Origin of the sequence: Paenibacillus sedimenti (assembly GCF_014534655.1) — a bacterium.
GTDB lineage: Bacteria > Bacillota > Bacilli > Paenibacillales > NBRC-103111 > Paenibacillus_E > Paenibacillus_E sedimenti.
The window spans coordinates 57,672-114,626 of record NZ_JACVVD010000005.1 but is presented as its reverse complement, the minus strand read 5'-3'; the positions used below and the strand labels follow the sequence as shown (position 1 = coordinate 114,626).

57 protein-coding genes (2 of these 57 running past the window's edge) are annotated in these 56,955 nt (G+C 48.8%); 19 read left to right on the top strand and 38 right to left on the bottom strand.

The window, feature by feature from the left end; translation table 11 throughout:
* Together cbiQ and ICC18_RS16005 are read left to right on the top strand one after the other, a co-directional pair.
* Positions 1–182: the end of a cobalt ECF transporter T component CbiQ gene (cbiQ, locus tag ICC18_RS16010; protein WP_188175452.1), read on the top strand. It extends 622 nt beyond the left edge of the window; the window shows 182 of its 804 coding nt (coding positions 623–804); the start codon falls outside the window, past its left edge; the stop codon is at positions 180–182.
* Complete coding sequence (locus tag ICC18_RS16005; protein ID WP_188175451.1) at positions 179–1,012, top strand: energy-coupling factor ABC transporter ATP-binding protein; 834 nt, start codon at positions 179–181, stop codon at positions 1,010–1,012. The genes cbiQ and ICC18_RS16005 overlap by 4 nt, the downstream gene beginning before the upstream one ends.
* A gap of 398 nt (positions 1,013–1,410) precedes the next feature.
* Here ICC18_RS16005 and ICC18_RS16000 read toward each other — a convergent pair whose 3' ends face one another.
* Together ICC18_RS16000 and ICC18_RS15995 are read right to left on the bottom strand one after the other, a co-directional pair.
* The gene (locus tag ICC18_RS16000; protein ID WP_188175450.1) at positions 1,411–1,524 is read right to left on the bottom strand and encodes a DUF4023 family protein; all 114 of its coding nucleotides are present in this window, start codon (positions 1,522–1,524) and stop codon (positions 1,411–1,413) included.
* Between the two features lie 46 nt (positions 1,525–1,570).
* Positions 1,571–1,927: a hypothetical protein gene (locus ICC18_RS15995; protein WP_188175449.1), complete on the bottom strand. Its 357-nt coding sequence runs from the start codon at positions 1,925–1,927 to the stop codon at positions 1,571–1,573.
* A 178-nt stretch (positions 1,928–2,105) separates the two neighbouring features.
* On the opposite strand from ICC18_RS15995, the gene asnB reads away from it, so the two are divergent.
* Positions 2,106–3,950, top strand: coding sequence for an asparagine synthase (glutamine-hydrolyzing) (asnB, locus tag ICC18_RS15990; protein ID WP_188175448.1), 1,845 nt, complete (start codon positions 2,106–2,108; stop codon positions 3,948–3,950).
* Between the two features lie 87 nt (positions 3,951–4,037).
* On the opposite strand, the gene ICC18_RS15985 is transcribed toward asnB, so the two are convergent.
* From ICC18_RS15985 to ICC18_RS15950, 8 genes are all read right to left on the bottom strand, one after another.
* Positions 4,038–4,691: an XTP/dITP diphosphatase gene (locus ICC18_RS15985; RefSeq protein WP_188175447.1), complete on the bottom strand. Its 654-nt coding sequence runs from the start codon at positions 4,689–4,691 to the stop codon at positions 4,038–4,040.
* Positions 4,675–5,433 carry a ribonuclease PH gene (gene rph, locus ICC18_RS15980; RefSeq protein ID WP_188175446.1) on the bottom strand — a complete coding sequence of 253 codons (759 nt, stop codon included), beginning with the start codon at positions 5,431–5,433 and terminating at the stop codon, positions 4,675–4,677. The genes ICC18_RS15985 and rph overlap by 17 nt, the downstream gene beginning before the upstream one ends.
* Positions 5,434–5,662: 229 nt before the next feature.
* Entirely contained in the window at positions 5,663–6,709 is a 1,047-nt protein-coding gene (locus ICC18_RS15975) for a GerMN domain-containing protein (RefSeq protein WP_188175445.1), read from the bottom strand.
* Between the two features lie 593 nt (positions 6,710–7,302).
* Positions 7,303–7,488, bottom strand: a complete 186-nt coding sequence (locus ICC18_RS15970; protein ID WP_188175444.1) for a Calx-beta domain-containing protein — start codon at positions 7,486–7,488, stop codon at positions 7,303–7,305.
* A 42-nt stretch (positions 7,489–7,530) separates the two neighbouring features.
* Positions 7,531–8,493 carry a phosphatidylglycerophosphatase A family protein gene (locus ICC18_RS15965; RefSeq protein WP_188175443.1) on the bottom strand — a complete coding sequence of 321 codons (963 nt, stop codon included), beginning with the start codon at positions 8,491–8,493 and terminating at the stop codon, positions 7,531–7,533.
* A 54-nt stretch (positions 8,494–8,547) separates the two neighbouring features.
* A complete protein-coding gene (locus ICC18_RS15960) occupies positions 8,548–9,519 on the bottom strand; it encodes an MBL fold metallo-hydrolase (protein ID WP_188175442.1) in 972 nt (323 codons plus the stop codon).
* Between the two features lie 11 nt (positions 9,520–9,530).
* Positions 9,531–10,286 (bottom strand): class I SAM-dependent methyltransferase, encoded by a 756-nt coding sequence (locus ICC18_RS15955; protein WP_188175441.1) that lies wholly within the window; start codon positions 10,284–10,286, stop codon positions 9,531–9,533.
* Between the two features lie 10 nt (positions 10,287–10,296).
* Positions 10,297–10,986 (bottom strand): DUF6483 family protein, encoded by a 690-nt coding sequence (locus ICC18_RS15950; protein ID WP_188175440.1) that lies wholly within the window; start codon positions 10,984–10,986, stop codon positions 10,297–10,299.
* Between the two features lie 273 nt (positions 10,987–11,259).
* Here ICC18_RS15950 and ICC18_RS15945 point away from each other — a divergent pair, with 273 nt between their 5' ends.
* Positions 11,260–11,481, top strand: a complete 222-nt coding sequence (locus tag ICC18_RS15945; RefSeq protein WP_028556998.1) for a helix-turn-helix domain-containing protein — start codon at positions 11,260–11,262, stop codon at positions 11,479–11,481.
* Between the two features lie 220 nt (positions 11,482–11,701).
* A complete protein-coding gene (locus ICC18_RS15940) occupies positions 11,702–16,099 on the top strand; it encodes a DEAD/DEAH box helicase (RefSeq protein ID WP_188175439.1) in 4,398 nt (1,465 codons plus the stop codon).
* 232 nt (positions 16,100–16,331) lie between these two features.
* On the opposite strand, the gene ICC18_RS15935 is transcribed toward ICC18_RS15940, so the two are convergent.
* The 4 genes from ICC18_RS15935 to ICC18_RS15920 form a co-directional block, all read right to left on the bottom strand.
* The gene (locus ICC18_RS15935) at positions 16,332–18,437 is read right to left on the bottom strand and encodes a molybdopterin oxidoreductase family protein (RefSeq protein ID WP_188175438.1); all 2,106 of its coding nucleotides are present in this window, start codon (positions 18,435–18,437) and stop codon (positions 16,332–16,334) included.
* A 68-nt stretch (positions 18,438–18,505) separates the two neighbouring features.
* A complete protein-coding gene (gene nirD / locus ICC18_RS15930; protein WP_188175437.1) occupies positions 18,506–18,856 on the bottom strand; it encodes a nitrite reductase small subunit NirD in 351 nt (116 codons plus the stop codon).
* Positions 18,857–18,888: 32 nt separating this feature from the next.
* Positions 18,889–21,309, bottom strand: coding sequence for a nitrite reductase large subunit NirB (gene nirB, locus ICC18_RS15925; protein ID WP_188175436.1), 2,421 nt, complete (start codon positions 21,307–21,309; stop codon positions 18,889–18,891).
* A gap of 300 nt (positions 21,310–21,609) precedes the next feature.
* Positions 21,610–22,848: a nitrate/nitrite transporter gene (locus ICC18_RS15920; RefSeq protein WP_188175435.1), complete on the bottom strand. Its 1,239-nt coding sequence runs from the start codon at positions 22,846–22,848 to the stop codon at positions 21,610–21,612.
* A 481-nt stretch (positions 22,849–23,329) separates the two neighbouring features.
* On the opposite strand from ICC18_RS15920, the gene ICC18_RS15915 reads away from it, so the two are divergent.
* Positions 23,330–23,980 carry an ANTAR domain-containing response regulator gene (locus ICC18_RS15915; RefSeq protein WP_223192618.1) on the top strand — a complete coding sequence of 217 codons (651 nt, stop codon included), beginning with the start codon at positions 23,330–23,332 and terminating at the stop codon, positions 23,978–23,980.
* Positions 23,977–25,008, top strand: coding sequence for an anthranilate phosphoribosyltransferase (locus ICC18_RS15910; protein WP_188175434.1), 1,032 nt, complete (start codon positions 23,977–23,979; stop codon positions 25,006–25,008). The genes ICC18_RS15915 and ICC18_RS15910 overlap by 4 nt, the downstream gene beginning before the upstream one ends.
* 93 nt (positions 25,009–25,101) lie before the next feature.
* On the opposite strand, the gene ICC18_RS15905 is transcribed toward ICC18_RS15910, so the two are convergent.
* Positions 25,102–25,866, bottom strand: coding sequence for a peptidoglycan-binding protein (locus tag ICC18_RS15905; RefSeq protein ID WP_188175433.1), 765 nt, complete (start codon positions 25,864–25,866; stop codon positions 25,102–25,104).
* A gap of 216 nt (positions 25,867–26,082) precedes the next feature.
* Here ICC18_RS15905 and ICC18_RS15900 point away from each other — a divergent pair, with 216 nt between their 5' ends.
* A complete protein-coding gene (locus ICC18_RS15900) occupies positions 26,083–27,072 on the top strand; it encodes a ketoacyl-ACP synthase III (protein WP_188175432.1) in 990 nt (329 codons plus the stop codon).
* A gap of 52 nt (positions 27,073–27,124) precedes the next feature.
* Here ICC18_RS15900 and ICC18_RS15895 read toward each other — a convergent pair whose 3' ends face one another.
* The 13 genes from ICC18_RS15895 to ICC18_RS15835 all read right to left on the bottom strand — a co-directional run bounded on the left by ICC18_RS15895 (position 27,125) and on the right by ICC18_RS15835 (position 39,541).
* Positions 27,125–27,382, bottom strand: coding sequence for a hypothetical protein (locus ICC18_RS15895; protein ID WP_188175431.1), 258 nt, complete (start codon positions 27,380–27,382; stop codon positions 27,125–27,127).
* A gap of 16 nt (positions 27,383–27,398) precedes the next feature.
* The gene (locus tag ICC18_RS15890; RefSeq protein WP_188175430.1) at positions 27,399–28,778 is read right to left on the bottom strand and encodes a glycosyltransferase family 2 protein; all 1,380 of its coding nucleotides are present in this window, start codon (positions 28,776–28,778) and stop codon (positions 27,399–27,401) included.
* On the bottom strand, positions 28,775–29,917 hold the full coding sequence (locus tag ICC18_RS15885; protein WP_223192617.1) for a GT-D fold domain-containing protein: 1,143 nt from the start codon (positions 29,915–29,917) through the stop codon (positions 28,775–28,777). Before ICC18_RS15885 ends, ICC18_RS15890 begins: the two co-directional genes overlap by 4 nt.
* 78 nt (positions 29,918–29,995) lie before the next feature.
* Positions 29,996–31,147, bottom strand: a complete 1,152-nt coding sequence (locus tag ICC18_RS15880; protein ID WP_188175429.1) for a CgeB family protein — start codon at positions 31,145–31,147, stop codon at positions 29,996–29,998.
* On the bottom strand, positions 31,144–32,037 hold the full coding sequence (rfbD, locus tag ICC18_RS15875) for a dTDP-4-dehydrorhamnose reductase (protein ID WP_188175428.1): 894 nt from the start codon (positions 32,035–32,037) through the stop codon (positions 31,144–31,146). Before rfbD ends, ICC18_RS15880 begins: the two co-directional genes overlap by 4 nt.
* On the bottom strand, positions 32,037–33,077 hold the full coding sequence (locus ICC18_RS15870; protein ID WP_188175427.1) for an NAD-dependent epimerase/dehydratase family protein: 1,041 nt from the start codon (positions 33,075–33,077) through the stop codon (positions 32,037–32,039). The genes rfbD and ICC18_RS15870 overlap by 1 nt, the downstream gene beginning before the upstream one ends.
* A complete protein-coding gene (rfbC, locus tag ICC18_RS15865; RefSeq protein ID WP_188175426.1) occupies positions 33,074–33,643 on the bottom strand; it encodes a dTDP-4-dehydrorhamnose 3,5-epimerase in 570 nt (189 codons plus the stop codon). The genes ICC18_RS15870 and rfbC overlap by 4 nt, the downstream gene beginning before the upstream one ends.
* Entirely contained in the window at positions 33,640–34,845 is a 1,206-nt protein-coding gene (gene lhgD / locus ICC18_RS15860) for an L-2-hydroxyglutarate dehydrogenase (RefSeq protein WP_312029547.1), read from the bottom strand. The genes rfbC and lhgD overlap by 4 nt, the downstream gene beginning before the upstream one ends.
* A gap of 2 nt (positions 34,846–34,847) precedes the next feature.
* Complete coding sequence (locus ICC18_RS15855; protein WP_188175424.1) at positions 34,848–35,603, bottom strand: sugar phosphate nucleotidyltransferase; 756 nt, start codon at positions 35,601–35,603, stop codon at positions 34,848–34,850.
* Between the two features lie 28 nt (positions 35,604–35,631).
* Positions 35,632–36,357 carry a glycosyltransferase family 2 protein gene (locus tag ICC18_RS15850; protein ID WP_188175423.1) on the bottom strand — a complete coding sequence of 242 codons (726 nt, stop codon included), beginning with the start codon at positions 36,355–36,357 and terminating at the stop codon, positions 35,632–35,634.
* Positions 36,358–36,361: 4 nt separating this feature from the next.
* Positions 36,362–37,429 (bottom strand): glycosyltransferase family 2 protein, encoded by a 1,068-nt coding sequence (locus ICC18_RS15845; protein ID WP_188175422.1) that lies wholly within the window; start codon positions 37,427–37,429, stop codon positions 36,362–36,364.
* 5 nt (positions 37,430–37,434) lie between these two features.
* Positions 37,435–38,244 (bottom strand): glycosyltransferase family 2 protein, encoded by an 810-nt coding sequence (locus tag ICC18_RS15840; protein WP_188175421.1) that lies wholly within the window; start codon positions 38,242–38,244, stop codon positions 37,435–37,437.
* 277 nt (positions 38,245–38,521) lie between these two features.
* Positions 38,522–39,541, bottom strand: a complete 1,020-nt coding sequence (locus ICC18_RS15835) for a glycosyltransferase family 2 protein (protein ID WP_223192616.1) — start codon at positions 39,539–39,541, stop codon at positions 38,522–38,524.
* Positions 39,542–39,792: 251 nt separating this feature from the next.
* Here ICC18_RS15835 and ICC18_RS15830 point away from each other — a divergent pair, with 251 nt between their 5' ends.
* Positions 39,793–40,440, top strand: coding sequence for a glycosyltransferase family 2 protein (locus tag ICC18_RS15830; protein ID WP_188175420.1), 648 nt, complete (start codon positions 39,793–39,795; stop codon positions 40,438–40,440).
* 46 nt (positions 40,441–40,486) lie between these two features.
* On the opposite strand, the gene ICC18_RS15825 is transcribed toward ICC18_RS15830, so the two are convergent.
* From ICC18_RS15825 to ICC18_RS15800, 6 genes are all read right to left on the bottom strand, one after another.
* Positions 40,487–40,780, bottom strand: coding sequence for a hypothetical protein (locus tag ICC18_RS15825; RefSeq protein WP_188175419.1), 294 nt, complete (start codon positions 40,778–40,780; stop codon positions 40,487–40,489).
* Positions 40,777–41,118 carry an alpha-helical endospore appendage domain-containing protein gene (locus ICC18_RS15820; protein WP_188175418.1) on the bottom strand — a complete coding sequence of 114 codons (342 nt, stop codon included), beginning with the start codon at positions 41,116–41,118 and terminating at the stop codon, positions 40,777–40,779. Before ICC18_RS15820 ends, ICC18_RS15825 begins: the two co-directional genes overlap by 4 nt.
* 18 nt (positions 41,119–41,136) lie before the next feature.
* The gene (locus ICC18_RS15815) at positions 41,137–41,427 is read right to left on the bottom strand and encodes a hypothetical protein (protein WP_188175417.1); all 291 of its coding nucleotides are present in this window, start codon (positions 41,425–41,427) and stop codon (positions 41,137–41,139) included.
* An 84-nt stretch (positions 41,428–41,511) separates the two neighbouring features.
* Positions 41,512–43,305: a glycosyltransferase gene (locus tag ICC18_RS15810; RefSeq protein ID WP_188175416.1), complete on the bottom strand. Its 1,794-nt coding sequence runs from the start codon at positions 43,303–43,305 to the stop codon at positions 41,512–41,514.
* Between the two features lie 24 nt (positions 43,306–43,329).
* Entirely contained in the window at positions 43,330–44,052 is a 723-nt protein-coding gene (locus ICC18_RS15805; RefSeq protein WP_188175415.1) for a glycosyltransferase, read from the bottom strand.
* Between the two features lie 24 nt (positions 44,053–44,076).
* Complete coding sequence (locus ICC18_RS15800) at positions 44,077–44,826, bottom strand: sulfotransferase domain-containing protein (protein ID WP_188175414.1); 750 nt, start codon at positions 44,824–44,826, stop codon at positions 44,077–44,079.
* A gap of 230 nt (positions 44,827–45,056) precedes the next feature.
* On the opposite strand from ICC18_RS15800, the gene ICC18_RS15795 reads away from it, so the two are divergent.
* The 3 genes from ICC18_RS15795 (at position 45,057) to ICC18_RS15785 (ending at position 48,153) form a co-directional block, all read left to right on the top strand.
* Positions 45,057–45,464 (top strand): hypothetical protein, encoded by a 408-nt coding sequence (locus ICC18_RS15795; RefSeq protein ID WP_188175413.1) that lies wholly within the window; start codon positions 45,057–45,059, stop codon positions 45,462–45,464.
* A gap of 139 nt (positions 45,465–45,603) precedes the next feature.
* The gene (locus ICC18_RS15790; protein WP_188175412.1) at positions 45,604–46,644 is read left to right on the top strand and encodes a glycosyltransferase family 4 protein; all 1,041 of its coding nucleotides are present in this window, start codon (positions 45,604–45,606) and stop codon (positions 46,642–46,644) included.
* Positions 46,645–46,848: 204 nt separating this feature from the next.
* The gene (locus ICC18_RS15785; protein ID WP_188175411.1) at positions 46,849–48,153 is read left to right on the top strand and encodes a glycosyltransferase; all 1,305 of its coding nucleotides are present in this window, start codon (positions 46,849–46,851) and stop codon (positions 48,151–48,153) included.
* Between the two features lie 16 nt (positions 48,154–48,169).
* Here the strand turns inward: ICC18_RS15785 and ICC18_RS15780 are convergent, their stop codons facing one another.
* The 4 genes from ICC18_RS15780 to ICC18_RS15765 form a co-directional block, all read right to left on the bottom strand.
* A complete protein-coding gene (locus ICC18_RS15780; RefSeq protein ID WP_188175410.1) occupies positions 48,170–48,370 on the bottom strand; it encodes a hypothetical protein in 201 nt (66 codons plus the stop codon).
* A gap of 13 nt (positions 48,371–48,383) precedes the next feature.
* On the bottom strand, positions 48,384–48,776 hold the full coding sequence (locus ICC18_RS15775) for a hypothetical protein (protein WP_188175409.1): 393 nt from the start codon (positions 48,774–48,776) through the stop codon (positions 48,384–48,386).
* A gap of 38 nt (positions 48,777–48,814) precedes the next feature.
* The gene (locus ICC18_RS15770; RefSeq protein ID WP_188175408.1) at positions 48,815–49,528 is read right to left on the bottom strand and encodes a hypothetical protein; all 714 of its coding nucleotides are present in this window, start codon (positions 49,526–49,528) and stop codon (positions 48,815–48,817) included.
* A 167-nt stretch (positions 49,529–49,695) separates the two neighbouring features.
* Positions 49,696–50,412: a glycosyltransferase gene (locus ICC18_RS15765; protein ID WP_188175407.1), complete on the bottom strand. Its 717-nt coding sequence runs from the start codon at positions 50,410–50,412 to the stop codon at positions 49,696–49,698.
* A gap of 222 nt (positions 50,413–50,634) precedes the next feature.
* Here ICC18_RS15765 and ICC18_RS15760 point away from each other — a divergent pair, with 222 nt between their 5' ends.
* From ICC18_RS15760 to ICC18_RS15730, 7 genes are all read left to right on the top strand, one after another.
* Complete coding sequence (locus ICC18_RS15760; RefSeq protein WP_188175406.1) at positions 50,635–51,621, top strand: SDR family NAD(P)-dependent oxidoreductase; 987 nt, start codon at positions 50,635–50,637, stop codon at positions 51,619–51,621.
* 13 nt (positions 51,622–51,634) lie between these two features.
* Positions 51,635–52,345, top strand: a complete 711-nt coding sequence (locus tag ICC18_RS15755) for a sugar phosphate nucleotidyltransferase (RefSeq protein WP_188175405.1) — start codon at positions 51,635–51,637, stop codon at positions 52,343–52,345.
* The gene (locus tag ICC18_RS15750) at positions 52,342–53,295 is read left to right on the top strand and encodes a GDP-mannose 4,6-dehydratase (RefSeq protein WP_188175404.1); all 954 of its coding nucleotides are present in this window, start codon (positions 52,342–52,344) and stop codon (positions 53,293–53,295) included. The genes ICC18_RS15755 and ICC18_RS15750 overlap by 4 nt, the downstream gene beginning before the upstream one ends.
* Before the next feature lie 16 nt (positions 53,296–53,311).
* The gene (gene wecB / locus ICC18_RS15745) at positions 53,312–54,406 is read left to right on the top strand and encodes a non-hydrolyzing UDP-N-acetylglucosamine 2-epimerase (RefSeq protein WP_188175403.1); all 1,095 of its coding nucleotides are present in this window, start codon (positions 53,312–53,314) and stop codon (positions 54,404–54,406) included.
* Positions 54,396–55,385, top strand: a complete 990-nt coding sequence (locus tag ICC18_RS15740) for a polysaccharide biosynthesis protein (protein ID WP_188175402.1) — start codon at positions 54,396–54,398, stop codon at positions 55,383–55,385. Before wecB ends, ICC18_RS15740 begins: the two co-directional genes overlap by 11 nt.
* Positions 55,382–56,242, top strand: a complete 861-nt coding sequence (locus ICC18_RS15735) for a dTDP-4-dehydrorhamnose reductase family protein (RefSeq protein ID WP_188175401.1) — start codon at positions 55,382–55,384, stop codon at positions 56,240–56,242. Before ICC18_RS15740 ends, ICC18_RS15735 begins: the two co-directional genes overlap by 4 nt.
* Positions 56,243–56,320: 78 nt before the next feature.
* A protein-coding gene (locus tag ICC18_RS15730; protein ID WP_188175400.1) for a hypothetical protein crosses the window boundary here: on the top strand, positions 56,321–56,955 show its 5' portion. It continues 499 nt past the right edge of the window; only the first 635 of its 1,134 coding nucleotides appear in the window; its start codon is at positions 56,321–56,323; its stop codon lies beyond the right edge, outside the window.

Here is a 56,955-nt window from a genome sequence, read left to right as displayed (position 1 = left end):
AAACGATGCAGCGGTACAAGAGCCTCTCCAATGGTTTCCTGTCAAGAGGTTTTGCGGATGACATTTTGATGGCGCCTTATGAAGCAAGGACCATCCCTAATAGGTACAAGCTGGAAATCTGCATCGGAGTGGGATTATTGTTACTGCTGGAAATTTGGCTTCGCTGGAGGAATATGCGATGACATCGATTCTTGAAACGGTTGAAGTTTTCTTTCGCTATCCAGGTACATCTATAGAAGCTTTGCGATCTTTGACCCTTCACATACCGGAAAAGAAAAAAACGGCAATCTGCGGCCATAATGGCTCCGGCAAATCAACCTTGTTTCTTCATGCCATCGGGATCCATGCTCCTACATCCGGAAACGTACTTTGGAAAAATACGCCTTTGTCTTACAAACGCAAAGAACTTACACAGTTGCGGCAACAAATAGGGCTCGTTTTTCAAGACCCTGAGCAGCAGCTTATCTTGAATACGCCCTATGAGGACGTTTCTTATGGCCTTCGTAACGCCGGGATCCCAGAGCCCGAAATTAAACTGCGAACCGTAAAGATGCTGCAATCCATGCGGCTTGAGCATTTGGCTCATACACCTATCCATCACTTAAGTCTCGGTCAAAAGAAACGTGTGGCGCTCGCGGGGGTTCTCGTGCTTGAACCCGAGCTGCTGCTGCTTGATGAACCGACAGCCTACCTGGATCGAATCTCCGAGCAACAGCTCTTGGAGGAGCTTGAGCGCATTCACAGCCGGGGGATGACGCTGGCCATGGCCACTCATGATATGAATCTTGCCTATGCATGGGCTGATTGGATGCTGATCATGAACGAAGGACAATGTGTCATGGAAGGAACGCCGGATGAAATATTCAGTCGTACGGATGCGATTACTGCCCTTGGATTAGATACGCCAATGCTGCTTGACATTTGGAACGCATTGCCGGAATCCGTTCGCGGAGACTTACGTCCTCCTAAGAATATCGAGGCTTTTAAGCAGCTATTCGGTTCTATCTTCTAGAAGACAAGTAGAGGCTGTCCCTTAAGGTTAGTAACAACCTGAGAGATAGCCTCTTTTCCAAATCGCATGAGTTGTGTGAGCTCAAGCGGAACGTGAGTTCTTAATTGAGCAATTACACGGATGGCCGATTGGGCTGATGATGACCCGGCTCTGTTGAATACAGATTTTGTTGTATTCGAGAAGATTGTTTGGAATTATCGATTGTGCTTTGTGTAATGGAGTCCAGGTTTCTACCTTTTTTCTTACTCATAACGGACATATCCTCCTTAAAAAATAGTAAATTGGTTACTAAATTAGTATGGATTATTGACCGGTATCGTATGCTGGAAATGTGAGGATTCCCAAATAAAAAGCCTGCAAGGAATGTTCCCTGCAGGCCAATGTGGTGCCATTAGACATTAGTGCTTATGGTTGGGCAATTTATCGCCCGGACGTTTATGCCCATGTGTCCTTAAATTCTTCTCGGCTTTTCTCTGCTTGTCGTGCAGTTTGCTGATGAAATGACTATCCATGAGCATTCGCCTCCTGAAGAAATAATGGCACTGCCTCTTTAGAATGTCACACCAGCTCTAAATTTAAACGCATGGCCAGATTAAGAATAGCGCCTCTAGCTTCCGCATTCGTTTTGACCAACTCGTAAAGTTCTTCAAATTCGGCACGTTTCTCCATAAATACAGGCTCGGTCTTAATCGCGGTTTGGGTCCAGTTGATCAGTACGTTCTCCGCTTGAGTCAGTTCATTATATGCGCGATGTAAGCCTACTTTCTCGATGATTTCTTCCATTTCTTCTTGTCCGACTTCCTTGCCTTGTTCTTTCAAGGCTTCAATTCGTTTATCTGCTTGATTGCTAATTTGCAAAAAATGTTCTCTAGCTGCCAAGTAATCGATTTGAGCTTTGGAGTGTTTTTTTTTCATCGTCATCACCTTCGTCATGGAATAAAGTAAGAGTTGGATTCATTGTAACAGTCCTGCCTTCAAAATACAAAGTCAGCCTGAAATGTAGGCTCGGGCGCTGGAGCTGGACAGACATTTTATGCCCCTGGAACGCATACCCTTTATCATCATGCTCTCTTAAGGAAAGGGATGAACGTCTATGTGCGGAATAACGGGATGGATAGATTGGCGGAAAGACTTGACCGGGTACCCGTCCATTCTAGAGAATATGACGGAAACCTTAAATCTGCGCGGCCCGGATGCTTCCGGCACTTGGATATCGCAGCATTGTGCGCTAGGCCATCGACGTCTCAGCGTGATGGACCCGGAGAACGGCGCCCAGCCGATGATCCGGAAACAGGGTGATTATACGTATACAATCGTATATAATGGTGAGCTTTATAACGCCCCTGAGCTGAAAAGAGAGCTCGAAGTGCGCGGGCACCACTTCCGCACCACGTGTGATACGGAGGTGCTGCTTGTCGCGTTCATTGAATGGGGTCGGGCTTGCGTGGATCGACTTAATGGGATATTCGCTTTTGCGGCTTGGAACGATCAGGAACAATCCCTCTATTTGGTCAGAGATCGGCTCGGCGTAAAGCCGCTTTTTTATTCTCATCAGAATGGTGTGCTTCTATTCGGTTCCGAACCGAAAGCGATTCTTGCCCATCCTGATTTCAAAGTCGAGGTTGGCGCGGAAGGCTTGGCGGAAATTTTCGCGGTAGGACCTGCCCGAACGCCGGGACACGGTATTTATCGCAACATGTCTGAGCTCAAGCCTGGACAGTGTGCTGTTTTTGACCGCAATGGCTTGTCTATCCGCACCTACTGGAAACTGGAAAGCAAGCAGCATCCGGATGACGTCGATACTACCGCGAAGCACGTTCAGGAACTGCTCCAGGATACAGCAGAGCGCCAGCTCGTCTCCGATGTGCCCATCTGTACCTTGTTGTCAGGAGGTCTCGATTCCAGTGCGCTGACGACGCTCGCAGCAAACCATTACAAGCAAAGCGGCAATGGCCAGTTTCATACATTCTCTGTCGATTATGTTGATAACGATAAGCACTTCAAAGCGAACGCTTTTCAGCCTAATGCGGATGCACCGTGGATCAAACGAATGACCGAGCACTTAGGCACCGCGCATCACTACATTGAGTTCGATACCCCAGAACTTGTCGAATCGCTTAAAACGGCGGTCTTTGCCCGCGACACACCGGGGATGGCTGATATTGATGGATCCCTGTATTTGTTCTGCCGTGAAATTAAAAAAGAAGCAACTGTCGCCATTTCCGGTGAAGCGGCCGATGAAATTTTTGGCGGTTACCCGTGGTTTCACCGCGATGATGCGCTGGAAGCCAATACATTCCCGTGGTCGCTCAAACTGAACAACCGGGTTGATCTGCTGGCGCCTGATCTCGTCGACTGGATTAAACCGTTCGAATACGTCAGCAATCGATATCAACAAGCATTAGCCGAGGTGCCGCGGCTAGCCGGAGAAACGCAACAGCAAAACCGGATGCGAGAAATGTCGTATTTGAACATCACCCGCTTCATGCCGACGTTGCTCGATCGCAAAGATCGCATGAGTATGGCTGTTGGCCTGGAAGTACGCGTTCCCTTCTGCGATCATCGGCTTGTCGAATATGTATGGAATATTCCCTGGGAAATCAAAACTTCCGGAGATCGGGAAAAAGGCATCTTGCGCAAAGCGCTCAAAGGTGTCCTCCCGGACGATGTGCTGACTCGCAAAAAAAGTCCCTATCCAAAAACGCATAATCCGAATTATTTAACAGCGGTGAGAAAATGGGTGTTAGAAATTCTTGATGACTCCAGTTCGCCGCTGCTCCCCTTCATTGATGTGAAAAAAATTCGCGAACTTGCCAGTTCTGAAGATGCCGATGTGAACATACCTTGGTTCGGTCAGCTTATGTCAGGACCGCAGCTGTTCGCTTACCTGGCTCAAGTGGATACTTGGCTGCGCACTTACAAAATATCGATTCATTAAGACAGAAGACCTGCTTCCCCCTAAAGAGGAGAGACTTTGATCCACGATCAAAGATCCCTATATTAGGTGGTAAGCAGGTCTTTACTATTAGTCGCCGGTATCGCTGGACAACCTGTCCAAAAATTGACGCAGCGCCTTCGCGCGATGACTCATCTCATTTTTCTCTTCGACCGTCAATTCGGCCATCGTCTTCCCGATCTCAGGGATATAGAACAACGGATCGTAACCGAATCCGCTCTCTCCTCTGGGTTCGCTAATGATGTAGCCTTCGCAGCGTTCTTCCGCTTCGATAATCTCATTGGCGACGGGGTCAATAAGCGCTAGCGCGCAGACGAATGCGGCTTCGCTCAGCAGCTTTGGCTGCTCGCTGCCGGGGGTTTGCTCATGCGCGAATGAAGGCCGTTCGCTCAACTCACGCAGCAGCTTCGCGTTATTTTCCACATCAGTCGCAGCCTCACCCGCGAAACGAGCGGAATACACACCAGGCACTCCGTCAAGTGCGGCAACGCACAGCCCGGAATCATCCGCCAGCACAGGTACGTGCAGATGCGCGGAAATAACCTGCGCCTTGATGCGCGCATTTTCGGCAAAAGTGGCTCCGCTCTCTACGATCTCCGGCAAATCTGAATAATCAGCCAAACTCCGGACTTTGTAACCTTTGGGTTCAAAAAGCTTCGCAAATTCCTTGACTTTCCCCTCATTACGCGTGGCAATAACGACAAAGTTACTCTGCAGTCGCATGTTCCACACCCCGAATGCGTGCACTAATCGGTCCGAGTACCTTGCGCTGCTCCTCAATCATTGCCTGAATGCCCGTCTCCGCGAGTTCAAGCAGTTCATCCAACTCCTTACGGGAGAACGGTGCATCCTCGCCTGTTCCTTGAATCTCTACGAATTGACCTGATCCCGTCATAACAACGTTCATATCAACCTTTGCCTGTGAATCCTCTTCATAATTCAGATCAAGTCGAGGCGTATCGCCAATAACCCCTACACTAACAGAAGCAAGAAAGTCATTGATTGGAAATTGTTTCAAATTTTTATCCGTAACCAGCTTATTGACCGCAAATGCCATCGCCACGAATGCACCGGTAATGGAAGTCGTGCGTGTGCCCCCGTCCGCTTGAATCACATCGCAATCCAGCGTAATGGACCTTTCGCCCAGAGCTTCCAGATTGACAACAGAGCGCAGCGCGCGTCCGATGAGCCGCTGAATCTCCATTGTACGGCCGCCCAGCTTGCCCTTAGCCGCTTCACGTTGATTCCTAACCTGTGTCGCACGCGGCAGCATCGAATACTCCGCCGTCACCCATCCCTTTCCTTGTCCCTTCATAAAGGGCGGGACACGTTCCTCAACGGTCGCCGTACATATCACTTTGGTATCTCCAACTTCGATGAGCACCGAGCCTTCTGCGTGTTTAATATAGTGAGGGATTATTTTCATAGGTCGCAATTCTTGATTCGTTCTTCCATTGATTCTCATAAATAGTTGTTCTCCTCCTGTACTCGCCCTAGCCTATGTCCCCATTGTAATGCAGTGTAGGGCGTTTGTAAAAAAAATAGGCTATATCTCCAAAGTTTATCTTTAATATTTCCAATTTACGGAAGATTACTAAGAATCCAAAGGTTCTTTACAACTAATGAAAAGACCCCTATCGCAAGCCGTCTTCTAAAGACAGTCCTATCGCGTAGAGGTCCCAAAAGTCTTCATTCTAGAGTTTCACTGGATTGACATGTGCCGGTCTAGACACAGGCTTACTGTAGTTTTGATTGTCTGTCGATGTAATTTTCACGGCGCCGTCTACCTTGATTTGCACTTGTTTGATGCCTGCATTTTCGGTGAGGGAAAGGATCACCGACTGCAGCGCATCGCCGGATGCCTTCTGATCGGTACCAAGCAGCTTGCTGGAGAAATCGACGGTGACAAGACTATCCGTCAGTTTGACACTTTTCACTTCCGTCGTTGCATTCAGCGCACTGGTTAAACCTTTTTTGGCATCAGGCCCTTTGATGAGCTGATCCACAACAGCTTGGGCTACATCATCCGTTCGTTTTACCAGTCTGGTGACAGGTACGTAATATTTGTAATTTTGATCATTTTGATTCAGGAAATAGAGCGTGACCGGTGTCGATTGTCCGAATTCGGCATCTGCCGCTTTTTCGAGATTAATGCCCATCGTACGCGCAAGCGGCGTATCCAGCGGCGTTTTGCCTTTCGGCATTTCTTTCAGCTCCTTGCCATCGACGCGAAGCTGTACCTTCTCAACCGCCGGGAAACTCGTGAGTGTCCAAGTAACGGCTTCAAGAATCTTACGTTCATTAGATGGGTCATAATTCAGAAATTCCTTGGAAAAGTCTACGACAGCCCGTTTATCCGACGTAATATTGATGCCGAGCACCTTCGTATCTTTCGGAAGGATCGCCTCAAACCCTGCAGGCAACAGACTCGTAACCGGCCCGTCATCTACCATGTATTCCAGCGTTGTCTTCGCTACGGATTGGGATTTGGGCAGCCCAAGGCTGACAGGTGCAACAAAACCTTTTGAATCTCTCACATACACGGTCATTTGCGATGAGTTGTCAGCAGCCATATCGATGGTGATTGCAGCTGAAGTAGTTTGCGCATCCGCTTCCGACCCTGTTTTCGGAGGAGCATCGATGTCTTCTTTCTTCCCGGAGCCCAAAACCGAGCATCCTGTAGTCAGCAAAGCAATCACCCCCGCGATAGCGGCTGAACGAATCCAATGTTGATGTTTCATATGCTTGTTTCCTCCTTAGAGTTTTCGATAAAAAACCGGCTTCGTAAGCACTGACTTTAAGGTCTAGCCTGTACTAAGCTTTTTCGTATTACTATGTATACGATGCTTTGTCCGATTTATAACTACTTTTTGTCCAAAAAGGTGGTCAAGTTTACTCAGCTAAGCCTCCAGGATATATTTCATGGTCCGTCCAAGAGAGTAGTTCGTTAGCGCTCATTCCTGGCTAATCAAAAACCAACTGCATTTCATGCAGTTAATTTCGGACAAATAGTCTCATATGGCCATTTACCTGCATTTTGTGCCTGTAATTGGGCTAAAAACTTGAAAAACCCTCATGTAGGGCTGAATTTGAGGCATTATTGGCAGTTATTTCTTCTCTGTAGGTCATTGACGGGAAAAAACAGGCATTTTTTGCTGGAGGTGCTGCTTTTTTGCGTATAAAAAATACTCCAAAGTCAAAAGGCACAATGACCTTAGACTTTGGAGCATTTTTCTCATTGTTTGTTTCTATTTTATTCTTCCTCTAAACTAGGAAGTTCAGGGAAATCAGGGAATGGGAATCTTTTCCTCTTTCCCTCAGTTCCCTGTTTCTATCATCTCGTAATATTTAAAGTTATCAATTTGCTTGTTTCACCGTCCGCAAAGGTAAACGTACCGGAAGATGCGCCGTAATCCTGACCACTGGCTGCAGTCCCGGCAACTGTCGCATAAATAGTTCCATTAGACTGTTTGTATGAGTCTGCTATGATCCCTTTGGAGCGCAAATGTCCCATAAACATGAGAAAAGCACCCCCTCCGTCAAGCGGTAGGAGATGCTTCTTTTAATCCAACGGTTTATTAAACGCCGGAATATTGTTGTGCGCCAATCGGCCGCAGGCTGCGGCGACAAGCCCGCATACGAGGTCATCCACGAAAGTATTGCATTTACCTCCTGTATGATCGTTGTCCAGCTCATGGATAATGCCCATCTTGGCTTTGTCCAAATAGCCGAAATTCGTAAGCGCAATCGTACCGTACATTAGAGGGATCGCTGTAGCAATCGACTCATCAACCCCGAACAATCCTTCATCACTGCCTACAATGTGATTATACTGCTTGCTGAACTCGTTATTTTCCACGCCTGCGTCGATTTTGATGGCAAGCTGTACAGCGTGAAACGTCTGCTGTTTGCGAAGAACCGCCAGCACATGATGCTCGCATATTTTGCGATCAAGATCCGGGCTGTAGGGCCGCTGGAGCAAATCCACAATATCGACGAGATCGTCGAGCGTCACGCCGCGTGAAGCCAGCAAAGCTAAATTGCGCTGTGTATAGTCTTCTTTCACTTTCTCTGAAATCACCACACTCGCCGTCGAAGCGACCAGGGCGCAGATCCCTTTGGAAAGGAACGATTTGGGTCGTTTATTTGGAAAAAAGAAGCGGAACTTACAATCGACAAAACCGAACAAGGAGCTCGCTCCGCTTCCGTACATGCCACAGATGGACATCGCGATGGTGCGATGCAGGTTGTAACCCGGATCCTTCATGCTGGCGAGCAGCTCCGAATCATGCTTCACCTTCTTGTCCAGCTCCAGCAGCGTCGTCATGACGTTGAAGGTTTCCGTTTTGCTGAGCACGCCAAGCAAGGTTTCGGCGATGAGTTCATGGGGGATTTTTTTGATCCCCTTCACTTCAACCAGGAGACGAGCTACCGCAGTTTCAATATCAGCTTGAGGAAAATGGTGAAAAACTTCGTCTCTCATCTCTTTTAATACGAGAGACTTTTCTTTCAGAAACGTTCTCATGACTGAATTCCTCCGTTCGTAAGCCATAGATGACTGAGAAAAAGAGACACAAAACTAAACAGCGATATAACGAATGCGATCGGCACCCGGCTCCAGCTGCCGGATACGGCCTTCCGCTTCCAGCAGCACCAGATGCGCGATTGTCTCCGACAGCGCGAAGCGCAGCTGATGAATGGTGAGCCGGTCGCCAAACGCGGCCCGGCACACCTCATATGCGCTAAGCGGCGCGCTGAGATGCTGCTCCATGAGCGCGAGCCGCTCATGATGATGGCGCACAAGCTCCGCTGCGCGTGCGCCAAAATCGGACCAAGGCTCCCGGTGCCCCGGGTAAGCCATCTTGACCTGCAGCCTGCCGATCTCCTGCAGGCTGCTCAGGTATGCGCCGAGCGGATTGTCTTCCACCTGCGGGAGGAAGCTGACGTTCGGCGATATTTGCGGTAGAACGTGGTCGCCGCAAAAAATCGCCTCCGCCTCGGCATCGTAGAAGACGAGATGACCCGCGGCATGGCCGGGGGTCTCGATCGCTTCGTACACCCGGTCCCCGAGGCGCACGGGGCCTTCCCGCAGCAGCGTGACCTGCGGCTGCGGGGAAACCAGAGGGACGAAGCTCGCCATATGCTTCGTCATCTCTTCCAGCCCGGCCTCAGGCATGCCGTGCCGGGCAAACAGCGTCAGGAGCAGCGCCGACATCGGCTGCTCCTCGCCCCACAGGAGCTGCACCTGACGCCAGCCGGTCTCCGAGAGGAGAACCGGCGCGCCCGTGCGCTCCTGGAACCAGCCCGCCATCCCGTAGTGATCGGGATGGTGGTGCGTGAGCACGATCTGTTCGACGTGCTCGAAGGAGATAGCCCGCTCCTGCAGCACCTGCTGCCAGAGCGCCTCCGCATCCGGGGTGTGCAGCCCCGGATCGATGACGGTGTACCCGCCGCTGCCGCGTATCAGGTAGGCGTTCACCCACCGCAGCGGGAAAGGCAGCGGAACTTTGACTTGAATAATGTCATTATTATGTACCGTTACAGGATTCATCTCGCTCTAGTTCATCCTTCCCTATGTCCAATAAAGATCATCCGGCTGGATGAGGCGGGTATATATTGTTGTCCGTCATACCCCCCGTACACGTGATCGATGTGTAATCCTGCTTTTAGTAACATGCTCTCAAAAGAAGCACGGTCATAGAGCTTCACCTGCTCCAGGTAGTGGCGGTCAGGTTCGCCTTCTTGAGAAATCACAATTCTTTTTCGAACATGACCTTCTTCAATGCTGCGCGATTCGCGAATGGTAAGCCCATTCTCCGAACGCTCCGATTGTGGAACCAGGTTCTCCTGTACAAAAACAGGATTTAGAAAATCGATGATAAATCGGCCATTTGGTTTTAACAGACGATGAATTTCATGGAAAACCTGCTCATTCTGCGAATCCTCATCGAAATATCCAAATGATGTGAATAGATTGACAACGGCGTCAAAGGTATGATCAAGCGGAACCTTGCGCATATCTCCCTGATGCCATTTCACCTGGCTTTTCACATCCATCTTGACCGCTTCCGCCAGCAGCACCTCCGACAAATCGACCCCTGTCACCTCGTAACCAAACTCGGACAGCGCGATGGAATGCCGTCCCATTCCGCAGCACAAATCCAGCACCTGCGCGCCTTGCGGCAGATTTAACCAATCCATCATCTTCTTCACTTCATGGTAAGCACCTTGTAAATCTCTATGCTTATAAACAATTAAATAATCATTCCCAAAACTTTTTTGATACCAAGCCACACTTTTCACACCTTCTGGATTCATAATGATACTTTCAGGATAGCTTCTCTTTTAATAGACAGAGCCCCTCCTGCACCTCTTCCCTGCTAAAATTACCGGCTTGCAGCTGATCCTCATCTTTTCCCAGGAGCCGTTCATAAAATAATACACCTTGCGCCACTGCTATCGAAACAAGCTCCTTATGATCCTCCATGTAATGAAAGAGCATATCCTCCGCCTTAGCAAAATCACCCTGCAAGTCATAATAATCAAAAAGCCGCAGCTTCATATCCGCAGGGAGCACCCACGGCTGTAACCGCTCCAGGCACTGAGTGATTCGTTGTGCTGCCTCCCGGGCAACATCCGGATCGTCCGTATTAGGCGGCAAAGCAAAAAGCAATAAAAGATCTAATGATTTCAGATAAGAGCGATAAGCTTCATTAGCACCAGCATCATCTTCAGCTTCCTCATGCTGCCGGAGTAAGTCCCCTTGTCCCGTGAACAGGTCGCTGATCACCATCGTTTTAGCCGGATCCAAATGGCCCTGAAAGGTCAGCAGTTCTAAAATATCCTTGCTGGACAGTGCCTGCAACGACTTCACATTCAACCCTAGCAAATGCCGGCTGGCTTCATCTAACAAAGGCTGCGCTTGGCTGAGCGGGATGTGTTCTTTATTGAACAGAATCCGGTGCAGCGTGACCGTCAACTGCTCGAGCTGCCGCATAAAATAATCGCGCTTGAACATAAGAACAGCCTCCCTAGAGCTTTCCGCAAGGAAAGCTGACATTGTAAACATTAGCTGAGTTTTCATGAGAAAACTTTCTTCGTAAGATATGCTTCCCGTGAGAAATGCCTCTTTTCAGCTTACCACGGCTTCAGGCTAAACTCAAAAAACGGGGAACGCCCAATTTTCTGAGTATATCGCACCATTGACAGCAGCCCTTCATAAACTAACTTTGACTGTATCCCTTAACCTTGTATTTCCCAATACCCGAGCAAGGAGGGGTGACACACATCCATGGGCAGCGACCACAAAAACAAATTTCTACTTACGAACCGCGAACGCGAAGTATTCGAACTTTTAGTGCAGGACAAAACAACGAAAGACATTGCGCAGCAGCTCTTTATTAGTGAAAAGACTGTTCGTAATCATATTTCGAATGTCATGCAAAAGCTGAACGTAAAGGGTCGTTCACAAGCGGTTGTAGAACTGATCAAGCTTGGGGAATTAAAGATCTGATTCCGTCAGCATACGGATCCATGTAAGCCTTCGGACCTCCTCTTATGAGGGGCGTTACGGGGGCTTTTTATGTTTCGAATAGGAAATACAGGTTGTAGAAATGGACAAGCCTATGCAGGGCTTCCTTTCTAAATATATGCAGCTATTTTGTTCTTGTAACTGGCGACACAATGAGCATTATGCTATCTTGGAAGAAAATGTTTGTAAAGGAGTGTTTGAGATGACGGGAAACACGCTGGATGCATACGATTTTCATCCGATTCTGAAGGTATGGTTCGCCTCCCGTTTCGGGGATCCGACCGATGTACAAAAGCAGGCTTGGAGGCAAATTGCATCCGGCGCGCATACGCTCATTTCATCTCCCACCGGCTCCGGCAAAACGTTGGCCGCCCTCATGCCATGCTTGGATGGCGTGGCCAAAAGCAAGCAAATGACGGAGGCTTATTCACCAGGCGTCCGGGTACTTGTTGTGACGCCGCTGAAGGCGCTGAACAACGATATTCACGATCATCTGCTGCGCTTCATGGAGGAGATTGAGGAGGTCGCGGCGGCATCCGGCGCAGAAATTGCGTCTTGGCCGGGCATCTCGGTCGGCGTGCGCACCGGCGATACGACGCAGAGCACGCGGGCGTCGATGCTGCGGCGGCCGCCGGATGTGCTCGTAACGACGCCGGAGTCGCTGTATTTGCTTCTCACCTCGCCGCGCGCGAGGGAAATGCTGAAGAGCGTGGAGCAAATCATCGTCGATGAGATCCACGATCTGGCAGCGGACAAGCGCGGCATGCACTTATCGCTCACGCTGGAACGGCTGGCCGCGTGGTGCGGCCGATCCGTGCAGCGGATCGGCGTCTCGGCGACGCAAAAACCGATAGAGCGCGTCGCTCGTTATCTCGGCGGCTGGGAGTCGGACGAGCCGCGGGAGGTGGCGATTGTCGAAAGCAAAGCCGACAAGCGCTACGAGCTGCAGGTGACGATGCCGGAACCTGCCAAGCCCGGGGCTGACAAGGAGGCGTTATGGACGCCCCTTGTAGAGAAGCTGCTGCAGCTGATGGACGGCTGCAGCACGGCTCTTGTGTTCGCAAATAGCCGCAGGCTTTGCGAGCGACTGACCTTGCGGCTCAACGACCACGTCGGGTATGAGATCGCAAGGAGCCATCACGGCAGCGTCGCCCGCGAGAAGCGTCTCGAGGTCGAGCGCATGCTCAAAGCCGGCGAGCTTCGCTGCCTGGTGGCCACGTCGTCGCTGGAGCTCGGCATCGACGTGGGCCATGTCGATCTGGTCATCCAGATCGACTCGCCGTTCACGGCAGCCGCGGGCATCCAGCGCATCGGCCGTGCCGGCCACGCCGTCGGCAGCGCCAGCCGCGGCGTCATGCTGGCGCGCAGCCGCAGCCTCCTGCCGGAGCTGGCGGTGCTCAGCCGGCGCATTGCGGCGCGCGACATCGAGGCGATCCGCATTCCGCGGGGGAGCCTCGATGTACTGGCGCAACAGGTGGTCGCCATGGCCGCGATGGGCGACGAGCTGGACATTGCGCGCCTCGAGCGCCTGCTCTTGCAAAGCGACAGCTTCCGCGGACTTCCACGTGAGCAATGGCTCGCTATGTTAGAGGTGCTCGCCGGCCTTTACCCCTTCGTGCGTCCGCTCATCGAATGGGATCGCGATACCGACCGCCTGTATCCACTGGCTGCCACCCAGATGGCCGCGCTCGTCGGCGCGGGCACGATTCCGCAGAGCTCGGCATACCCCGTGCACCATAGCGAGACCGGCCTGCATCTTGGAGAGCTCGATGAGGAATATATTCACGAGTCGACGGTCGGCGACGTGTTCCAGCTTGGCACGGCCTCTTGGCGAATCGTCCGTATCCGGCCGGAGCGAATCTATGTCCGCGAAGCCGACAATCGCTTTAGCGAAATCCCCTTCTGGCGCGGGGAATCCGGCGGCAAAACGTTCGAGCTTGGCGCCCAAACCGGAGCTATATGGCGGGAGCTTCGAGACCGGCTGCAAGTGCAGCCAATAGATGAATCTTCCTCCGGTGAAAATCGATCTGTCGTCGACCTGCGCGTCCAGGAGTGGTTAGTGAATACGTACCATTTGGATACGGAAGCCGGCAGCAGCCTGATCGGTCTGATCCGTAATCAGATCGCCGTAAATACGGTGCCTACGGATCGTACCATCGTTATCGAAACGTTCGCAGACGAAAACAATCAAACGCACTATGTCCTTCACAGTCTCTTCGGGCGGAAACTCAACCGAACTTGGTTGATGGCCATCGACAGAAACTTGAGGCAGAACGGGTTTTCAGCCATATATAGCAATGCGAAAGATAACGGGATTGAGCTTATTTTCCCAAGCTATAATGAAGCGATTTTGCAAAACATCATGACGATTTCGTCGAAGCAGGCGGAGGAAAGCGTAATCGAAAGCGTAGCTGAATCCGGTATGTTCGCCGCAGCTTTTCAGCGTTTGGCGGAAACGTCGCTGCTTTTATCCCGAAGTTTCACAAGAATGCCTGCTTGGAAAAAACGGCTACGAGGGCAAGAGCTTATGAAGGAAGCTCTACCATTCAAAGAGCGCTTCCCGCTGTTTCAAGAAGCCATGCGTGAATGTCTGGAAGATCAGGTCGATATTCAGCATCTCGGGGATATCCTGGAAGCTATCCGCAATGAGGACATCCGGTTTGCGGTGCACCGCAATCACTTTCCTTCTCCTTTAGCCGCTCAATTCCAGTCCGACTACGTGCATCAAAGGATCTATGAGTCCGATGCGCTTACTAAAGACCTGCAGGTCGAGCTGCTTGGATTTAGCCGGCAAATGGCTGCCGAAATATTCGGCGCTGAGGCGATTCGCAGCGCGGTTAGCCCTCAAGTCATCGCTGACGAAGAAACTAAACTAGCGAAAACGGATGATCCGTTAGCCGGTGTTCAAGATGTGCTGCGCTATCTGAAAGAACACGGCGATGCTACTAGAGACGAACTGCGCAAAGTGAGCGGACACGCGGGGAATCACGTAGATAGTTGGTTAAAAGAGCTTATTGAACGAGGCGCAGTCAAAGCCATTGCTTCAATTGACGCAACGCTCTACATCTGCAGTGATGAGCATGAATTCTATACGGCTTTAGCGGATTCTCCGGTGGCGAGATCGTTTGTTTTTCAACGATTTGCCGATGCAAAGCTTTCTTTCACAATAGAAGAGCTTTCAAATCGTTATGTCATTTCGGGCAAAATTATTGCGTCTTGGCTGCAAGAATCTCTTCAAGCAGATTTAGTCACTGTCGCACCCTTTGCCGATCCCGCCGTAGAGGAGCTTTGGACGAGCAGCAAGGTAGCTTCCCGCCTCATACGTCTATCCCTGCAATCGTATCGCCGCAACGGGCAAGGCGTATCGCCTCAAAGCTATTTACAACAGATGCCGCTTCTGCGAAAATTTGCTGATCGTACAGAATCGTCCGGCATGGAAGGACTGCTCGACATCATTAAAGATCTGCAAGGCTTTTTCCTGCCGGTTTCCCTATGGGAAACGGTGCTCTTCCCAACCAGGCTGCCTGCTTACCGTAAGCAGGATCTGGATTTGCTTTGCTCATCGGGAGAGGTCATTTGGATGGGGCGCAAAGAACCGGAGGAGAAGGAAGGCAAAATCGCATTCTTTCTGGCAGGAAGCACGCTTCTCTTCGAGCCCTGTCTTGCGGCAGTTCAAAGCAAGCCGGTCTCGCAGCCTGAGCTGCTTAACCTCCTTCAGAATAAAGGCGCCAGCTTTTTGAGCAAACTTGGCATCGAAACCGGCCGAGCTCCTTCGGCGCTCTTGGAAGAGCTGCTTCAATTAGTTTGGGACGGGCGTGCGGCGAACGACCAATTCGCCCCGATACGTTTGCATGCCCAGGGTGCTCCCAAGAAAACCGACAAGTTTCAATCCGGACTTGGGCGATGGTATTCGCTCGAATCCCTGCAAAGCCCTACTTTTGACAAAGAAGCCGCCGCAGTAGAATGGACGCAACATCTTCTGGAGCGTTTTGGCCTCATAACCAAAGACGTTGTAGCTGCCATGTGCCCCTTTCCATGGGAATCCATTCTGGCCGTGCTTAAACAGCTGGAAACGTGGGGACTTGTCGTACGCGGTTTGTTCATTGCGGATTTACCGGTCCTACAATTTGCAACGAAGGAATTCATCAGCTTGTTGCAGCAACCGTCTCCATTGGTTCTAACGAACAGCACGGCTGGGTATGAGCACAAGGTCAACATCATAAGCGCCATAGATCCTGCTAATCCCTTTGGCCTGCTTGTTCCATGGCCGGAAGTCGCAGGGGTTTCTTTTTCCCGCAAGAGCAGCAATTACCTGGCCTTTAAAGGAACACAATGGCACTTCTGGATCGAAAATAACGGCAAGCGCATCTATCAGATCAATAAGGGTACTCCGCTTGGAACCATCGATAAAGAACAAATCATTCAAGAACTAAAAAGCATGTTCCGTATGTTTTTGAAGCAAAATCAGCTTCGCAAAATCGTCATCGACACTTGGAACGGCGTCCGCATCGCTGATGCACCTGAACAAGAGTACTTAAGGCTGCTCGGCGCTGAAAAAGACCGCACCAGCTTTGTGCTGTGGCCAAGCCAGTTGAACTGAAGCGGATGCTAAAATAGGCATACACAACGCTGTGCTGATCCTCCGCACACGCTTGATTAACGCACAACTTCGTTATTTCAAGAACATTTGTACGCTAATTGTTGGCGAAAAGGGCCTATTAGGGCTCTAGCGATCAGGTCAGATTTAGCGTCCAGGAAGACGTTATTAACGAATGGGGAGCCTTGTTCCCGTTTTTGTCGCGAAAAAGGAGCGCAGCACTCAGCTGCACTCCTTAAGCACGTTCCACTTTAACCGCACATATTTTGAACTCCGGCATCCGGCTAGTCGGATCCAGCGCATCGTTAGTCAGCTTGTTAACCGATAGCTCCTCTCCCCAATGAAAAGGAACGAACACGGTTCTGGGTTGAATCCCTTCGGTCACTTTCACTTGAAAAACGAGGGAATCGCGCCGGCTCGTAATCCGGATTTTCTGATCGACGCCGAGACCGATTCGCCCGGCCAGCCATGGATGGATTTCAGCGACGGGTACCGGCGCTTTTTTGTTCAAACCTTCGGTTCGACGCGTCTGCGCTCCGCTCAAATAGTGATTGGACAGTCTTCCCGTCGTCAGCACATACGGATAATCTGTATCGATCGGTTCCGCAGGCATTTTAGGCTTGATGCCGAACAGCCTTGCTTTGCCGTCGGCATGGTAAAAAGATTCCTTAAATAGTTGCGGCGTGCCGGGATGCTCGCTCGAAGGGCATGGCCAGAAGATACCCTTCTCGGCCTTGAGCCTGTCATATGTGATGCCGCTATAATCCGCTTTGCCCCCGGCAGTAGCCAGAGCAAGCTCTTTAAACACATCTTCAATTCCCGCATATTGAAAATAGGCTCCGTATCCCAGTCCGTTAGCCAGCTCGCAAATGATTTGATAATCCAGCTTGGCATTACCCGGAAGCTCCAAAGCTTTCCCCCGGTGAAACACCCTTCCCTCTAAGTTGGTCATCGTACCTTCCGCTTCCAGAAACGATGAACCCGGTAGCAAGTAATGCGCAAACTTCGCAGTTTCCGTCTCGAACATATCGACGACGACAAGCAGCTCCAGCTTCTGCAAAGCCCGCTCCACCATGCGGCTGTTCGGGCTGGAAACAATCGGATTCGAACCTAGCACAATGAGCGCCTTGATCTCGCCTTCATCCACCTTCTGCAGCAGCTCATACGCCGATACGCCTTTCCCCGGCAGATCGTCAGGATCGATGCCCCACACGCGGGCAACATGCTCACGCGCAGCCGGATCTTCGATCAGGCGATATCCCGGCAGTTGATCCGCCTTTTGTCCGTGCTCGCGCCCGCCCTGACCGTTAGCCTGACCGGTTACGGCACCATAGCCGCAGCCTCTTCGCCCTATCTTTCCGGTAAGGAGTGCCAAATTAATGTAATTCAGCGTGTTTTCCACGCCGTTCACTTGCTGCTCCAATCCTCGTGCCGTGAGAACAATCCCGGTCTCTGCTTTGGCAAAGCCGCGCGCAATCGTCCGGACTACTCCCTCCAGAATACCGGTAAGCTCTTCGACTCTAGCCGGAGTGAAAGGACGAACCTCCTCCTTCAGTTGATCGAAGCCTACCGTCCGCTCCCGAATAAAGGCGTCCGCAACCAATTTTTCTTCAATCATGACATGCAACAATCCATTAATAAAAACGGAATCAAATCCTGGCTGAAGCCGGACGTGGATGTCGGCGACCTTCGAAGTCATGGTGTTGCGCGGATCGATCGTGACGATCACTGCCCCGTTTTTCTTCGCATCGAGCAGATAAGGCATCATGGTCGGCTGGCATTCCGCAATGTTCGTACCAGCCAAAATGATGAATTTGGCATAAGGAATTTCAGATAACGGCATCGTCATCCCGCGATCCAGACCGAATGCTTGATTGCTGGCCGCTGCCGCCGATGACATGCAGTATCGCCCGTTGTAATCGATATATTTGGAGCGAAGCGCCACGCGTGTAAATTTGCCTAGCAAGTAGCAAACCTCATTCGTTAGCGACCCGCCTCCGTAGACAGCAACAGCATCATTGCCGTGCTTAGCTTGCAGCCTTTTGATTCGGTCAGCAATATCTTTGAACGCATAAGTCCATGTGACTTCATGCCAGCTCCGTAGCTCTCCGAAAGTTCTGTGCAAAGGCTCCGTAATCCGTTCCGGATGAATAACATGATCCATCGCATTCAAGCCTTTTTGGCAAAGCCGACCCGTAGCTACCGGAAAATCCGGACTCGGTTTAATCGTGAGACCCGGGCTCTTATCGCTCGGGATGAGCGTAAGCCCGCACTGCATGCTGCAAAAGCAGCAGTGGGACGAGGTCTGCTCCATAGGCAATGTCGTCAATGCTGCTTTCATCGCATCTCACCCCTAAGTGTTTTCCGTAAGGAAAACTTGCTTCGTAAGCTTTACTAAGCAAAGCCAGATTAGCTGGCCAGTTCTTCAGTTTTTGGAAAACCGATAAATACAAGTCCATCCTGAACTTTCGTGGAATACGTTTGAACGCACCCTGTATCAGGTAACTGAACCAAACCGGAAGGCAAGTGAATCTTCCGATCGTGTAAAGGACAGAAGACATGATCGTCGCAGACGATCCCTTCGGCAAGTACGCCTTCCTTGTGCGGACAGCGGTTTTGGATCGCATGCAGCTTACCGCTGCTTAGTTTAAAGAGAGCTACCTCTACACCTTGATAGCGAATGGTTTTCCCTGTATTTACAGCCAATTCTTCATAGGAAACTGCTTGCACCCATACCATTTGTTCTTCTTTTACGCTCATATTGCTTGCTCCTCCCAATGGATTCGTATCCTCTATTTAAGTTCGACCACTTCATACAGGTCCTGCTGAATTTTTTTGCTGTCGATGGCTGCTTTCCAAGGATCTTTGGTTACCGACAATGCAACATCCATTCTTGCGCAAAGTTCTTTGCGTTTTTCTTCATTTTGAATAACTTCGCGCACGTGCTCGATTCCGAGTCTATGAACCCATTCGCTGGTACGTTCTCCGTATTTGCCTGTTTCACGGTAATATTGCAGGTACGCTTCTGTATATTCAATAATTTCTTGTTCCGTTTTTACCGTTGCCAGGAGGTCGCCGACACGAACCTTCACGCCGCCGTTTCCACCGGCATAAAGCTCCCAACCGCCATCGACGGATACGACGCCAAGATCTTTAATCCCGGACTCTGCACAGTTTCGCGGGCAACCCGATACGGCCATTTTCACTTTCGCTGGCGTATTCAAACGTTCGAAACGCTTCTCCATTTGGATGCCGACACCCATCGCATCGCCTGTTCCGAATCGGCAGAACGTTTCGCCGACGCATGTTTTGACTGTTCGAAGCGCTTTGCCGTAAGCATAACCGGAAGGCATATCGAGCGCTTCCCACATCGCGGTCAGGTCTTCTTTTTTCACACCAAGCAAATCAATACGCTGTCCGCCCGTAAGCTTAACAGTAGGTACGTTGAATTGTTCCGCAACTTCAGCAATGCGCTTCAGCTCCGCAGGATTCGTCACTCCGCCGTACATCCGTGGAACAACAGAGTATGTGCCATCCTTTTGAATGTTGGCGTGCATCCGCTCATTCACAAAACGCGAAGTGCTGTCATCCCGATACGTTTCAGGGCTAACCATGCCGAGGTAGTAGTTCAACGCAGGTCGGCATTTGGAGCAGCCCTCTTCGTTTTTCCAGCCCAGCACATTCATAACTTCACGAACGTGGGTAAGTCCTTTTTCACGAACAGCCGCTACAACTTCATCGCGAGTATGATCCGTACAGCCGCAAATCGATTCTTTGGCCGCATTTTTATCGTAGGAATCTCCTAGCGTGTAGGCGAGTAGGTCACTGACAAGCGGTTTGCACCCTCCGCAGGAACGTGAAGCCGTTGTGCAGTTTTTGACTTCCTCCACACTCGTCAAACCTTGCTCTTTGATCGCGGAGCAGATCGCACCTTTGGTAACCCCGTTACAACCGCAAATGATAGCATCGTCTTTCAAATCTGCAACACCGGATACTGCACCGCCGCCGCCAGAAGAATCTTTCAGAATCGAAGTCTTTTCCATGCCGCTGATGTCGGTTTCTTCGCGAATCATTTGCATCAAGCGGGTTCCGTCTGACGTATCGCCGAACAACACGGCGCCGATGATTTTATTGTCTTTGATGACGACTTTTTTATAGATACCGGAAAACTCATCGTGAACGCGAATGGCTTTGGTTCCTTCGGCATCCACGAATTGTCCGCCGGAGAACACGTCAACACCGGAAACTTTGAGCTTGGTGTAAACGACAGATCCTTCATACGGTCCGGTTTCCACGCCGGCCAGATGTTTGGCAAGCACAGCGCCTTGCTCATAGAGGGGAGCAACGAGACCATATGCGATGCCGCGATGCATGGCGCATTCACCGACTGCGTACACATTTGGCACGCTTGTTTGCAAATAATCGTTCACTATGATGCCTGGATTACATTCCAGCCCGGCATCCTTAGCAAGCTGAACATTCGGGCGAATACCGACAGCCATGACAATAAGGTCAGCTTCGGCTACACTGCCGTCTTTGAATTTCAAGCCTGTTACCCGCTTGTCGCCGACGATTTCGGCGGATTGCTTTTCCAGCAGGAAGTTCATTCCCTGCGCTTCAAGCGCTTCTTGAAGCATTTTGGATGCCGGGCGATCCAATTGGCGCTCCATGATCGTATCCAGGATGTGGACGACATCGACTTTCATGCCCAGGTTGAGAAAACCTCTCGCCGCTTCAAGTCCGAGCAAGCCGCCGCCGATGACGATCGCTTTTTTGTATTTTTTCGCCGAATCGATCATGATCTCGCAATCGCGAATCGTGCGATATGCCATAACGCCTTCTTTATCAGCTCCCGGCAGCGGAATCATGAATGGATTGGAGCCTGTTGCCAAAATTAATTTATCGTATGGAACCGTTACGCCTTTATCACTGGTTACCGTTTGAGCGGTCGTGTCAATTTGGGTGACGGTTTGATTTGTATAAAGAGTAATACCGTTCTTTTCATACCATTCGAAAGGATGAATGACGATGTCATCTACTTTCGAGTCTCCGGCAAGAACATAAGACAGCAAGATCCGATTGTAGTTCGGATGAGGCTCACTGCCGAATATCGTTACTTCATATTTACCTGGCGCCAGTTTCAACAAGTGTTCAACTGCGTTAACCCCAGCCATTCCATTCCCGACCAAAACGAGTTTCTCTTTCTGTAACATTTCAATCATCCTCTCTCATTTTCCATCTCTATATCCCATTTGTTTTGATTCCATATCCGACTATATATCTTCCTCTAAAAAAGGGTCATCGGGAGCGGTGAAAAATCCGCAATACATGCTCCCGAATGACAATAGTTGGGATATGGAGCTAGAGTAGTTCGTCATGAACTACCAAAGACGAGTGGTCGTAAACGTCTTTGCGCATACAGCCTGAAGCGCTGAGCAGCAAGCTGCATGAGCAAAAAAGTTTACCTGATTAAGGACCGCTGATGAAGATATCAGCGGCCCGAACCTATTCAATTATGCATGTACGCTGTCTAGTGGAGCCGATGTTTTCACTTTACCGCCTTCACCAATCCAGGTACGTTTCCATTGACCTTGCACCACAGCGATCAATAAGACACACGCTACTGCAATGCCGCTCAGGATTAGGAAGCCTGGTGTAAAGGAACCTGTGGAGAGCTTCAGGTTGCCAAGAATTTTAGGCAGGAAGAATCCTCCCAATCCGCCGGCAGCGCCAACGATGCCAGTGATAACACCAATTTCTTGCTTGAAGCGTTGAGGTACAAGCTGGAATACTGACCCATTTCCCATACCGAAAGCCATCATGGCAATGAAGAGCAAAATGGTTGTAACTGAAAGCGAAGGAAGTGTAGAAATACCGGCCATCATCAGAGCGACAACGCCATAAAGAACCATCAACATCCGTATGCCGCCTATTTTATCAGCAAGCCATCCGCCTACCGGACGGAAGAAGCTTCCACCAATTACGCAAAGTGTTGTGAAATCAGCCGCCTTAACCGGGGCTAGACCGTATTGTGTATTAAAGAAAATGGTCAAGTACGACGCCATGCCGACGAAACCGCCGAACGTGACGCTGTATAAAATACAGAACAACCAGGAATCTTTTTGCTTTAGAACGGTTCCGTATTCGGCAAGTGTCTTTGGCTTCGGCTTATTCGGACTGTCTTTAGCCAGCAAACTGAAGATGACTAGCGTTAAAACAATCGGAATCATCGCAAGACCAAAAACAATGTGCCAATCACCATAATGCTGGGCTAACCGGTTTGCAAATAAAGTAGCGAAGATTGTACCGCTGTTCCCTGCTCCTGCGATTCCCATCGCCAATCCTTGATACTGCGGCGGGTACCAGCTGCTGGCCAGCGGAAGCGCAGCTGCAAAGCTTGCTCCGGCAATACCGAGCATAAGTGCAACGAAGTACATATCACCCATGGTGTCGGCGAACTGCCATCCCCAGAGCAGAGGGATTAATGTTAACGTCAATCCAATTTGCCCGGTAAGCTTAGGCCCGATTTTGTCCGTTAAATAACCAAGCACTAATCGAAGAATCGATCCCCCCAAAACCGGCAGCGCTACGAGATTCGCTTTCTGGGCTGCATCCAGATTAAAATCTTTGGCTAGGATAACCGCGAGCGGTCCAAGAAGAACCCATACCATGAAGCTCATGTCAAAATACAAGAATGAACTGAATAATGAGCCTTTGTGCCCTACTTGCATGAAACTTTTCCGATCGACCATGTGGTACCCTCTCCTTTTTTTGAGGCGTTAGCGCCTTCTGTGTGTTCCTATCCTTGTGATTTTCTGTCTGTACGCAACAAAAAAGGACCGATACGCATAACCGCATGATTGCGGTATGTTCATCGGCCTCATTGCCACTGCAGTCACTTCACTGTGATCCGCATGTTAGAATAGCTTACATTAAGGTGAACATAAAAAGCCTATCCATATACGCATTTGTAAGGGATAGGCGCCATTGCCTTAGTTGAGAACACAACGTTGTGTTCGTTCATATTGTCATTATAGTATAGCTCCATTTGAAATGTCAATAAACTTCACATATATTTTTTGACCCACTTCATATAGGTGCGTATCGACAAAATTTATAACATTATGATATAGTTATGCCGTAAATGAATTCAAAAACGAAGATAAAACCTTACACGGAATTAACATCGTTTTGAAAGTTGTTTGAAAGTTGAATGATGATGGAGGTATCTTAATGTTACAATCATTTATATTGATCGACGAGTTTGAACGAATTCGCCGGGCTCCCTCCACCTCGTCAACGCCTTATAAACTGGATGCTTCGCCTGCAATTAGGAAGTCTATGCCTGAAGCTGTTCTGAAAGATATGGGATTTCGTGTATATGAAGCTACGCATACCAAAGATATTTCTATAATCCTTCCCAAGGTTGATGCTGTATTATTATCAGTAGAACCAGAACAAGTGGAGCCATGGCGTTCTCGCATGCTTGCCCATCGCAGCCTTCCTATATTTTGGTGGTGTGATGCGCATACGTTCCCCAGCAATGAATGCAAGCTGGACGCAGGCATCGACGGGTTGCTCGGCTCCAAAATGAGTGCATTGGAGATACACTGCGCTTTACTGCTCGGCGTCAATCATTTTTTCCAGCGGACTGAATGGCAGCAGGAACGGGAGCAGCTCCTGTCAAAACTCGAAGAGCGCAAATGGATTGATCAAGCCAAGCGGATTTTATGTGAAATCAAGCATATATCGGAAGCGGAGGCTTACGATTTTTTGCGCAAGCAAGCGATGAATGAACGCAAACGGATGGTAGACGTTGCCACCTCCATCGTCAAAGTGTATCAATTGCTGCAGGATGAGAATAAAGGAGGACGAAGACGATGATATCCTTATTAAAAGAAGTGGGCCGCGGAAAACGCGGAGCTAGAGATCTTACTTACGATGAAGCCGCGCAAGCGGCTGAAGCTATATTGACCGGTGCGGCGACTCCCGCTCAAACCGGTGCTTTTCTTGTCGCGGAGCGAATCAAGATGGAATCCCCCGATGAGCTCAAAGCTTTCATCGATGCGCTTCGCGCGCGCATCACGCCTTACCCGATCGCAGGCAGCATGGACTGCGCCGGACCTTACGATGGACGTGCCCGCACGTTCATCGCGACGCTGCCGACCGCATTCGTGCTTGCCGCATGCGGGCTTCCAACAACGCTTCACGGCAGTCCCAGTATGCCCCCCAAGTGGGGCATAACGATCACTGACGTGCTGGAAGCGTTGAAGGTCCCTGCGCTTCAAGCATCGCGTGAAGCGCTCATTTCCGCCGCGGCGCGAACAGGGTTCCTGTTCACGCCGACGGAGAGCTGGTGCGCGCCGCTCGGCGAGCTGCGCGGACTGCGCCAGGAACTCGGGCTGCGTACCGTGTTCAACACCGCAGAGAAGCTGCTTCGCTTTACGGAAGCGCCATTCATGGCCGTGGGGGTATTCCACGGCACCGTCTTTGAGAAAATCACCAATTTGCTCGTCGATTTGGGCGTTTCCCGCGGGATCGTCGTACAAGGGATGGAAGGCTCTGAAGATCTCGGCGTTGATAAACGCACCCGCACCTACGTGATTCAAGATGGAACCAGCGAGCTTTACATCGTCGATCCTGAAATTTATGAGTTGATGGTCGAAGTTCCCGAAGTGGAATGGACCGCTGAGCTGCAAGGTAAAACAGCATTGAGCGTATTGCGCGGCGAGGCTGAGCTGCCCTACCTGAACATGGTGCTGCTTAATAGCGCTGTCCGCTTATGGATCGCACAAAAGGCCGGTTCTATTGAGGAAGGGATTTATCTGGCCCGGCACGCCATCGAGCAAGGAAACGCTTTGCGCAAATATACGGAGTGGACGGAAGCCATTAAGCCGGTTTCCACAACATAATCATTATTAGTCGCTACAATCGTAAAAAGGACCTCGCGGGCTTATGCCCCGGGGTCCTTTCTGTCGGCTGACCCGGCTTACCGCCTGGCGCCGTTACTTGCCGATGAATTGCTGCGTAAACATTTTACCGCAAGGACCGCCATTAACAATACCTATGCCGATATGCGTATAGTCTTTGCTTAGAATGTTAGCGCGGTGCCCAGACGAATTCATCAGCGCCTCATGTGCTGCCTGCACGTTTTGATTGCAGGCAATATTTTCACCGGCGGCATTGTAGCTGATGCCGAATTTGTTCAACATATCGAAGGGCGAACCATACGTGGGCGAATCATGTGAGAAGTAATTGTTGTCGACCATATCTTGGCTCTTCAATCTGGCCGTTTTGGTGACGGCCGGATCTGCCAGAAGCGGCGGCAGCCCCGCTTCTGCCCGCGCTTTGTTCACCAAATCCAACATCTGCTGCTCCTCTACTGTCAAGCTAGGCATAGCAGGGGCTTGCGGCGTTGGTGTCGGCTTTGGACCGGGTAGCGTCGGCGTTGGTGTCGGTGCCGGCTTTTTGGGAATTTTCAAATTGCCGTATGCCCATAAAATGGATTGCAGCGTCTGATCGTCCACATTTCCCGTAACGGGAAGACCATATTTGCTTTGAAATGCTTTAACGCCTGCTTGTGTCTGATTGCCATAATAGCCAGTTATCGGTCCGCTGTAGTAGCCTAACGATTTCAGCATCCCCTGTACCGCATAGACATCAGGTCCCTTAGCCCCTTTGCCGAAGGCAAAAGCGGTTGTCGTCGAAGAAAGGAACAATGCAACACAGATTAGCACGATCCAGACACGTTTTCTGTGGCCCTTTAACATGAGTTTGTTTACACTCCCCGTCATAAGCATCATTCGTCGCAGAACTGACGATAAGAGTAGGTTGAACCTATTTGTCATGAATTATCCAAAACAAAGAAGATTTGGTTACCGCTTCGAAAAAATAATAAACCCATTGACTTTGGCGCAGGGATCTACTAAATTAAAATTAGTACCAGATACTAATACTTGATACTATTTACGAGGAGTGATCCCAGAATGAATAACTTGTCTGCCTTGAACGCTCGCATCACAGCGATCGGAAGCTATGTGCCGGATCGAATTCTAACGAATGACGAACTTGAGAAGATGGTTGATACGAACGATGAATGGATCGTTCAACGCACAGGCATCCGGGAACGCCGGATTGCCGCGGAGGATGAATATACGAGCCACCTTTGTATACGCGCTGTCGAGGATATGATCGCAAGGTATCAGACATCACTCGATGACGTTGATCTTATCATTGTGGCCACCCATACGCCCGATCTGCCGTTCCCCTCTGCTGCCTGTTTGGTACAGGCGCACTTCGGCATCCCGGTGACAGGCGCCTATGACCTAAATGCCACTTGTGCCGGCTTTTCCTATGCGCTGCATACCGCCGGTGCGCTTGTTTCCGCAGGCGTACACCGAAAGGTTCTTGTCATCGGAGGCGATACCTTGTCCAAGATTACGGACTACACCGACCGTTCCACTTGCATTCTGTTTGGGGATGGCGCAGGTAGCGTTATGGTCGAGAGAGACGATGAATATCCGGCTTTTCTCGCACATCATCTCGGTTCGGATGGCACAGGCGGCAAGCATGTATATCGTACCGGTCTTGCCTCCCATTTGAACGGAGTTCCGTTAGGCGGCGAAGGTAAGCTTGTCCAGAATGGCCGTGAAGTGTATAAATTTGCGGTGACAACCGTACCGCAAGGCATTGAGAAGCTACTTGCAAAGAGCAATATGCAGCGCAGTGATATCGACTGGTTCATCCCCCACAGCGCGAACCTCCGCATCATTGAGTCGATCTGTGAGAAGAGCGGTATCCCGTTTGAAAAAGCACTCTACAGCCTTGTCTTCTATGGCAATACATCCGCGGCTTCAATTCCGCTTGCCCTGGATTTGGGGATCAAGGAAGGCAAGGTGCAGGCAGGAGATACGCTTCTTCTATATGGCTTCGGAGGCGGTTTAACACATGCGGGATTGATGGTTCGCTGGGGTTAACGGGAAGATGAGCTTTTATAAACGAAAAACCGCTTATAAAAGCTCATCTCTTCTACGATGCTGAATAAGTGAATTCATATCCGTCCTCAAAGCCTTTACTGAATCCATCTTCATACCCTGAATCATATCCCCGGTTAAAGCCTAAATCATACCCACCGCGCTGGATAGCCGATAAGGAATACCGGTATCTCTTTTTTACAACTTTAACCGTCTTGATTTTTTTCGTTTTTCTTAAAGTCGTACTGGTCAACTTTTTCTTATATCGTGTCATATTTTTCCGCTTTTTACGGACTGTCTGCCTGACCCTCATTCGCCTCTAACTCCTTTTATACGTTATTGGCCACAATTACAGCCGGTGCAATTATGGGCAGCCCATGCGCATTGCGCTGTAATGTACCGCGTCTGACCGGCGCTTTTTGACGCAGCGCCAAATTCCAATACGTTAGCGCCAAATCGCCAACAAAACGATGCAATTTACCGCTCTTCACCTGATAAATCCCGCCTTCCTGATCGATAAGAAGCTTACCTTCAGGAAGTTGCTCATTGAGCCTCTCTTGCCGCCCGAGTTCCTCCAGCTTCAGCTGTACCTCTTGACCGGTTATAGGCATTCCCATTTGCCATCCCCGTAAGTCAACTTGAGAAACGCGGCTCGAAGCAAGCCCTGAATCATCAGAAATTGGATGGCGTATGCCGTTCTCAATCCAATACAACTGCGGGGTAACCCCGCGTACGACCATATGCGTCGGATAAAAATCGTTCATCGATACGGAAGCTCCATCCAGCATCGACTGTACTTGACTGAATAGGTTGTGCGTATCGCCCCATTTTTTCGAATAAAAATCGAGATTTTTACCATACACTTCTTCAAACCGCTCGCCAAGCGCTTTAATACTGACACTGCCGACATGATGGATAAAGGTATCTTTGGCAATGACAAGCTCGAGCCCCATCAAACGAGTACGAAATCCGAAATCGTCGTCCTCGCAGTTGCCGATCTCAAAGCCTTCATCCAAATAACCAAGACGGTTGAATACTTCCCGGCGCATGAGCACACAAAAACCAGTCAATCGACCTGTAGTCTGCCATTTGCCCGGATTCGACTGGTTGAACGCCTCTGCAAAGCGATGCATCTCTTCCGTCGACGTGTAATTCGTCTCGAGGAGCTGATCGCCGCTAATATAATTCGTCATAGGGCCGACGAGGCCAAATTTCTCATTGCTGTAAAGACAAGCCAGCATATTGGTCAACCAGTTTTGGGTAACGATCGTATCGTTATTGAGAAACAACAGCGTCTTGCCGCGCGCGAGCTTGAGCCCCTGATTCGTGCCCCCGGCAAAACCGAGGTTTTTCTCGAACACCCGATAGCGAATTTTGCCCGTAAGCGATTTAAGATATTCGGCTGTATCATCAGAAGATGCATTGTCGATGACAATGATTTCGAACGGCTCCGGCGTATGCTGATAGATGCTTTCGATACAATTCTGGAGATGCATTCTCTGGTCGTTCGTTGTCACAATAATGATGCTGGTTCCTTGAAACGGCTGGACCAAACTGGATGCCCCTGCATGCCAGCCGCTCTGATAAGCATCATCGTGAGCCAAATCGTAACCCCGATTATATCCCTTGTTAAAGGCCTCATTATATTTCGTTTTGACGTTTGCGACAGATTTCGTCGCAGCAACAGCCCTCTTGGTTCCCTTTTTCATCGGTACGGTGCCTCCCCTTTGACAATAGCGTCGGCCAGATGTCCGAAATCGATGGCGACTTTACCCATCACAGAGGCAATCCACTCAGACAGGATAACTGCTGAGATGCCTGCTGAGACAAGTGCAATATCAAAATCGTGCTGAGCAACGATAGATTTAATGCGGGGAATATCCGGTACGCCATTTACCGGGGCAACTTCACCCGCAATGACTACGTTATGACTGCGAAGCACTTCGGCAAGTTGCTTCGCCAGGTTGCCTACGAGCAGTACCCGGCGTCCTTGCGTGATTCGCGACAAATATCCGGCGTGATACAAATAATAATTAACTAATGAATCTGTCAATGTGAGCCCGCGGTAATCGATGTTTTCTGCTTTGAATACGGAAAAAGCAAGGGGTTGAAAGTTACGCACCCGCAGCTTTGGTATGCCGACCACGCTCGCCCCCCGGATCGCCTTGACCAGCTCTCCCTTTACTGCCAAATCAGGAACGTTAACGCCCGCATACGGAAGAAAGCTGCCCTCTTCCCTGATTTGTTCGATCGACATGATCGTTTCTTGAGCCAGCGTCAGCAGCTCCCCATCCCCCAATCGCACCAGGGCAAAAGGCGAATGGCTATTTAGCGCTGCCACGATTCTATCCCCCAGTGCTTCCGGGGTTAATAAATGAACGATTTTCGGCTGCAACTGCTCAATACCCGCATGGATGATCTGCTCGACGGTTATTTCGGGCAATATTTGATAATCCGGCAAACAACGGTCGACAATAGCGTCTCCGCCCTCGTGCTTCCCATCTTGGAATGATTGATTTAACTGCTTATTTAACATATCGTTCGATGTCTCGTTTGACGCTTCGACCAACCCTTTGTTCAATCCCGTATCGTACCCTCTGTTAAAGCCGTCGTTATATCCTTGATCGTAGGTTGGCTGCGCATGATCAACCGGAACTCCCGTTCGCGGAATAACCGCTGCATGATTTCTAAGCACTTTTAAACGGGCTGCAGTCGTACGTTTCCGCATTTTCTTCACAGCGAGCAGACGGGATAACCGTTTGCGCTTTCTTCTGAATTTGCTTGATGAGCGTGAGACCACACCTTTCTTCCCTATCGTGCCGCGTTGTTTCTTCTGAAGGGTTAGCATACATTCACCTGCCTTAACGATAATCCAAAGAGAAATCCCTCTATGAAGCCAATTGTCGAAACCTCTTCGGAACGGGCTCTACTGCACGCCATTGGTAATAGTCAACAATTGGTGCAGGCGGCTACGGTACGTATGCTCCTTCAGCGTACGGGATAAGCCTCTGAGCGCGATGCGCTGCCGCTCCTCTTCATGGCTCAAATAATACTGAATCTTCGCGATCAGCTCCTGCGGAGAGCTGAATGTATCGATTTCCACTCCAGGCGTATAAAATTGATCCAGCTGTTGGCGTGCATCTGTCAGTTGGAGCGTTCCGCACGCCGCAATATCAAACATCCGGGGATTCGGGGAATAGGCGGGAATCTGTTTGCTATTGCTGTTGTGTGACTGGTCATCGATAGAGCGGTGCAGGTTAATGACAATTTTCGAAGCAAAATAATGTTTGGCCGTTTCTTCCGGACTCAGCCAATAACCGCTAATTTTGGACGCGAGCGTTTGATAGGATTGAAGCCGATCCCACCAATAACCATTGATCATGACATTCTGATCCTTTAAGTAATACGCCATTTCATCGATAAAAGCGACCCGGTTCCAAAATGCGGTGCCAATGAAGCAAATGTCTTTGCGGTAGCTGGTCGGCACGTATTCCAGCTTGACGCGTTCCGGATCAATGCCGAACGGAAGATAGTGCACCTGTTCGCAGCCTAAACCTTTATATGCATCAACGCAGCTGATCTCCAGCGTAAATACGTAATCGTAAGACGGAACGATCATCATCGTTTGATCCGAGTGATAAGGATCGTCAGGCAGCCATACCGCTGTCCGTATGCCCAAAGCGCGAATTGCTTGAACATGTTCAACCGGAAACGATAGCCCTGCCGCATCCAGCACGAGGACGAGATCCGGCCGGGTAGCCTCCGCAATAGCCACAACGTTATCCAATGGATTGACCACAATAACTTCGCGTACCAGCTTTTGCAAGCTGCCCGTTATGCCATCATCCATGGCTGCGTAAGGTGCCCCGTTGGCTCTTACATACATCACCTTGAGCTCCCAAAGGATTCCGCTGTCCTGCGGCGTTTGTTGAAGCACCCTTTGGCATCGTCCCATATGGTAGCCGTGCTCCCATCCCTGACCGTAACCCGCCTGCCTTCCGGCTGCCCAAGCGCTGGACCGGACACCTTGAGAGGAAATCTGAACGGTCTTTGCACGTTTATTAACCTTTGTTGTCATTGCGTTCCTCCCGTTTCCGTGACATATCCTTTTTGAGTTAAGTAAGCTTTTAATGAACTTTTCCAATGGGGCATCGAATAAATAGAGGAGATTTTGCCGTTATCCAGCACGCTATAGGCGGGTCTTTTACACTTGGCCTCGTAGCGGCTGGAAGGAATCGGCGTCGCATCATAAGAAAGTCCGCAAAGGGTAAATGTTTCCACAGCAAGGTCATACCAGCTGCAGCCGCCTTCGCCGGAACAATGATAAATGCCGTAATCCGCCACATTGCGGTCAAGGAAAGCTTTAACCGCTTGAGCCACGTCCAGTGTATACGTCGGCGACATCACCACATCATTGACAATGGAAACCGGCTTACCTTGCTTCACCAGACGGATCATCGTTTCAATGAAATTGCCGCCTTTGCCGCTCGAGCCAGCGACCCCGTATAATGAAGAAACGCGAAAAATAAAGAAGCGATCCAGGTAAGCTGCGATAGCCTTTTCCCCCGCTGCTTTGGTACTGCCGTACACATTGAGGGGGTGCGTCTCCGCTTCCTCGGTATATGGCGAGCTTTGGTTGCCGTCAAACACATAATCCGTGCTGAAATGGATCATCGTGACGTCATGCTGCTTGCAAAATGTTGCCATTCGCAACACCGCGATGGAGTTGACCATCAGCGCTTTGAGCGGATCGCTCTCGCATTCCTCGGTATTGTGGAAGGCCGTGCAGTTGATCAGTACGTCGAAATGACCGAGATTCTCCAAGAAGGGAATAACCGATTCGGTATTCTCTACGTTCAACTGTTCGCGTGTAAGTGGAATGAGCTCATACACTTCTGTTCCCGCAAATACGCTGCGGATATCCGAGCCTAATTGTCCGTTTGCGCCTAACAACACAATCCTTTTCATCACATTTTCGTTCCTTCGAGATCGATGATGCCGCCGTACAACCGGACATCTTCAATGATGCGATGCCATTTGACGAGCTCATTGTACCAGCCTAGCGTAATCGTTTGATCCATACGGGTTACTTCGCCTGCTTCCAGCGCGTTGTAAATTTCAAGCGCACCTTGCGCAGCCGTCCATTTTCCCTTCCACTGCAGCGCCTTCTCGATCTTGTCAAAGCTGACGCGATAGGAACGGTGGTCAGGGGCTCCGTACCATTCGATATTTACCTTACGGGGCATCGCGCCTGCAACCTCTTCAGCCAATTTGCCAAGCTGATAGTTATTGCTATCCGAGCCAACGTTAAAAATTTGTCCGTTAATCACTTCCGGCTTTGCTTCCAGAAGCAGACACATAACGTCGGTCGTATCCTGGACATGGACAAACGGTCTCCACTGCGAACCGTCTCTCATAAGAGGGATGACGCCGTTCTGCCATACGCCGAGCGTCATGCCGTTGATCGCCAGATCGAAACGGATGCGCGGCGAATAACCGTAAACTGTGGCCTGCCTGATCACAACAGCCGTAAATGTATCGTCGGCCAGAGGCAGAACCCCTTGCTCCGCCATTTCATTCGCTTTGGCATACGTAGTGAGCGGGTTGGTAGGTGAAGTCTCATCGACGATCATTTCAGGCGGTTGAAAACCGTAAATACTGCAGGAGGACGGAAGAATGTAGCGTTTTACGCCCAGTTTCTTCGCATTGAGGGCCGTACTGACACGGGAGATATGATTGATTTGGTAAGTCGCTTCCTGAAACAACTCGCCGCTGGGGTCGTTGGAGATGGCGACCAGGTCGATTACCGCATCGACGCCGGCAAACGTTTCTTCCTTCAGACGGCGGGAATCTTCCCTGATTAAAACGAGGTCGGGATGCTGAGGCAGTTTATCTGTACCAAAGAAGAAACGGTCAACTGCTTTCACTTTGTAGCCTTTACCCAGCAGCTTAGGCACCAACACGCTGCCGATATAACCGCCGGCTCCCGTTACCAAGATTGTTTTCATGTTTGTTCCTTCCTCTCATACAGATAGTTAATCTCAGCTTGCGCCAATGGCGGTTGCCCTCGATCCTTATCAGATAAAATCGGATCGGATACAGGCCACTCAATGCCGAGCTGCGGATCGTTCCACCCAATGCCCCGGTCATGCTCCGGCGAGTAGTATTGATCGACTTTGTACATGAGCTGCGTATTCGGAACAAGGGTGCAAATACCGTGAGCGAAGCCTTGCGGCACCAGAATCTGGCGTTTATTCTCGGCGCTCAAAATGACGCCGGCCCATTCGCCATAAGTTGGCGAGCCTTGGCGTATATCGACGACCACGTCGTATACGGCTCCCGATAAAACGCGAACAAGCTTGGTCTGAGCCTTTGGCGCCAATTGATAATGAAGGCCTCGCAGGATGCCAGCTTGAACGGACAAGGAATGGTTATCCTGAATGAAATCATGATGAATGCCAAGCTGCTCTAATGTATGACGGTTGTAACTTTCCATGAAAAAACCGCGATGATCGCCGTATGACTTCGGTTCGAACACCAACACGCCCGGAAGCTTTGTAGAAATCACTTTCATGAAAGGGCTCCTCCTCGTTGTTCCATGATATGATCGACTACATACACGGCAAAAGGCATGGAGCAGGTGAAGGCCGGGGATACCGCATTAAGCACATGCATGGAGCGATGGTCCCCTTCGATAACGAAGTCCTGAACGAGCTCCATCGACGCTTTATGAAGCAGCTGAGCTCGAATGCCTGGCCGCAGGTAGTGGCCGAAGCCTTGCGGATCGATACGATGAACCATACTCCTGCCGAGCCTGATGAAATAGGTTTTGATATATTTGCGCATTTCCTCAAGGGCGAGGCGTCTGAAGTGAAAAGAATTGGTTATGAACAGCTTCGCCTCATAACCGGCGATTTGTATAAATTCTTTCAAGCTGAAACCATGAAAACCCGAGTAATTTTCCCGCCAGAATGCCGGTATCGCCGTTGGTCCAAGCTTGATGCTTCCGTCGACTGTCTTCGTGTAGTGCACACCGAGAAACGGATTGCCCAGATTGGGAACAGGGTAAATGTTCGTCCGCACATCAGTCTTGTTTTTCGTATATTTCAAGTACATGCCTTTAAACGGGATGATCGTGTACTCACGTCCAAAGCCGTAATCGTGCGCAATACGATCTGCATACAGACCGGCCGCATTGATCAAGTACTTGCACTTATACGTGCCATTGTTTGTGAAGACGAGATCCCCTCGATGCTTACGGTATTGAGTATAAAAATGAAATGCCACACCCTTCGCCATATTGTCATGCTTCAGCATCTGGCATACCTCAACGGGATCGACGGATGCTGTCGTGGGCGAGTAGAGCGCTTTGCGGAACGTACGGGCATTCGGATCAATCGCCGCGATCTCGTCCTCATCCATCCATACGAGTTCAACTCCATTGATCTCAGCCCGGCGTTTCAACTCCTCGAGTCCCGCAAGCTCCGTTAAATCCTTGGCGACAACCAGCTTGCCGCATTCGTTGAGGCGCAAGCCGTGCTTCAGGCAGTAAGCTCTCATCGCTTGGTTGCCTTCTTTGGTAAACCTGGCTTTTAAACTGTTCGCTGAATAGTAAAAGCCGGCATGCAGCACGCCGCTGTTTCGCCCGCTCGCATGAGCAGCGACATCAGCCTCTTTTTCCAGCACGCATACCGAACTTCCGGGTTCTCTTTTCTTCAGCTCGAGAGCAATCGTTAATCCGATGATGCCCGCACCGATAATGACATAATCGTACACGTTCAAAACCCATCACCCGGAGTGGGTGCATGGTTTCCCGGATCCGGATACTCGCGCAATTTATCGGTCGCTTCGTACCAGGACGGGAATGTACCTGCGTCAATCCACCAGCCTGTAAGAATGTGGTAGGTTAATAGCCCTTTGTCCGCATACAAATTGTTGACATCCGTAATTTCCAATTCACCGCGTGCCGACGGCTCAATCGCCTTGATCATGCTGAATACGGAAGAATCGTACATATAAATACCTGTTACGCAATAAGAGGAACTCGGATGCTCCGGCTTCTCTTCAATCCGCTTGATCAACGCTCCGTCCATCACGGGAACTCCATATCGTCTTGGATCATCGACCTGCTTCAAAAATACTTTCGCCCCTTCGGGCAGAAGCTCGAATTCCTTCACATAATTTGCCAAAGAATCTTCAAACAAATTGTCTCCGAGCAGCACCAGCAGCTTTTCGCCCGGATGCACGAAGCTCTCCGCAAGCTCCAGCGCTTCGGCAATACCGCCCGCTCCTTCTTGAATCTTATAGGCAAGCTTAACTCCCCAGTCCTTGCCGCTGCCAAAGAAATTGGTGTATAGTGAAGCCGAATGATTATTCATCACCAGCAAAATATCGGTTACTCCCGCTACTCGCAGCTTTTCAATGGCATAATAAATCATGGGATATTTGCCGACGGGAAGAAGGTGCTTGTTGATCATCTTCGTCAAGGGTCGCAGCCTGGTTCCCGTTCCCCCTGCAAGAATGACTCCCTTCATAGCAACGCCATCCTTTCTTTAGCTTCCTTTAAATGAATGAACGAGGATCCACTCCCCATTTCTCCATAAACAACTCACGAGAGCGTTCCACAATCTGGCGAAACTGATCTTTAGACTTTTTGCCAAAGCTGGCGCTGCCGTAATGGAATATAAACGTATCTTCCGCTATCATAAGCCGGTAGCCCGCTTGTCTTGCCCTATAACAATAATCGTCATCTTCGTAATGGCCTGGGCTGAAGCGCTCATCGAGCAGTCCGATCTTTTGCATCACTTCACGCTTGAATAAGAAACAGAAGCCGATCAGCCGCCTAACTTCGATATATGTTCCTTTTTTTTGGCCGTTGTATTTGCGGGTCATATCATCCAGGTTCGTGTAGGCCTCCTGAATTTTTTGCCTGCCGCTGGCATAATTGGACATGGGTCCGACGATGCCGATGTCCTCTTGATGGTAGAGGCAATCCAGCATATGCCTCAGCCAGTTTGGGGTAAGAAGCACGTCATTGTTCAAAAGGAGAATTGCGCTGCCTTTCGAGAGCTTCATACCTGCGTTGCAGGCTGCAGGAAAACCTCTATTCCCATAAAAGGATACAAAAGGGATTTCTTCCTGGAGCAGAAACTCGAGCGTTCCGTCGGTCGATCCGTTATCGACAACAATGATTTCATAAGGAACATCCGTATGCTGTCTGATGGAATAGATACAATCCCTGAGCAGCGTTTTCTCGTTATAAGTCGGAATAATAATACTGGTAATCATCCTGTTAATCCCTCCGCAACTGGGATCTTTTCCTGATAGGATCCACAAAGCCCAGCCGGCTGCTATGGCTTTTAATTAACGTATGCATGGCCTCCAAATGATCGCCAAGAATCAGGTTCGAGACCGGATTGAAAGCTCCCGTGTTCAAACGGGTTACTTTGTTTTCCTTGATGACATCGATGCTGGCCGGGGCGCAAATCCTTAGTCCTAGCTTTATGGCCAGCGACTGGGCTTTTGGAGGAACGATCAGATTCGCTGCCCCTATTCGCTCAATCGCATTGCTAGAGAGCATGTGGGGAATGGCCGTCATGGAGTTCGACTTCAAGTCCGACCTGCCTTGAATTGCATTCAAAAACTCCTTCATCATGGTGACGCCGTCGCGTAATGCGAATTGGCCGATGAATGGAGTCAAGTCGTTCAGCGCGACATCCGCCCCGCCATCCATCGCTTGAATAAACGGAAGCAGCTGCTCCGCTTTGATCGGTATATCGCCGTCGAGGAACAACACCATGTCTGCTGTCGTTAGCATAGCGCCAATCGAGCGTCCCACGTCATGCCCAATTGCGGCCGGATAGTGAACGATTGTTGCGGGACTGGTTTGTCTAGTGACGGCAAAGCTGTTATCTGTAGAGCCATTAATAACGACGATGATTTCCTGTATCTGGAGTCGCCTCAACTGTTCCAGCACATGGCCGATCGTTTCTTCCTCATTGAAAACCGTAATGACAGCCGCCATGCTCTTCAGCGTTGGAATCAGCACACCATCGGGTTTCTCTATGCCCAACTGTGCGCAGTAACCATCGAGAAAAGCTTCCGCACATGCAGCGTACCGATTGATCGGAATACTTCGTCTCTCGCTATTGTAGTAGTAATACCATAACGAATTTATAAAGGAGATGGGCTGTTCACCTTCAGGAAGCGGATGATCCCCTGCAAACCTTCTTCCGGTTCGATGAATGGTTTGCGGCATGATCCATGCAGGCGCAAGCCGCCTTCGTCTGGCCGGTTGCACTCTCTTTCTTCTAATTGGAATTTTCTTGCGGAATTTCACAAGGACTCCTTTTCGCTTCAATATCTTCACCCCACAAAAGATCGATCCCTGGATAAATCTGTTAGCAGGCCTCGCTCGTTCGTCTCATTCAGTAACCATTCAATGGCTTCCAGATGATCTCCGACAATGAGATTCCGCAGAGGATCTACTTTGAAGGCTCTCCTTTTTCTCGGATTCACCCGACCTACATTAACGTCATATACTTTGTGAAGTTCCAAACCTTTATGAATCGCGATGGTTTGAGCCAAAGGAGGCACGGATAGATGCTCTGCTTCGATCAATTCCAGCGCTTTTCTGCTTATCGCATGGGGAATGGTCGTCATGGAAGCTCCCCGCAGATCAGGACGGGACAGCACAAGATTCAGAGCATGCTTCGCCAGAACGACAGGATGTACTTGATCCGTACGCGTATTGCCTGAATAGCTGTTCAGCGCTACATCGATACCTTTTTGGACGGCATGAACGAATGGTTTGAGATCTCTTGTTGCAATCACGATGTCTGCATCGATAAACAGCAAAATGCTGCCTCTTGCATGCATCGCGCCAATTGCCCGACCCACATCATGCCCTAACGCTTCCTTAAACGCGATTACCCTTGCACCCATTTTGCGCGCAATAAGCTCCGTTCCATCACGGGAACCGTTAACGACAACAATAACCTCTGTGGCAGGATGTACCCGATGAGCCTGACGAATAACGGCAGCGATCGTTTTTCTTTCATTCATCGCCGGTATCACGACGGATACTTTCGGATTTTGACTTATGGAAATAGGTTTGAATATAGGCCGAGATCTTATTCTCGGTTTCAACCACTTTCGTTTCTTACGTTGCAACATGACCACACGCTCCCATACTGAACTCCATTCGTTTTCGTACCCATTGTATGTCCATATATCCCTTAGGGCACGGCATTCGTTTAAGCCCTCTGCGTGAATTGATAAAAATGGGACATCTGTCACACCCGAAATTGGGAAACTCGTACATGCAAATGATCTTCGAATCTCATAATATATAACGATTTGCCAATTTCGCAGTTATCTGCTGCTAGGATTAGAGGAGAGGCATGAAACATGCCCTGATAGATGTGATCTTGGGAACCGGATTTTGTGGAATTTATTTCCCGTTCATTCGTTTGAATCTGTATAAATAGTTCGGTACCGGATTTATTGGGTACTCTCCAAATAGCTGCTCATGCGTCTCGCCCCCTGGAGGCCCGCCCCATTTATCTTGATAGTAGTTCAGGTAAAAGGGCCTCGTCTTAACCCGGATAAATTGGAGTTCCTCATCCGACTTATATGTCGAGGCGCCGTCATTATGATGCGTGACCGGCAATCCTGAATCCACGATCTCAAATCCAAGCAAGCTCATGCGTCTATAATAATCTTGCTCGGCAAAATCATGCGGCAGTATCGTATCCATTGGTCCAATCGCGCTTATAGCCTCCATGTTGTATGCAGTTAACGCCGGCGATTCCGTTCGAAGGGCCCCCCATCTGCGACCTGATTGCTTAAGCTCCTCCAGCGTCTGCAGCAATGGCTCAGCCATCCCGGCATGCAGCTCCGCGTCATTGTGCATGAAGATGCAGACTTCAGAGCCATTCTCGGCTGCGATACGATGCATCACATTCATCGTTTGACTGAAAGAGAGCGGATCAGGAGGCTGGAATACCTTTACCGGAAGTCCGATTGGCTGATCAGTCAAGTTGTCTTTCTTTGAATTATCGATGACAGTGGTAATCTGCCAGTAGAATCGAATACTGTTCAGTGCCTGAACAAGTAAATCGGATCGGTTGACATACCCAACGACCACTGTCAACCAGGCTGGCCGTACCTCCAATTGCTCCACGGGTTCATTTTGCCCAGCTGCCGATGTGGAATCTTGGGGAGACTGTGTGTCCTCCGTCTCATAATAAAAAATTTGCTTATGGTCCACTTGCACCCCATTATTCTTGGACTCGGCTTTCAGACGGCGCGTTATTCGACGCAATTGTTTACTCATCTTGTACTTAAGCCGCTGATTTCGTTTTTTTCTTTTTAGAAGGATAAGGCGTCTACTAGCGGTTCTCTTCTTGCGCCTTTGTTTCACCATACCGACTTTTTTCTTCAGCAGCATGCGGCCTTTCTTTTTCATCATGTACTCACCTCCGAGAAACATCACAGTTCTCTAGTCACCTTGTGCCTGGCCTGCTTCCATACTATGAATACCCATTAGCGGATTCATATGCATTAACCCAGCTTGGCTAAAAATTGGCGAATGACTAGGTTCAGTTTGGTGAATTCGTTTATGGCAATTAAAAGGACATGGTCATACGATGGAAACATGTGGATAAATAACCACCTAACCCGCCTCGCCTAACTTACAAATTCATGATAAGGAGTTGTTTTATGAAATATATCGTCGGCATTGGTTACGCCAATCGTCTTGATCTCCTTCATAAAGCGGTCGACAGTATCAAGCCCTACTGGCCGCATACTATTGTTGTCGATAACTCAGACCTGCAGGATCTGAGAGAAGAACACGAGCTGCGGAACAAAGTGAACATTTTTGAACCTCCCGTTCCGCTTTCCGCTACACAGATATTTAATTACCTGTTAAAACGAGGCATGCGAGAGGGTTGCGATGCTGTCTTGTTCATGCATCATGATGCGGAACCGCACGAAGGGACCCCTGAGAAGTTTCTAGAGATTCTGGAATCGTGGCAAGCAAGAGGAGATAAGTGGGGGGTGGCCTTAACCCAATACGATATCTTGTGCGCCTTCAATCTGAAAGCGGTAAAAGAGGTAGGATGGTGGGATACGGTCATGCCGAATTTTTTCGCGGATAGCGAATACTACCGAAGAATGAGGATGGCCGGCTATAGCGTAATATGGACACATCTGCCTGTAACGCATCACCGTGGGCAGACGACTAAATCGGATCCTTATCGTTTAAGAGTATTCCGATCATCGATAACTATTCACCATGACTACTACCTTGCCAAATGGGGCGGAACGACTGACAAAGAAGTGTTTACCACGCCATTTAACAAATGAGCTGGAAAAACAACAACAAAAAACCCCTCTTCATCGAATTCATGAATTAAGAGGGGGGCTTGCGATATGCCTGATGAACGCCAGCCTGCGTATTCAACCACGGATGCGCAGGTGTTCCTTTTTGTATGTGAGCGATTCGAATACCTGTGATCTTCCTAGTCAAAATGTGCTGATAGCGCACAATAGATTCCAGATTTTCGGCTACTTGCTTACCTAACGATGGAGATGCCTCTACGGAATGTGCCACGCTCTCAATAATTCGGGTCAATGCCCGTTGGCTTCTCGCCAGAGAGGTTAATAAATCGAGCTTGATCCACTGTTCTCTATCCCGGAGACTCATTTGTCAAACCCGTCGCCTAAATTGAGCAAATCGCCGAGACCCCCGCCTGCATCAAGACCTGTACTTTCTTCTTCCGCAATAAGAACTCCCAGATTTTTGGCGAAGGCAGCCTCCATCTTGGTGATCCCTTCAATGACCGCGATGAGCTGTTCGTGGATGTCGCCCGTTTTCTTGATATGATCGGAGTTGCTTTCATAGGCAGACGTAGACAGATGGTGGCATATCCAATTGCGGGACTTCTCGGCATGAAGTGCCTTGGCCTCCAGGATTAATGCCACGTTGAATTGAATTTTCGCCGTTGCATCCAGAATTGTTAAGTAACTTTCCGTTCTATCCAAGTAGGCTCAACTCCCTGTTTATTCTTCGCTAGGATGTTCTTTCATCGCCTTCACAATGGGTGCCAGATTATCAGCTAAGGCATCTTCCAGATCGGCAAGGCTGTTTAAATAGCTGGTAATCCCTTTGGTCACTTCAAGCGAATGCTCCACCAACGACTCAATCTCGCCAAACGAAGGATCACGGTCCGGGATTTGCACTACCATCGATGCCATATGTGCAACGATGAATCGTTTAGCTTCCAGGGTGCGCGCCATCTCTTGCTGCGACTTCGCCATGTGATTCAGTATCGAAGTGATTTGATCCTGCATATTTGTTCCCGCCCCTCATTTGTTGACTTTCCCCATTTAGCATATGCGGCTTGACGAAAAATGGGAATGACATCGGGGTTTCTTTTATAGGCAGCATAACGTCTCAAAGCCGTCTAACAATTCATGAAATTTTCCTAAGCGGCTAATTTTGTTTTTTTCCTTCATAATCTTCTTATATGACGGATCACTCTGCGGCAGCAACTTTGTCACTTTCATTTTATTCGCCAACAAGTAACTTGCTCTATCTAGCAGCGAAACGAATGTTTGCTTAAAGAGTTTAAAATCACCCTTATACTCTTGGCAAAGTGTGGTGTACTGTATCATGATCTGGTTCAATTGATACAATGTTTTACCATGCGGAATGAGGTTTAACGCAAAAATTTGGACGTCCATCTCTCGATATTTCTTTTGGAATTTATTGAAATTAAGATGTGCTTCCTCCACAATAGACGTGGATATGGGATGTTCCTGATGGTAGGTGATCATCTCGCTAAGATTTAGAAAAGACGCCCCCATTTTAAACAACCGATACCCCATCTCCACGTCATCCCAACCATACCCGTTCCACTCTTCGAAATATCCGGCCTGGTTCAATAAGCTTCTACGTAATGAGATGTTTCCGGTAAAGAAGAAGATCCATGGAAAAGCAAAACCTGAAAAATGGTCCCCATAATGCCGCAGTACTTCCTTTTGGAAATACTCTTCATGCAATTTGGTAAAGGAAACCGACCGAAATTTTTGATTTTTTATATCATCCGCATTGAATAAGGGGACGATCTTTGGGTTACTAGTGTACGCTTCCCATTTCTCATACCAATTTCTTTGATCCTTATTCATCAATCCATTCATGTGTTTGATCTGTTCGGCATTGAATCCAGGATGGATCAACGAGTAAACGCCTCTCAAATGAATGGTACCAATAGCAACTCGGCGCTCTTGGTCTTGGTGTGTTAACACATGCTGCTCAATAAAGTCAGATTCTACAAGCACTTCAGCATCCAAGAAGATGATGATTTTTCCGGCGGCGGCTTTAATGCCCATATTTCTCGATCGGGGTCTGCCTACGTTTTTTTCACATTTTATATACTTGAACAAGAAGGGAAAGTTATGCGTATGCACGATGGAAGGCGTCAGGTCGCTGGATTCGTTATCAACCATAATCACTTCCACCTTGGTGAGATCGTATGATTGGTTCTGCAAGGAGTACAAAGTGAGCAGATTATACGGATAACGATTATAGGAAGGGAGCACGAGGCTGACATCCAAGGTTCTTTTCAGACCCCGGTGGACGGTGATGCCGGACTTATGATTGGTATACCAATATAGGCCTGCTTCATCGCCGGTAAGAGAGGCATGCATGTTAAGGCCAATTTGTTCCTGTGATCTTGCATGATCCCAAATCCTGAACTCTCCAGCCTCTCCTTGAAAAAAACCGTAAGGCGAATACCCTCCAAATATGGCGGAAGGATAGACCTTGCTTTTGCTGCTGACCGAGCCTTTTTTGATCAACTGCCCATTCAAATAAAGAAAAGGGACTTTGTTTTGATAAACCAGGGCCACATGCATCCATCGTTTCAAATAAGCAGGATGAACAAGGACAGCAGGAAGGTGGTCGATGGTATGCTCATAGACGGCAATTCCATTCGTGCCGATGGAGATGCCGATACCAGCCTCATTGATATGTTCGCCGCAGCCTGGACCGATGAGATACTTTTGTCCCTTGTTTCCATAAATACCATACGATGACTCCACATCCAGACGGGTTTCGCCACTTGGCTTTACCCAGAACTCATAGGTGAAGGAATCAGCGAGTTCTCTGATGAGCGTCTGGATAGTCATCGATTCATTGCCGGAAAAGGATATTGAATCATCTATCATAGGTTTCACCTTCCTTACAGGAGCTTACATCATTGCCGCTATCAGACGTTGTAGGCTTTCCCGGTACTTGCGATTTACCGCTTGAATCTCCACCCATTGTTCCTGGCTATGCACTTTGCTGCCCATGGCATCATGCATCCGGTAACGAAGAAGCGGTTCATTAAGCGAATGGAACGTATAATGAAGAGCAGCCCGCTTCCAATAATCGAAGTCATGTGTGTAAGGGAGAGATTCATCAAAGAGGCCTACTTTTTGAAACACTTCCGTCTTCATCATGATCGTAGAACCGTTCACAGGGCAGCTATCCACTAAGTGCTTTAGAAAGTAAAGCCGATCCTGAAAATGAAGACCTACATTTGTATGTGTAATTTGGTCGTTAGCATCGATAAGGTGAAAGTTTGTGTAGCTAATTGCAGCATTCGTATTCAGCATAAAAGTGACTTGCTTTTCTATCTTTGTCAGTTCAAATACATCATCGGAACTTAACCATGCAAACAACTCCCCTGTTGCATGCTTAATACCGGTATTTAAAGCTGTAGCCGTACCGCCGTTTTCTTTTTCAATGTAAACAATCTGAGCCAAGTAAGGTTTTACGAGATCGGTGTACCGGGTGGATCCGTCACTGACGACAATAAGTTCGATATTCGGATACGTTTGCTTCAGCACGCTTTGAATGGCCCGGTCCACATAAGGACAATTGTAAAAAGGCATCACGACGGACACTCTCGGCCTATTAAGTTGTTCCATGAGAGGCTCCTTTCTTCGTTCATTTCACCATTTCATATTCTTGGCTTGCCCCAATTCAATCAACAGCTCGCCCGCCACTTCTTTAAAAGCAGCCTTGATATCAGCGTCAAATGCTTTCTGCCAGCCGCCGATTCTCCCTTGCCGAAAAGTTGGAGAGCTTTGAGGATCAATGTTTGCTTCCATGCGATCAATCATTTGCTCCATCGGAATCGGAGTCGTTCGTCCTTCCCATAAATATTCGGCTATTCTCTTGATGGCCGCTCTTCGCGACGCATGGGACACCATCAAGTCTTCAAAAGTGACCGTACATACGCCAGGCTCATCCTTCCAGCTAAGAAAAAGGCGATAATAGTCAGCAATATTCGGATATTCAATCTCAGGAATTCCATAGATGATTTGCATGTAACTTTCTTTTAATGGAAGGTTCGGATCCGCGAAGGAGAACGGGTAGGGAATGGTTCGGACAAAATGAACAAAGGAAACAAGCGTATCCCGCAAATCCCTGATCATAAAAATCTGTTTCATCTGCAATTGACGAAACATATCCGCCCATGGTTCCATATGGTAAATATGCCCGGTAATCATTTCATTCCCGGCTGCTTGTCGTAATACTTGGCTATGCTTTTCAACCTGTTCTCTAGTCCCTTCGTACATATGCTTGAATTCATCATGCGTGATATCAGGCATGCCTAACAGGATCTGCAACAGCAAATGAGTCCCGCTTTTGGGTATCGTATTCATAAAAAAACCGGGAAGCGGCGTCGGCGTGGTCATGTGCTCTTTCTCCCCTTCTTCCATAGAGTCGTGAATATAAAAGATATCATTAGGATACGTTCTTAGAGACATTTTGGATTGTATGAAAACCTATTTCGGATAAATCTACCTATTTTTGTAAGAATCTAGATGATGACATAGTCAATCTATTATTCCCCGTCATATTTTAGTAGCATCACAAAGAGAGTCATTTCTTAGTGATGTACTCCACAGGAAAGGAGGGATTTTCCATGGCGAAACAAATCGTTGATGCTTTTCAAAGTATTCCTTCCACATCAAGCGGTTCGATCAATAGATCGATCCCGGTAGCACCCGCAAATATCGTCCTGGCGGATTTTGGCCTGACTGTTATAGCAGGAACAAGCGTGTTTTTAGATGTGACCGTTGGATATCGAGTGACACTAGGTTTGCCGGATGTGACTTTTAGAATTATTAGAGACACAGTCCCTATATTCAGCATTACTTCAACCACTTTATCTCTGTTAGAAGAAAAAAATGTTTCTTTTAATACAGTAGATATTAACCCGCCTGCAGGCAGCCATGATTACCGGATAACAGCCGAAGTATCGAATCTTTTAACGGGCGCGACTGTTATCGGTCCGGTTGCTTTTAGCGGGATCGCGATTGCCCCGGCTTAATTTGTTCACGTTAAGAAACTCCCTCTTAGGGGGTTTCTTTTACATTTAGAACAAGAGTCCATTCAAGCATCGGAGCCTGCTCATAAGATATTCCAAAAGCTTGTAACGAGTTAAATTGAATGGACGAGGAGATAACTTTATGAAATTTACGTTTCCTATTATTACCCTATCGATCGGCGGGGCGCAACGTATGCTGGCAGAGCTAGTAAACGGTCTGACAGATCGTGGCCATGAGGTCACCATCCTTATGCCTCGCGCCGGTATCGTTGAATTTCCGATTAAAGCTGAAATCATCCGTACACGCCAGCTCGATTATGTAGAAGTAGATGAGTTTCCTCCAAGCGACGTCATTGTTTCGAATTACTTCACCCTTGTCTCCGGGTCGCAAGTGGCTAGTGAGAGAGGCAAAGGTGTGCATATTCGGCTAAGCCTCTGTTATGAGCCTGCCTTTCTACCGGATAATCATCTAACCTTCCGAACCTACCATCATACGAGAAACTTGCTAGTGTTATCGAAGTGGCAGCAGCAGTTGATTCATTTACTCCACGGAGTCATGGGGCATATCGTTCCTGTCGGCCTCAGTCCTGCCTTTCACAATCAGCACCTTCGGGAGTCCCGGAATCAGCTGCAAATATCGGCCATCTTGAGAAAACCGGAGTGGGGACACGTTTGGCACAGGGAACAAGATTATTTGCTTCATCATCTTCAACTCATCAAGGCGCAGTATCCGCATGTGCAAATCAATATTTTCACGCCTCCCACCGAATTCGCCACGTCGCCTTACATTCAATCTCTGAGCAAACAATATCCGTTTCGGTTTATTCAACCGGCGGACGATCAAGCCATGTGCAAGCATTATAACGAATCAGATATATTCGTAAGCTCATCCACCTATGACACTGCGCAAATACCTGGATTAGAAGCGATGCGATGCGGAGCGTCCCTGGTGACCACCTATGCGGGCGGGAACATGGATTACTGCCGAAACGAGGAAAATTGCCTTCTCTCCTATCGTTACGAAAACAATCTATCCGATCAGATTCGCCGTTTGATAGAGGACCCGTCTCTTCGAAAGAAATTAGCACAAGCGGGAGAAAAGGAGTCCATGAAATGGACATGGGATAGAAGCCTTAACGAATTTGAAAAAGCCGTCTATGCCATTACAGGAAAACGTTTGTAAGATCATTCTTATATTAATGGGTCCCTCAACACAGTAGGCGGTCGGACCCATTAACTTATCCCTTCTATGAGACAAGATTGAGAAATCAGACCAGAACCTCTCTTTTTCCCCTAGCATATACATATATAGAAATAGTGAAGAACAGAGAACCCGTCATCCGCATAGGATAGCAGTGAACCTGCTGACAATGGGGGTATTGCACGCATGCTTGTCTTCGTTCTCGGATCGTCCAATCATGCTTCTGCAGAAGCTACAAAAGCGAATTTAGCGCATATCGCTTCAGAATGGACGATCGTAATCATAAATGACAATGTCGCATCTATCATGAATGATCATCTTCAGGATTATGAAGAACCTTTCTTTATCACGCTTCAGGCGGGAGACTTGCTGCACAGCCATTTCATATCCGAATTGGAGCGTCAACTTGCATCTCTGCCTGAGCATTGTGCAGGTCTCATCTATGAACGCGGACCGCAGGCAGCGAGAAAAGATATTCCTTTCGACCCGCTGGTCTGGAGAACGAATGCGATGCGATCAACCGGCAGAACCTGCTTCCCTGAAAGAGATCAAATGCCTTTTGACTCCTATATTTTCACCGATAAAATGCTTCAGATCAGCAAGAGGTGGGAGTGGGGAACCTTCCGAAGTCAATGGTGGCAGCCGCAAACTGACAAGATCCCTCCGTGGCGCAAGATGGAGGAAGAGTGGGAATTGGTCCGGCCTATACTGGAAACCGGGACTGCTGCCACGGCTCCCATAACAAAGCCTTCACCGCTCATCAGTATCGTGATATGCACATTCAATAACGTAGACTATTTGCCTTGGTCTATACGAAGCGTACTTGCGCAAAGTATCCCTGATTGGGAACTCATCATCGTGGACGATGCCTCTACCGACATGACGCAGCAAAAGCTGAGTGCCTTGCCGGAAGATCCGCGGATTCGAATCGTTACGAATGCAATGAATCTGGGCAAGTCTCGATGTTTAAATATAGCCTTAACTAAGACTGAGGCTCCGTGGCTGCTTGAGCTGGATGCCGATGACTGGCTTCCTCCGGATAGCATTCAAACTCTATTAGCCTATACGCGTGAGGCAAAGCCCGAAACGGCATTACTGTACGGCGACCACTATGAGTGGACGGAAAGAGCGCGTAAGCAACTTATTTATGGGGGAATATGTAAAGCCCCTAACGATTTCCAGGCGGAAACGCTTCTTAGCGGGGCGGTGCCATTAGCTCCAAGATGCTACCTGGTGGAATCGCTGCGCAGCATAAACGGTTGGTCGGTCGATGATCCATACGGAGGAAGGTTATACGAGGATTTTGCAATCATCCTGCGTCTATCACATGCCTATAAAATAAGCCGTGTCCCCAAACCTCTCTACCATAGAAGACTGCGCTCCTCTAGTATTACGCATCAAAATTCGGATAAATATACGCGTTGGGCGGAATGGATGCGGGGACAAATGGTTGTAAACCGGGGGGGCGGAGGAGATTCATCTGCAACATGAATTCCTCCGATCCATCTTACACGATCACACGAACGTATTGCACCTCGTCTGCCACGATCGTCACGGTGACTGACGGACCATAGTAATAGGTGTTATTCGTACGTATGGTAAAGATACAACTTTCAACCGATTCCAATGTCCCTATAAACAATTGATTCGTCAAAAATACCTCAACCGTACTGCCGATGAATCCGGCTAGCAAATCCGCGAAAGACATAGATTCTCCTCCTTTAAATGACTGCCTCGATGCTGGAATCCGGTATGAGCACAAGATCTCCTGTAGACTCACGGATCTCTATCACATTGGATCCAATGAATATAAGCCTGCCGCTTACCGTTCCAGCTCCTGTTGTTACGGTAATCTCATTATTAAGGCGTCCCTGGACTGCCCTTAAAGGATTACAGCCGGGAGTCGTTCCACGAACTAGAAAGAAAGTCGTTACGTTACCGTTGCCATCATAATCATATACTTCAAATCCAGCTTCCATTAAAGATGCTAGAACGGGTGTTAGTCTAGCGCCGATCTCGAGTCCGGGAAAATCTATAGTTGCGTCAAAACAGTTAATGATACAGCCGTTTGTCGAATAACTGTTACCAGATATAATCGTTACAATATCAGGCATTTGATATAGCCTCCTTCATTATGGGCAGTTATAAAACCTTATGGAGTTGAGACAGCTATACTCGGTCTAAATCCGACGATTTGACAAATCGAATAGATAACAACCTGACCCATATCATTCGCGGTTGTCGGACGTAAGGTAAATGTCCCTTTACCGACGGACTCCAGGATCCCTATCCTGTTCGGCGGTTCTCCTCCCGAACCTGCGCCGCCCGCAAAGAGAACTTGAATTTCTTCCCCTCTATATTCCCTGAGCTGTTCTCTTAACTCTTCTAGGCACTCATCTTCTGGATAATCAATATTTACTTTCACTTCAGGTTTGGCTGACTCTACATTTACGTGCACATCGGGTTTTGGCGTCTCGATGTTTACGTGCACATCAGGCTTTGGCGTCTCGATGTTTACGTGCACATCAGGCTTCGGCGTCTCGATATTTACGTGTACATCAGGCTTCGGCGTCTCGATATTTACTACAGGCGGAGGAGTAGTCACATGAACAGCCGGAGGATTCGTTTGAACATTTACCTCTGCCGGTGGGGTAGATACGTTCACGGTCGGAGCCGGCGTCTGCACGTTAATATTTGGCCGTGTGACTCTGATTGGTCTTTTTCTTAGTTTCTTCTTAAGACCCAAGCATTTCTTTTTCTTGCCTTTCTTCTTGAGAGAACAAGATTTCGACTTTGTGTTGCAGTCATCCGGGCATACGACACGGATGGTTCTCTTAACCACGCAGCGTTTTTTTAAACCCGCCATAGCGCACCTCCAAGTATTTTCCCTGTATTTGTAATTATTGGGTTTTCCCACACTCCTATACTACTCATCAGCGTAGACCCTCGTCCTAGACTCGAACCTAAAAATATGAATCTGGGTATCTATCGTTATATTTATAGGCGGATAATATGAATAGGACAAGCAGATGGTTAGCGGCTTTCATTGCGAATCACCTCATCCAGCGATTTACGGTAAGTCTGCTGCACTTTATGGATTTCTTTCATGATTGAAGAAGCGAATTTCTGACTGCCCATCTCTTCATGGACGCGATACAGAACAAGCGGTTCACCTAAGTAATAAAAGTTATATTTGTGCAAAACACGCATCCACATATCATAGTCTTGGGTGTATTTCAGAGTTTCATTAAACAATCCGACTTGCTTGAATACATCCATATTCAGCATCACCGTACATCCGTTAATGAAACAACCTCCTTGCATCATTTTGATAAATTGCTGCCTGGTCGGGAAGCTTATACCTGCAGCTCCACCCATAATAATTTGGTTATTGGTATTTATATGATAATAAGCTCCATAGCTCACTGAAGCGCCAAGCTTTTGCATATAGGCCAATTGTTTGGCCACTTTGTCCGGATCATAGAGATCATCGGAACTAAGCCACGTGAAGTATTGTCCGGAAGCATGTCTGATCCCCTCATTTAATGCGCTCGCCGTTCCCCCGTTTGCTTTTTCGAGATAAACGATTCGCCCCAGATAGGGTCTGACTCTTTCAACATGTCGTGTAGAACCGTCATTGACAACGATAATTTCAATATTCGAATAGCTTTGACTGAGTGCACTCTCTATCGCTTGGTCAACATACGCGCAGTTATAAAAAGGAATGACGATTGAAACCAGCGGATTCATATAGTTTCCCTCCTTGTACATATGGAAAAGCTACATTATCTTATTGGTTTCAGCCTCTTTATGTTCCTTACATGGATTAGTTTTATAGCGATATCGGGTGACCAAATGTAAAGACTTTGGTTTTATTACCTATTTTTCCCTTTATGGTGGGGGATAGTCCACTACATCCATCTATTGCAAGAATACATTGTAACCATATGTTGAAAAGGAGTGATTCAGTTCATGATCAGTGGTAAGCATGTGTTGGTGACGGGTGCCGCCGGTTTTATCGGAAGTCATCTCGTTCATCAGCTCGTTAGCGAAGGGGCGAAGGTTCGAACCTTTATTCGATATAACTCAACGAATACGCGTGGCTTCCTCGATACGCTGCCTAGTGATGTACAACGGGAGATTGAAGTCATTAAGGGAGATTTAAGAGATCCTCATGGCGTCTATAAGGCTGCCAAAGGGGTCGATACGATCTTTCATTTAGGCGCATTAATCGCCATTCCTTATTCCTATCTACACCCGACCGATGTTGTGCACACGAATGTTATCGGCACGCTCAATGTCGCCCAAGCCGCCTTGGATTTAGGGATCCCTAGACTCATCCACACATCGACAAGCGAAGTTTACGGGAGCGCCCGTTATGTGCCCATGGATGAGACGCATCCGCTGCAAGGTCAATCTCCCTATTCAGCCAGTAAAATCGGAGCGGATAAAGTCATAGAAAGCTTCCATTGCTCATATGCGCTGCCTGTCGTTACGGTTCGTCCCTTCAATTCATATGGGCCCCGTCAATCGATGAGAGCAGTTATTCCTACCATTATTAATCAAGCTCTGCATAGATCGGAAATTGTCCTTGGTAATTTAACTTCCACACGGGATTTCACTTTTGTCGAAGATACCGCATGCGCCTTTATTCGTGCAGCCGTCCACGACGAAGCGATCGGGCAAGTCATTAACGCCGGATCCGGGGCGGAAATATCGATCGGCGAGCTGGCCGATACGGTTAAACAAATCGTTGGCCGGGATCTGCCTGTACGTGTAGAGAGTGAACGGGTACGTCCCGAGAAAAGCGAGGTAGACCGTCTATTCTCCGATAGCAGCAAAGCGGCGACGCTCATGGGCTGGAAACCTAGCGTCACTTTAGTGCAAGGCTTAACGCGAACGATCGAATGGATAAGAGAACATCCTGAGTTATACCGTCCGGATGAATATGTTGTATAAGGGGATGATTCCTGTGGAAGTCGTAATAATGACAGGCGGTAAGGGCATGCGCATGGCTCCTTATACCAAAGTACTGCCAAAAGGATTATTGCCTGTTGGAGAGCAGCCCATACTGGAGATAATTGTCAAACAACTCCGGCATTACGGTTTTACCTCGATCACGATGGCATGCGGCTACTTATCGGGACTCATTCAAACTTATTTCGGGGATGGCAGTTCCCGGGGCGTTTCTATCACCTATCATGTCGAAAGCGAGCCGTTGGGCACAGTTGGCGCAATCAAGAGTCTGAACCGCTTGGAAGGCCCATTTTTGGTTATCAATTGTGATGTACTAACGACGTTGGATTTTGCTAGATTTAGGGAATTTCATATGAAAGGCGGCAGTTTGCTTACCATTGCTTCGCAAAAGAAAGGAATTCCTATAGAGCTTGGGGTTTTGGAAACACAGGACGATTATGTAACCAACTTCATAGAAAAACCTTCCCAATCGGCTTATGTGAGCATGGGCATTTATATGATGAATCCAGCGGTTATCGACTATATTCCAGACCATCAGTATTTCGATATTCCTGATTTGATACATGCCTTATTAGCTGCTAACGAGAAGGTTCGTCATTATGAAAACAACGATTTTTGGCTCGATATCGGGCGTCCCTCCGATTATACTCGGGCTAACGAGGAATATAATCTGCTCAAATCGGTACTGCTGCCGGGTGAGCAATGATGTCAGCACCTCCGACCGTCCTTCTGACAGGGATTAATGGATTCATCGGCCAGCATATGGCTGCCTATTTATTGGACCGCAATATGAACGTACTAGGAATTGGGCGCAGCGCCGATTGTCTCGTTCAGCACCCCCGCCTAACCTATGCATCTTGCGATGTTCTGAATCCATCGGCCATCAAGCAGCTTCTTCAAAATGAATCGGTTACGCATATCATTCATCTTGCCGGCGCTAACGACGTAAGCACTTCATTTGCCGATCCGGTTCAATGCCTGCAAGCAAATAGCTGGGGTACATTGAACGTCCTGGAAGCGGTACGAACTGCGCAAACAAAGAATCTCAAAGGTTTCTTGGCTGTGGGAACCGCTTATGAATATGCGCTTCAAACCGGGCCTTTAACGGAATCTTCGCCGCTTCTCCCAATAAGCCCCTACGCCTGGAGCAAGCATGTGATGACATCCTTGATGCAGATGTACGGACTTGTTTATTCGATTCCGACCCTTGTGGCAAGAACGTTCAACTTAATCGGCCCCGGACATGGAGCTGGCGTATGCGCGCAACTGACCCGACGGGTTGCTTTGATGGAGAAAGGGCTTCTCCCTCCTAATCTGATCGTCGGAAACACGAAGGTAGAGCGGGACTTTCTTGATGTCCGCGATGCGGTCGCCGCCTACTTCTCTCTCTTAGAGCTGGCTCCCGCAGCCCCTGGCAGCATATTCAATGTATGCAGCGGTACCGCCTACCCAATCAGTACCATCATCAGTCTGCTCATACGCCATGCCGCTGTTCCGTTCGAAGTATCCGTCGATGACAGCTTGATTCGCACTAATGAGGCCTCTGTCGTTCAAGGAGACAATAGCAAGCTGATAGCCGCTTCGGCATGGAAACCAAGTATCCCCCTTGAACAATCGATAGTGGATACCTTGAATTACTACCGCAACCTCGAATAAGAAGGAGACCTGCGCCATGAAGATCATGACGGTTCTTGGAACACGTCCTGAAATCATCCGATTAAGCCTGGTGATCGCCAAACTCGATCAGTTTGCCGATTCTCATATTCTCGTGCATACGGGACAAAATTATGACCGTTCCTTAAGCGACGTTTTTTTCGAACAGATGGGAATTCGCAATCCCGATGTCCATATCAAGTATCAGGCTCAGACTGTCGGTCAGCAGATCGGGCAAATGTTCGCTGAAGTCGAGAAAGTGCTTCTCCAGGAGAAGCCCGATCGAATGCTCGTTCTGGGCGATACCAACAGTGCGCTTACGGCGATCATCGGGGAAAGACATGGGGTACCCGTCTATCACATGGAAGCCGGAAATCGTTGTTACGATACGCGCGTACCCGAGGAAATCAACCGGAAAGCCATCGACGCCATCTCTACCTGCAATATGCCTTATACGCCCGGTGCCCGGGAGAATCTGCTTCGCGACGGGGTGCCTCCACATCGGATTTGGATGACGGGCAACCCCATTTATGAAGTCATGCAGCATTATAAGGAGCAGGCTGACACAAGCACCATTATCGATCATCTGGGATTAGAAGAAAAAGGTTATATTCTCGTGACCGCCCACCGTGCCGAAAATGTCGATGATGAAGGGCGATTGCGGCAAATTATCAGCGGGCTGCAGCTTCTGGCCGACGACTTGCGCTTCCCCATCATTTGCAGCACGCATCCGCGAACGAGAGACCGGCTTCAAAAACTCGGAGGATTGAATGCCAATCCGCTTATTCAATTCCTGCCGCCCTTCGGCTTTTTTGACTTTTTGAAGCTGCAAGCTCATGCAGCCTGTGTCGTAACGGATAGCGGCACTGTCCAGGAAGAAAGCTGTATTCTCGGCATTCCGGCGGTCACCATCAGACAGAGTACCGAAAGGCCCGAAACGCTGATCTGCGGCAGCAATCTGCTTTCCGGACTGGTTCCGCAGCGGATCGCCGCAAGCGTCAAACTGATGCTGCAAACGCGCCATACATGGACTTGTCCGGAAGGCTATCTGGATCCGCATGTATCCGCCAAGGTTGTCAATATTGTGCTGGGAGGACAGAGCTATGTTTCATAATCAAACCGTTCTCATTACCGGGGGGACCGGATCTTGGGGACAAGAGCTTACGCGCAAGCTGCTAGAGGAACAGCCGAAAGAAATTCGCATATTATCCCGCAACGAATTTACCCAGGTACGGATGCAGCGCGACTTTCAATTCAATCCCCTGCTCAAATTCATCATTGGCGACGTCCGGGATCAGGAAGCGGTGGACGAAGCTTGCAGAGACGTTGACTATGTATTCCATCTGGCTGCCCTTAAGCACGTTCCCGTTTGCGAAGCTCAACCTGATGAAGCACTGAAAACGAACGTGAAAGGAACTGAAAATGTAATACGGGCAAGCATTCGAAACCGGGTGAAAAAGGTCATCGATGTTTCAACCGATAAAGCGGTTGACCCGATTAACTTTTATGGAATGACCAAAGCTCTCGGAGAGAAGCTGATGATCAGGGCCAATGAGCTTAGCACCGACACCCGCTTTGTATGCATTCGGGGCGGCAACGTGCTTGGCACCAACGGCAGCGTGGTTCCTTTCTTCAAGAACCTGATATTGCAGGGCGAGGACATTCCGCTTACGGATAAAGAAATGACGCGCTTTTTCCTGACGCTCTCGGAAGCCATCGACCTCCTGTTAAAGGCAGCGCAAGCGGCAATAGGCGGAGAAACTTTTGTCATGAAAATGAACGCTTGCCGAATCTGCGACTTAGCCGAGGTCTTAATCCGGCAATTGTCCAATCAAAAAAGGATTGTGAAGGAAGTCGGCATTCGTCCCGGCGAGAAGCTGCATGAAGTGCTGATTTCCGGCCATGAAATCCCCTTCTCTTACCGGTATAACGAAAAATACTTTGTCATCCTTCCTTCGAATGCCGCTCCTGCTCTCTATAACCACTACAACCATTTGCCCAAATCGACGTTAACCCAATATGCCTCCAACGATTCGCTCATGACATTGGACGAAATCCAAGACATGCTTGAAAAAGGAGGATTTCTTCCTTGAAGCTGCTCATTATTGGCGGTCACGGAATGGCGGGACATATCTTGAAGCAATATTTTATGCAACAACCTGCGTGCGAAGTCTGGTCTACCGTACGGGCTGCTTCCCAGACAGATTCACGAGCGGTAGCTCTGGACGTTCGGGATGCGGCCGGTGTAAAACAGCTCCTTGATCGTCTAAGACCTGATGTTGTAGTTAATGCTGTAGGCTTGCTCAATGACGAGACTCGACTCAGGCAGGCTGAAGCCATTTATGTAAATAGTTTATTCCCGCATGTACTCGAACAATTTGCGGAATCGTACGATTTCCGTCTTGTTCATATTAGTACAGACTGCGTATTCTCAGGCTCGCGAGGGGACTATACGGAAACCGATCCCGCTGATGCCATATCGATCTACGGCAAGACCAAAAGTCTCGGCGAGGTAACCGGTCCAAAAACAATTACGTTTCGAACCTCGATCATCGGACCTGAATTAAAACAAAACGGCATCGGTCTCTTTCATTGGTTTATGCGGCAATCAGGCGACATTCAGGGGTATCGCCAAGTGTTCTGGAACGGCGTCACTACGCTGGAATTAGCAAAGGCCATTGATTGGTGCCTCGGACAACCGATACAGGGGCTTGTGCACTTGTCAGGCCGGCAAAAACTTTCCAAATACGAGCTGTTGCTTTTGCTGCAGCAGCAGTTTCATCATCAGTCAGTCAACATATTGGCCAACGACGATATCCAATCCGACAAAAGCCTGGTCTCGACACGAGCGGATTTCTCTTATGCCGTTCCTCCCTATGCGCAAATGATCTTTGAACTAAAAGAATGGATGGATCGGCATGGCCAAGGGGTGTACTCGTATCCGCAATGATTAGAAGCCGGTAAATCCTTGTATCAAGGGTTTAACCGGCTTTTTGTCTGAACTTCTTGAACACGGATTGCATATTGCATGGACAAAAACAATACGCTATTAATACTGGATCTGTTACAATCATGGCTTGAAATTCGAAAGGTGGTGAGTGCCACTTTGGAATTGAATGCATCCTGCGAAGACCTTGCCCGAAAACGCTTTATTATCACGCTGCTCGCTCATCAAGACGAAGAGGTTTTGGCGGCTCAGTTGGATAATATCCGATTTTACAACCCTGATGCCGGTATTGTTCTGTATAATGGCGGTCCGGATCAGGATTTCGCAAAACATTTAAACGTTTGCAAGTTTCCGTATAGCCATCCGTTAAAATATGGAAATCTAGCCCCATTTTTGTGGGAAGTCATGAAGTGGCTTGAAGATCTCCATATCGAATACAAATATCTAATGAATCTTGATCATGATATGTTATTCGTTAAGCATGGGTTTGAAACATTCCTGGACGAAAGAATGGCCCAATCCGATTGTATGGGCTGGAGGCTTCAAAATTCACACGAGCACCCGGACTCGCTCCCTATTCGGGGTATGTCGCGCGAGTGGCATAAATGGCAACCCGTATTCAAGACAGATCATTTTCTTAGTTATTTCAATCCCGGACAGGTATACACGCATGATATTGTCCGCCGCATGCTCTCCTATGTTGATCACGCTACTGT

What these genes read in the sequence shown, in the direction of transcription:
- ICC18_RS15785 (WP_188175411.1), top strand. Translation starts at nt 46,849, where the DNA reads ATGCTTGTCTTCGTTCTCGGATCGTCCAATCATGCTTCTGCAGAAGCT.
- ICC18_RS15880 (WP_188175429.1), bottom strand. Translation starts at nt 31,147, where the DNA reads ATGACAACAAAGGTTAATAAACGTGCAAAGACCGTTCAGATTTCCTCT.
- ICC18_RS15955 (WP_188175441.1), bottom strand. Translation starts at nt 10,286, where the DNA reads ATGAATCCAGAAGGTGTGAAAAGTGTGGCTTGGTATCAAAAAAGTTTT.
- rph (WP_188175446.1), bottom strand. Translation starts at nt 5,433, where the DNA reads ATGAGAATCAATGGAAGAACGAATCAAGAATTGCGACCTATGAAAATA.
- ICC18_RS15915 (WP_223192618.1), top strand. Translation starts at nt 23,330, where the DNA reads ATGTTACAATCATTTATATTGATCGACGAGTTTGAACGAATTCGCCGG.
- ICC18_RS15825 (WP_188175419.1), bottom strand. Translation starts at nt 40,780, where the DNA reads ATGAGTCTCCGGGATAGAGAACAGTGGATCAAGCTCGATTTATTAACC.
- ICC18_RS15885 (WP_223192617.1), bottom strand. Translation starts at nt 29,917, where the DNA reads ATGCTAACCCTTCAGAAGAAACAACGCGGCACGATAGGGAAGAAAGGT.
- ICC18_RS15760 (WP_188175406.1), top strand. Translation starts at nt 50,635, where the DNA reads ATGATCAGTGGTAAGCATGTGTTGGTGACGGGTGCCGCCGGTTTTATC.
- ICC18_RS15895 (WP_188175431.1), bottom strand. Translation starts at nt 27,382, where the DNA reads ATGAGGGTCAGGCAGACAGTCCGTAAAAAGCGGAAAAATATGACACGA.
- ICC18_RS15835 (WP_223192616.1), bottom strand. Translation starts at nt 39,541, where the DNA reads ATGATGAAAAAGAAAGGCCGCATGCTGCTGAAGAAAAAAGTCGGTATG.
- ICC18_RS15740 (WP_188175402.1), top strand. Translation starts at nt 54,396, where the DNA reads ATGTTTCATAATCAAACCGTTCTCATTACCGGGGGGACCGGATCTTGG.
- asnB (WP_188175448.1), top strand. Translation starts at nt 2,106, where the DNA reads ATGTGCGGAATAACGGGATGGATAGATTGGCGGAAAGACTTGACCGGG.
- ICC18_RS15985 (WP_188175447.1), bottom strand. Translation starts at nt 4,691, where the DNA reads ATGCGACTGCAGAGTAACTTTGTCGTTATTGCCACGCGTAATGAGGGG.
- ICC18_RS15975 (WP_188175445.1), bottom strand. Translation starts at nt 6,709, where the DNA reads ATGAAACATCAACATTGGATTCGTTCAGCCGCTATCGCGGGGGTGATT.
- ICC18_RS15965 (WP_188175443.1), bottom strand. Translation starts at nt 8,493, where the DNA reads ATGAGAACGTTTCTGAAAGAAAAGTCTCTCGTATTAAAAGAGATGAGA.
- ICC18_RS15855 (WP_188175424.1), bottom strand. Translation starts at nt 35,603, where the DNA reads ATGAAGGGAGTCATTCTTGCAGGGGGAACGGGAACCAGGCTGCGACCC.
- ICC18_RS15815 (WP_188175417.1), bottom strand. Translation starts at nt 41,427, where the DNA reads ATGCAGGATCAAATCACTTCGATACTGAATCACATGGCGAAGTCGCAG.
- ICC18_RS15890 (WP_188175430.1), bottom strand. Translation starts at nt 28,778, where the DNA reads ATGAAAAAGGGAACCAAGAGGGCTGTTGCTGCGACGAAATCTGTCGCA.
- ICC18_RS16000 (WP_188175450.1), bottom strand. Translation starts at nt 1,524, where the DNA reads ATGGATAGTCATTTCATCAGCAAACTGCACGACAAGCAGAGAAAAGCC.
- nirB (WP_188175436.1), bottom strand. Translation starts at nt 21,309, where the DNA reads ATGTTACAGAAAGAGAAACTCGTTTTGGTCGGGAATGGAATGGCTGGG.
- ICC18_RS15945 (WP_028556998.1), top strand. Translation starts at nt 11,260, where the DNA reads ATGGGCAGCGACCACAAAAACAAATTTCTACTTACGAACCGCGAACGC.
- ICC18_RS15750 (WP_188175404.1), top strand. Translation starts at nt 52,342, where the DNA reads ATGATGTCAGCACCTCCGACCGTCCTTCTGACAGGGATTAATGGATTC.
- ICC18_RS15810 (WP_188175416.1), bottom strand. Translation starts at nt 43,305, where the DNA reads ATGATAGATGATTCAATATCCTTTTCCGGCAATGAATCGATGACTATC.
- ICC18_RS15900 (WP_188175432.1), top strand. Translation starts at nt 26,083, where the DNA reads ATGAATAACTTGTCTGCCTTGAACGCTCGCATCACAGCGATCGGAAGC.
- ICC18_RS16005 (WP_188175451.1), top strand. Translation starts at nt 179, where the DNA reads ATGACATCGATTCTTGAAACGGTTGAAGTTTTCTTTCGCTATCCAGGT.
- ICC18_RS15765 (WP_188175407.1), bottom strand. Translation starts at nt 50,412, where the DNA reads ATGAATCCGCTGGTTTCAATCGTCATTCCTTTTTATAACTGCGCGTAT.
- ICC18_RS15775 (WP_188175409.1), bottom strand. Translation starts at nt 48,776, where the DNA reads ATGCCTGATATTGTAACGATTATATCTGGTAACAGTTATTCGACAAAC.
- ICC18_RS15960 (WP_188175442.1), bottom strand. Translation starts at nt 9,519, where the DNA reads ATGAATCCTGTAACGGTACATAATAATGACATTATTCAAGTCAAAGTT.
- ICC18_RS15790 (WP_188175412.1), top strand. Translation starts at nt 45,604, where the DNA reads ATGAAATTTACGTTTCCTATTATTACCCTATCGATCGGCGGGGCGCAA.
- ICC18_RS15970 (WP_188175444.1), bottom strand. Translation starts at nt 7,488, where the DNA reads ATGTTTATGGGACATTTGCGCTCCAAAGGGATCATAGCAGACTCATAC.
- ICC18_RS15910 (WP_188175434.1), top strand. Translation starts at nt 23,977, where the DNA reads ATGATATCCTTATTAAAAGAAGTGGGCCGCGGAAAACGCGGAGCTAGA.
- ICC18_RS15770 (WP_188175408.1), bottom strand. Translation starts at nt 49,528, where the DNA reads ATGGCGGGTTTAAAAAAACGCTGCGTGGTTAAGAGAACCATCCGTGTC.
- ICC18_RS15935 (WP_188175438.1), bottom strand. Translation starts at nt 18,437, where the DNA reads ATGAAAGCAGCATTGACGACATTGCCTATGGAGCAGACCTCGTCCCAC.
- ICC18_RS15850 (WP_188175423.1), bottom strand. Translation starts at nt 36,357, where the DNA reads ATGATTACCAGTATTATTATTCCGACTTATAACGAGAAAACGCTGCTC.
- ICC18_RS15940 (WP_188175439.1), top strand. Translation starts at nt 11,702, where the DNA reads ATGACGGGAAACACGCTGGATGCATACGATTTTCATCCGATTCTGAAG.
- ICC18_RS15805 (WP_188175415.1), bottom strand. Translation starts at nt 44,052, where the DNA reads ATGGAACAACTTAATAGGCCGAGAGTGTCCGTCGTGATGCCTTTTTAC.
- rfbC (WP_188175426.1), bottom strand. Translation starts at nt 33,643, where the DNA reads ATGAAAGTGATTTCTACAAAGCTTCCGGGCGTGTTGGTGTTCGAACCG.
- ICC18_RS15800 (WP_188175414.1), bottom strand. Translation starts at nt 44,826, where the DNA reads ATGACCACGCCGACGCCGCTTCCCGGTTTTTTTATGAATACGATACCC.
- ICC18_RS15950 (WP_188175440.1), bottom strand. Translation starts at nt 10,986, where the DNA reads ATGTTCAAGCGCGATTATTTTATGCGGCAGCTCGAGCAGTTGACGGTC.
- ICC18_RS15780 (WP_188175410.1), bottom strand. Translation starts at nt 48,370, where the DNA reads ATGTCTTTCGCGGATTTGCTAGCCGGATTCATCGGCAGTACGGTTGAG.
- ICC18_RS15795 (WP_188175413.1), top strand. Translation starts at nt 45,057, where the DNA reads ATGGCGAAACAAATCGTTGATGCTTTTCAAAGTATTCCTTCCACATCA.
- ICC18_RS15995 (WP_188175449.1), bottom strand. Translation starts at nt 1,927, where the DNA reads ATGAAAAAAAAACACTCCAAAGCTCAAATCGATTACTTGGCAGCTAGA.
- ICC18_RS15870 (WP_188175427.1), bottom strand. Translation starts at nt 33,077, where the DNA reads ATGAAAACAATCTTGGTAACGGGAGCCGGCGGTTATATCGGCAGCGTG.
- ICC18_RS15830 (WP_188175420.1), top strand. Translation starts at nt 39,793, where the DNA reads ATGAAATATATCGTCGGCATTGGTTACGCCAATCGTCTTGATCTCCTT.
- ICC18_RS15840 (WP_188175421.1), bottom strand. Translation starts at nt 38,244, where the DNA reads ATGTTGCAACGTAAGAAACGAAAGTGGTTGAAACCGAGAATAAGATCT.
- ICC18_RS15920 (WP_188175435.1), bottom strand. Translation starts at nt 22,848, where the DNA reads ATGGTCGATCGGAAAAGTTTCATGCAAGTAGGGCACAAAGGCTCATTA.
- ICC18_RS15905 (WP_188175433.1), bottom strand. Translation starts at nt 25,866, where the DNA reads ATGTTAAAGGGCCACAGAAAACGTGTCTGGATCGTGCTAATCTGTGTT.
- wecB (WP_188175403.1), top strand. Translation starts at nt 53,312, where the DNA reads ATGAAGATCATGACGGTTCTTGGAACACGTCCTGAAATCATCCGATTA.
- rfbD (WP_188175428.1), bottom strand. Translation starts at nt 32,037, where the DNA reads ATGAAAAGGATTGTGTTGTTAGGCGCAAACGGACAATTAGGCTCGGAT.
- nirD (WP_188175437.1), bottom strand. Translation starts at nt 18,856, where the DNA reads ATGAGCGTAAAAGAAGAACAAATGGTATGGGTGCAAGCAGTTTCCTAT.